This window comes from Flavobacterium plurextorum, assembly GCF_002217395.1.
In the GTDB taxonomy this organism is placed as follows: Bacteria; Bacteroidota; Bacteroidia; order Flavobacteriales; family Flavobacteriaceae; genus Flavobacterium; species Flavobacterium plurextorum.
This window is the reverse complement of the sequence record NZ_MUHD01000017.1, coordinates 1-57,671: the sequence shown is the minus strand read 5'-3', so window position 1 is coordinate 57,671 and position 57,671 is coordinate 1. Positions and strand designations below refer to the sequence as shown.

Genomic DNA, 57,671 nt, shown 5'->3' with positions numbered 1-57,671 from the left:
ATCTTGTAATCGAGAATAAAAATTTAATAATCACTAAAACTTTTTCAAAAATGTATGGTTTAGCCGGCGCGCGTATAGGTTATGCTGTTGCAAACTCTTCTACAATTGAAGAACTCAGTGTTTTAAAATCATCTCCTAACTTATCCATCAGCGTGGTAACAACGGCTGCGGCGATTGCATCTTTAAATGATGAAAAATTTATTCAAGAAGTATCTTCTTTAAATGAAGAAGTAAAGAAATATACTGTAGAACAACTTACTCGATTGGGTTTAACCTGCATTCCGTCCTATTCCAATTTTATTTATTTTTCTTTAGAAAATTACAAAAAGGATTACTTTAAGCTATTGGAAAACCACAATATAATGGGAACAAAGATTTATGAGGAAAACGGAAAATGGACAAGAATTACAATAGGAACAATGAAGGAAATGCAGCAATTTATTGAAGCCATAAAATAAAAATTCTCGGAAAAGTCTTTTTACAGAAAATCTGTTCAAATAAATTATAATCGTTACTTTTGAACTCAGAATTTTTCCGAAGTTTCGGAACTCAAAAAAGCCTTTTATTTATGGAAATCCAATCCAATTTTTCTTTAAAAAACTACAATACTTTTGGCATCGAAGCCAAAGCAAAAAAATTTGCTGCCGTTCATTCACTTGCTGAATTAAAAACCATTTTGGAAGAAAACAAAAACGAGGAAAAATTCATTTTAGGCGGAGGAAGCAATATGCTTTTGACTAAAGACATTGAGGCGTTGGTTATTCATATTGATTTAAAAGGAAAAAAAATCATTAAAGAAGACGATGATTTTGTTTGGGTTGAAAGTCAGGCTGGCGAGACTTGGCATGATTTTGTACTTTGGACAATCGACAACAATTTTGGCGGTTTAGAAAACATGTCTTTAATTCCTGGAAATGTTGGTACAACTCCGGTACAGAATATTGGTGCTTACGGAACTGAAATCAAAGATACTTTTGTTTCTTGCGAAGCAATGAATATTGCAACTCAGGAAATGAAAACTTTTACTAATGCTGAGTGTAATTTTGGATACCGCGAAAGCATTTTCAAAAATGAAGTAAAAGATCAATTCATCATTACTTCGGTTGTTTACAAATTGACCAAACGCAATCATAAAATCAATACCTCTTATGGCGATATTTTAGCTGAATTGGCTAAGAAAAACATTACTGAACCAACTTTGAAAGAGGTAAGTAATGCCGTAATTGCAATTAGACAAAGTAAATTGCCTGATCCAAAAGAACTAGGAAACAGCGGAAGTTTTTTTAAGAACCCAATTTTATTAAAATCTGATTTCGAGAAAATTCACGAAAAGTTCCCTGATATGAAGTTTTATGAAGTTTCTGAAACCGAAGTAAAAGTTCCTGCAGGATGGCTGATTGAACAAGCGGGATTAAAAGGAAAACGTTTTGGAGAAGCTGGAGTTCATAAAAACCAAGCTTTAGTTTTAGTAAATTACGGCAATGCAACAGGACAGGAAATCTTGGCCGTTTCTAAAGAAGTTCAGAAAACGGTTTTTGAGACTTTTGGAATTCATATTGAAGCAGAAGTAAATGTGATTTAAAAGTGTAAATTTCGTTAAGCGATATGAATTTACTTTTGTCAGACTGAGCGAAGTCGAAGTCCTCATTAACATAAAAATATTTCGACTTCGCTCAATGTGACAAACCCAAAAAACACAATATGTACACACCTCACTTATACAAAAACGAGAATCCTGAAGAGATCAGAGCTTTTTTAAAAGAAAATAGTTTTGGAATTCTGATTAATCAAACTAACGGGAAATTGTGTGCAACTCATATTCCGATAGAACTTGAAATAAATTGTGACGGAAAAGAAATTTTGCAAGGACATATTTCAAAACTAAATCCTCAAGCAGAAGGTTTTAAAGAAAATGATCAAATTCTAGCGGTGTTTACAGGACCACACAGTTATATATCTTCATCTTGGTACGATCATGAAAATGTACCAACTTGGAATTACATAGCCGTACATGTTTATGGAAGAATTAAAATTGTTGACTACGAAACTTCGGTAGAACAACTAAAGAAACTAGTAGATAAATACGAAGCAAATTCAGAAAATCCTATTAGAGTTGAAGACTTATCTGTTAAAACAATGCGTGAAGCTCGAGGAATTTTTGGTTTTGAAATAGAAATTGACGAAATTCAGGCAACTAAAAAGTTATCACAAAATCGAGACGATCACAATTATAAAAACATAATAACGGAATTAGAAAAGACTGAAAACCCTCAGTCTATTGCTGTTGCGAAGGAAATGTTGAAATGCCGAAAGTAAATGTGTATTAATCATTGAAAATTACTAATTCATAACTACCTTTGTTCTCGCAAAATTTCAGATATTAATAGACATTAAAACCATATGCTTATAACTTTATTTTACTTCTTTATTGCTATTGTTTTTATTCAAGTTTTCTACTACTTAGGAATTTTTGGAAAGTTTGCATTCGCTAAACCTCAAAACATTACACCTAAAAAGATTCCGGTTTCAGTTATTGTCTGCGCAAAAAATGAAGAAGAAAACGTAAAGAAATTTATCCCATTATTAGCTGAACAAAATTATCCTGATTTCGAAATTGTTTTAATTGATGACGCTTCCAGTGATGAAACTTTAGAGGTTTTTGAAGAATTTGAAAATCTATATCCTAATATTCGTTTGGTTAAAGTAAAAAACAACGAAGCTTTTTGGGGAAATAAAAAATACGCTTTAACATTAGGAATTAAAGCAGCAAAAAAAGATTATTTATTGTTTACGGATGCTGATTGTTACCCAACTTCAAAAGAATGGATTACAGCAATGACTTCGCAATTTACAATGAATAAAACTATTGTTTTAGGATATGGAGGTTACGAAAAAATAGAGCGTTCATTACTAAATAAAATTATTCGTTTTGAGACTATTTTAACTGCAGTTCAATACTTTTCATGGGCTAAAGCAGGATTTCCATACATGGGAGTTGGAAGAAATTTAGCTTACAAAAAAGAAGAATTTTTTAATGTCAATGGTTTTATTGAGCACATACAAGTTCGTTCCGGCGATGATGATTTATTTATTAATCAGGCTGCAAATAAAACGAACACAACCATTTCTTATACTCCAGAAAGTTTTACTTACTCTAAACCAAAGGAAACTTACAAAGAATGGTTTACTCAAAAAAGAAGACACGTTTCTACGGCTGAATATTATAAATTTTTCGACAAATTTCAGTTGGGAATTTTCTTCTGCTCGCAATTGTTTTTCTTTTTGTCGGTCATAATTCTGCTTGCTTTTCAATTTCAATGGATTGCAGTTTTAGCCATTCTTGCAACTCGTTACACCATAGTTTGGACTGTTATTGGGTTTTCTGCAGGAAAATTAAAAGAAAATGATATTAAAATTTGGTTTCCCGTTGTAGAAATAGCGCTTATATTCACGCAAATTAATATCTTTATATCTAATATCTTTTCAAAACCTGTATATTGGAAATAAATTCTAAAATAGAAAAAGCAAAAAAAGGCGATCAAGCCGCCTTTACTTTTTTATTAGATTATTATTGGAATGAAGTTTACAGCTTCATGCTTAAACGAACAGAAAACGAAACGACTGCCGAAGATATTACCATTGAAACCTTTTCGAAAGCGTTTGACAAAATTGCTTCTTACAATTCTGAATTTCAGTTTAACACTTGGCTGATTGCTATTGCCAAAAATGTCTATATTGATTTATTGCGTAAAAAGAAAACTAGTCTTTTTATAGAAATTACCGATGCCGAAGATCAGCAGGCTTATAATATTGCTGACACTACTCTCTCTGCTGAAGATGCTTTGATTAACGAGCAAAACCTGTCTCGACTGCTTCTGTGCATTAAAGAATTAAAACCTCATTATCAAGAAGTAATTCAACTGCGTTATTTTCAAGAAATGACGTATCAAGAAATCGCCAGTAAAATAGACGAACCTTTAAGTAATGTTAAAGTAAAGTTACTTCGTGCTAAAAAATTGTTAGCAGAAATCATTAATCGTAACAGATAATTTATTATCTTTAAGAAAAGAATGACACATTATCTTCTTTTTTCTTAAAAAAATTACTTTAACACACTAAAACATCAACTTCTGCGTTGTTTGTCAAAACCCTAATTCTTATTGCGTATGATTTAAAGTTACTTAACCTTAAAACCCAAAAATCATGTCTAAATCTAGCATCTATGAAAACAAGTGGATTGATCTTGTTTTCGAAAACAAAAACAAAGAGTACGGCGCGTATCAATTACGCCAAGAGAATTCTAAAACTACTATTACAGCTCTATTCATGGGATTGTTGTTACTAGCAGCCTTAGGAAGCGTATCGATGCTGATTAATAAATTTAGGACACATGATCCTGTCGAGGCAACACCAATTACAGAACCATTGGTAGTTGTGCAAGTCAACACAGAGCCGATTAAGGTACAGCCTGAACCTCCTGCACCAATCGCACCACCTCAACAAACGGCTGCAACACCAGTAACTGAAGCTTTGCAATTGACAAATCCAGTTGTTACTTCGGCTGCTCAAGCAACACCAGAAATCGCTACAAATGCAAACAATGCTCCAATAGTAGAAAATACTACAGGAACAGGCACCAGCGTCAATGTTTTGCCAGGGACAGGAAACACAGGAAACCCAGGAACTTCTGAGCCAATTGATAACGGAAACGGCATTGTGAACACAAGTGTTTTAGACAAAATGCCAGAATTCCCAGGTGGAATGGCTAAATTCTATGCTTATGTTGGAAACAACTTTAACAGACCAGAATTGGATGCTGAAAAAACATTACGAGTGTATGTTTCATTTGTAATTGAAAAAGACGGCTCAATTACAGACATCCTAGTAAAAAATGATCCAGGTTACGGAATGGGGAAAGAAGCGATTAGAGTTTTAAAATCATTAAAAACAAAATGGACTCCGGGAATACTAAACGGTAAAGCAGTAAGAACTGCTTACAATCTCCCGATAACAATAAAAACAGAAGCAGAATAAAAATAGAAAAGCAGAATTTAGGTTCTGCTTTTTTTATGCTTTTTCTTCAAAACTGAAACATTTACCGAACTAAACATATTCTATTTTTTCTACTTTTACAACTCCTAATCATAAACACAATAATCACCGTAAAAAACAAAAAAATGGGAATATTTTCAGCCCTTATGGGTAATGCAGGTACTGTCACTCAGGAAGATTTGCTTAAAAAGTATGGTCAGTTATTAACTGATAATGAAGAAATTGAAATGGGTTTTAAATTAATCCGTGATACTTTTATCTTTACCAACAAAAGATTAATCTTAGTTGATGTACAAGGATTAACTGGAAGCAAAACCGAATATAAATCTATTGCTTACAAAAGCATCACTCGTTTCAGCGTAGAAACTGCTGGAACTTTTGACCTTGATGCCGAATTAAAAATATGGGTTTCAAGCGAACTGAATCCAAGTATCGTTAAACAGTTTAACAAATCTGTAAATGTTTATGACGTTCAAAAAGTTTTAGCGCATCACGTTTTAGGCTAACAATAGTATACAAAAAAAGAGAACGGCAGATCATACGATCTGCCGTTCTCTTTTTAAACTAGAAATTATTATTTCTTTTTAGTTGCGGCTTTTTTGGTTGTAGCTGCCTTTTTAGTCGTTGCCGCTTTTGGAACCGTATTATCTATTTTTTGCTGTACGTATGGTTTATACAAACCATCTTTTTCAGCTCTTTTTTTCGCATCATCTGCTCTTTTCTTAGAATCTGGATGCGAACTCATCATTTGATCAATAAAAGAAGCTTGAGCTCCTTCGCTCATTTTAGCCAAAATTCTAAATGCTGATTCTTCTGCATTTACATCATAACCATTTTTCTTCAAGAAATTATATGAAAACAAATCCGCTTCGCTTTCTTGTTTACGGCTGTGTTTACTGTCAATCATGGCACTTCCAATTTTCCCTAACTGACTATCAGTAAGTGAAGATATTTTTGCTGATTGAGAAGAAACTCCATCAATCACCGCTTCTTTTTGGTAAGCTGCACGCATTGCATCTCTGGAATCATTATTGGCAACGTGACCAATTTCATGACCTATTACAGCCAGCAATTCGTTATCATCCATAATATCCATTAAACCCGAATATACGCGCACACTTCCATCTGCAGTAGCGAAAGCATTCACATCTTTAACTTTGTATACTTTATAATTTAAAGTATATCCATCACCAGCAGTATATTTTCCAAACACTCTGTTCAATCTTAGTGTATAACCATCAGTTGGTCCAGCCACTTCATTTTCAGCATCCATTTTTGCAACTGCTTCTTTAGATAAAGCCGCTGCATCTGCATTCGTTAATGTAAACGCAGTTACTCCTTTTTGAACCGCTCCAATTGCTTTATCACCTAAATTAATTTGTGCGTTTGTTTTTGTAAATCCAAAAGCAGCAAACAAAACCCCTAATACAATAAATTTCTTTTTCATATTTCTAAACATAATTATTATTTAACAACAAATGTATTACAATAAAATCCTATTTCATTTCACGGAAAGCTTCTTTTTTTCAAACAAATTAAAGATATAAATTTTTGATGAGCTGCATAACGATCTACAGCTATTATTCATAGCACTTAACAGCATAAAATACAAAAACGGCAGGTTCTTTAGAGAATTCGCCGTTTTTACATTTTACAGAGAGATTCAGCAACTGATTCTTTAACTAAAACTGCTGTATCAGTATCACTAAAAGTACATCCACGAACAACTTTACCTAATATCCGACAGTATTTATACATTCATTACAGTAAAACTAAAAGCCGTCAGTAAAATCCCTAATACAATAAATCTCTTTTTCATGTTTTTTCAAACTTTAAATTAACAGCAAAATTACTGAAGGAAAAATTTCGCATCGCCTTGAAACGCTAAACTCGTAGCAGAATAAGACTAAATTTAAATTTTCAAAATCAAGCTAAAACATTAAATATGAATAAAAAACAAAGTAAACAACTTAAAACTTGAATTAATTATCTTACTTTTATTCTCTTACAAAAACAACCAAAACCATATAATTAAAATTATGAATAGATACATTCTTTTTTTTCTTTTTATTGCTTTACAGGCCAATTCACAAACCATAAAAGCAACTTATACAGAAAAAATACTTAAAACAATTGGAAAAGAAAGCAGAGCCATTTCTAATGAAATTAAACCTAAAACATTTACTTATTCTTATGCTGATAAAAAATCTATTACTGAACTAATCCCATCACAAAAATTATCTATTGATACTTCACGTGTAGAAATTGGAGGTCGTAAGCTTGAAACCTATTATCAAATTGATCTCCCTACAATTGACATAACCTTTAAAAACCAAAATAACAAATCAATACGAAAAGAATATACTATCAGCAATAAAGATTTTAGCGCAGAAGAGAAACTTACCGACTACGAATGGACATTTGCAGACGAGACTGCTGTTATCAATGGATATACTTGCAAAAAAGCAACCTCAACAAAATCATTAGCTCCTATTACCGCTTGGTATGCTGAAGAAATACCAGTCAATGACGGACCAGGTTTATACTGGGGATTGCCGGGTTTAATACTAAAAGTGGAACTTGGAGAATATACAGTTGTTACAGTTGATAAAATTGTAATCAGTAACGAAAATATTGAAATCAAAGAACCAGAAATAAAAACCAGACCAGTTTCAATTCGTCAAATGTACAAGGACATCAAAACTTATCTAGATTCAATAAGGCCTCTTCAATATAAATAATATTTTGTCTTGTTAAAACGCTAAACTCATAGCAGAATAAGACTAAATTTAAATTTTCAAAATCAAGCTAAAACATTAAATATGAATAGAAAAACAAAGCAAACAACTTAAAACTTGAATTAATTATCTTACTTTTATTCTATTACAAAAACAACCAAAACCATATAATTAAAATCATGAATAGAAACATTCTTTTTTTTCTTTTTATTGCTTTACAGGCCAATTCACAAACCATAAAAGCAACTTATACAGAAAAAATACTTAAAACAATTGGAAAAGAAAGCAGAGCCATTTCTAATGAAATTAAACCTAAAACATTTACTTATTCTTATGCTGATAAAAAATCTATTACTGAACTAATCCCATCACAAAAATCATCTATTGATACTTCACATGTAGAAATTGGAGGTCGTAAGCTTGAAACCTATAATCAAATTGATCTCCCTACAATTGACATAACCTTTAAAAACCAAAATAACAAATCAATACGAAAAGAATATACTATCAGCAATAAAGATTTTAGCGCAGAAGAGAAACTTACCGACTACGAATGGACATTTGCAGACGAAACTGCTGTTATCAATGGATACACTTGCAAAAAAGCGACTACAACAAAATCATTAGCTCCTATTACCGCTTGGTATGCGGAAGAAATACCAGTCAATGACGGACCAGGTTTATACTGGGGATTGCCGGGTTTAATACTAAAAGTAGAACTTGGAGAATACACAGTTGTTACAGTTGATAAAATTGTAATCAGTAACGAAAATATTGAAATCAAAGAACCAGAAATGAAAACCAGACCAGTTTCAATTCGTCAAATGTACAAGGACATCAAAACTTATCTAGATTCAATAAGTCCTCTTGCAAAATATAAATAATATTTTGTCTTGATAAAACGCAATACTATAATCTTATTGTCAACTTCCGTATCTTTGTACTTTGAATTATGATATATGGAAACAGTCATTGAAAACATACCACCTGCAAAACCTAAATGGTTGAAGGTAAAATTACCAATTGGACAAAAATATACTGAACTTCGTGGTTTAGTCGATAAATACAGCTTAAATACAATTTGCACCTCTGGAAGCTGCCCAAATATGGGAGAATGCTGGGGAGAAGGTACTGCTACTTTTATGATATTAGGAAACGTCTGTACTAGATCTTGTGGTTTTTGCGGTGTTAAAACCGGCAGACCAGAAACAGTAGACTGGGATGAACCTGAAAAAGTAGCTCGTTCTATAAAAATCATGAATATCAAACATGCTGTTATTACAAGTGTTGATAGAGATGATTTAAAAGACGGCGGTTCAATAATTTGGATTGAAACGGTAAAAGCGATTCGCAGAATGAATCCGAATACTACACTTGAGACTTTAATTCCGGATTTTCAAGGAATGGAAAGAAATCTTGATAGAATTGTGGAAGCAAATCCAGAAGTAGTTTCGCATAATGTTGAAACTGTTCGACGTTTAACTAGAGAAGTTCGTATTCAAGCAAAATATGATCGTAGTTTAGAAGTTTTGCGTTACTTGAAAGAAAAAGGAATAAACAGAACTAAATCTGGAATCATGTTAGGTCTTGGAGAAACGGAAGAAGAAGTTTTTCAAACTATGACCGACCTTCGAAATGCAAATGTTGATGTTGTTACTATTGGACAGTATTTACAACCCAGCAAAAAGCATTTACCTGTAAAAGAATTCATTACACCTGAACAATTTGCTCGATATGAAAAATTTGGTCAAGAATTAGGTTTCAGACATGTAGAAAGCGGCCCGTTAGTTCGTTCTTCTTACAAAGCTCAAAAACACATATTATAAAAGGTTATTTGTTTAACTGTTTAATCGTTTAATCGCAGTGATAAAACGATTAAACAGCTGAACGATTAAACAAATAAACAAAATATTGAAAACAAGAATTGCTATTAATGGTTTTGGAAGAATTGGAAGAAACTTATTCCGACTGCTTCTAAACCACCCTGAAATTGAAGTTATTGCAATTAACGACATTGCCGATAACAAAACCATGTCGCATTTAATAAAATACGACAGTATACATGGTGTTTTACCATTTAAAGTATCTCATGATGAAAATGGGATAATTGTTGATGATAGACACTTTTTGTTTTTTCATGAAAAAAGCATTTCTAACTTAGATTGGAAAAGTCATTCTATCGATTTTGTTATAGAATCAACGGGAAAATATAAAACACACGAAGAATTAAATGCACATATAGAAGCTGGGGCAAAAAAAGTAATACTCTCTGCTCCTTCTGAAGTAGACACGATAAAAACTGTTGTTTTAGGAGTAAATGAAACTATTTTGGATGGAACCGAAGACATTGTTTCAAATGCAAGCTGTACAACAAATAATGCGGCTCCGATGATAAAAATCATCGAGGAATTATGCGGAATTGAGCAGGCTTACATTACAACAATACATTCATACACAACTGACCAAAGTCTTCACGACCAGCCACATAAGGATTTACGCCGTGCGAGAGGCGCAAGTCAGTCAATTGTTCCAACAACTACAGGTGCAGCTAAGGCATTAACAAAAATTTTTCCTAAATTGCATGAAAAAATAGGAGGCTGCGGCATTCGTGTTCCAGTTCCTGATGGTTCATTGACCGACATAACGTTTAATGTAAAACGCGCTGTCAGTATTGAAGAAATTAATAAAGCATTTGAAGAAGCCTCAAAAACAAATTTAAAAGGAATACTAGATTATACTGAAGATCCTATCGTTTCTGTTGACATAATTGGCAACACGCATTCATGTCTTTTTGATGCACAACTTACTTCTGTTATTGATAAAATGGTAAAAGTTGTGGGTTGGTATGATAATGAAATTGGATATTCATCGAGATTAATAGATTTGATTTTACTGATAAGAAAAAAATAGAATTCATTGTAAAAGCATTGCAATACATGAAATACCACATTCTTATTCTGGTTTGTTTTTTTAATTCATTTTTGTATTCTCAAACTAAAAAGAATACGGATAGTGTTTCCTATTACAATAAACTCGCCAACAAAAATCTCAGTAATAAAAAATACAATACAGCTGTTTTTTACACTCAAAAATCAATTGATTTTTGCGAAACGCATCATCATACTCAAAATCTTGCCAACCAAACCTTTAAGCTTGGGAAAATATTTTATAATCAACAAAAATATGATGAAGCTTTAAAGAACTTTCACAAAAGTGTTTCTTCATTTGACAGTGTAAAACCTAATTGCACAAAAATTTTGGCACTGCATTATATTGGTGCCGCAAACACGGCAATGGGCAACTACAAAACTGCCGATATATATTACGCAAAAGCTCAAGACCTTTTAAAAGAACTAGGAGTTATTGACAGCGCCGAAGTTCTCACCTATCAAAAAGCAATGGCATTTAAGTCAAATCAGAACTTACGCTTAGCTGCCAAAACTTTACAAAAAATCACCAAAAAACCTGATAATCCTGCTATTATAAAAACTAAAAGCAGTTCTTACTATCAGCTAGGATTAATTGAAACTGCACTTAAACGAAATGATTCTGCTATAATTTATTTTGACAAAGCTTTAGATTACAATGCGCAGACAAATGATCTTTCGCAAAAATCTAAAATTGTTTTAGCAATAAGCCAGTATTACAAAAAAAACAGAAATTTTGATCTTGCTTATTCTTATTTAGATGAGCATTATCAATTAGAAAACTATATTTTAAAATTAAAAAATGCCAAAATTGATTTTAATGAATACCAAAAATTCAAAAAAAATCAATCTTTAAATAATAGTATAAAACGCGAAAGCGAAGAAAAAATTCAATTAAAAACATATCGATACTCTAAACTAGTCAGTATTTTGGCAATTGCTTTAATTTCGATTTTATCGCTTTTGAGTTTAGCTTTATACAAAAACAATATCATTCGAAATCAAAACAACCTGCTTTTACGAGAGAAAAATAAAGAATTAATTCTAGCTAAAAACAAAGCTGAAAAAGCTTCTAAAGCCAGATCAGAGTTTTTATCAACGGTAAGTCATGAACTTCGTACACCGCTGAATGCGATTAATGGAATCACCCATTTATTACTCGAAGATGATCCGAAAGAAACACAATTAAAATACTTAGAATCCTTAAAATTCTCAGGAAATTACCTTACTACTTTTATCAACGAAATTCTTGAAATCAATAAAATCGATTCTACTAAAGTCGAAGTTGAAAGTATCAGCTTTAATTTGAAAGAACTTCTTTTTAATATTCAAAGCTCTCTAAAAGAATTGGCTACTGCCAATAAAAATTATTTCAATCTTGAAATAGACAAGTCAATTCCCGACAATTTAATTGGTGATCCTACTAAATTGTCTCAAATTATATTGAATTTAATCAACAATGCGCTGAAATTCACTCAAAACGGACATGTAAATGTAATTGCAAAATTGTACGCTGAAGAAGAAGATACGGCAACGGTTTATTTTGAAATTGTTGATACTGGAATTGGAATTCCTGAAGATAAATTACAAAGCGTTTTTGAAAGTTTTTCGCAAGGATCAATAGAAGTAAATCGAAAATATGGAGGAACTGGACTTGGGCTTACTATTGTAAAAAAACTAATTGAACTTTTGGGAGGCGAAATAAAATTGAAAAGTGAAGTTGGCAAGGGATCTACTTTTACTTTTAAATTAGATTTTAAAATCAATAAAGAACCTTTGGAGGTTGTACAAGAAGAAAAAACATACGATGATTCTCAATTAAAGAACAAATCAATTTTACTGATTGAAGACAATAAAATCAATCAGATGATTACTCGAAAAATGCTGGAGAACAAAGCTATAACTTGCGAAATTATCGATAACGGAGAAGAAGCTGTTGAGCTTTTAAAAGTAAAGCGTTTCGATATGATTTTAATGGATGTTCATTTACCAGGCATTAACGGAACAACAGCAACGCAGCAAATTAGAGAGTTTGATAAAACAACTCCTATTATTGCGTTGACTGCGATTTCGCTTGACGAAAACAGAGATATGCTTTTATCTTACGGAATGAATGATGTTATTACAAAACCATTCGTTCCAGATGAGTTTTACAGCACAATCGCCAAGTTTTTTTAAAGTAAAAACTTAATATTCTAAAATCAAGTTTTTTATCAAAGCTCTTACTTGAGGTTCTGCCATTTTTGCTGCTTCAAGAACTTCGTCATGAGAGATCGTATCTATACTTTCCTCATTACCCATATCGGTAATTACTGAGATTCCAAAAGTTTCTACATCCATGTGGCGTGCTACAATAACTTCTGGCACAGTTGACATTCCTACGCAGTCTGCGCCAAGAATTTTAACCATTTTATATTCAGCCAAAGTTTCAAAAGTCGGTCCCTGTAAGCCAAAATAAACTCCATCATGAATTTCGATATTCAATCTTAATGCAATTTCTTTCGTTTTGGCAATCATTTTTCGAGAATAAGGCTCACTCATATTTACAAATCGAGGTCCAAAACGTTCATCGTTTTTACCACGCAAAGGATGTTCCGGCGCAAAATTGATATGATCTTTAATAATAACAATCGAACCTACTTTATAAGCTGCGTTTACGCCTCCCGACGCATTTGAAACTAATAATTTATTAACTCCCAAAAACTTCATTACCCGAACTGGAAAAGTAACTTCTTCCATCGTGTATCCTTCATAAAAATGAAAACGACCTTGCATCGCAACCACTTTTTTATCTCCAATAGTTCCAAAAACTAAAGCACCTTTGTGCCCTTGAACTGTAGACACAGGAAAATTAGGAATTTCATCATAAGGTATTGTAAATGCTATTTCGATATCATTTGTAAAACCTCCTAAACCTGAACCCAAAATCACCCCATATTCTGGCTCGAATTGTGTTTTTGATTTTATATAACTAACTGTTTCTTGAACTTTTTCCCACATAATTTAAAATTGTTTTATCAAAATTATTTTGTTCCCCGAGAAAAGAACTTCTTATAGGCAAATAAAATAATTGCGATACAATACTGGTGTCCCTTAAACGAACATAATCTTTCTCGGTTGTAATAATTTTATGTTTTTTTGCTTTCTCTGCGATTGTTGTAAGATCTTTTTCTGTAAAATGATGATGATCTGGAAATGTAAGACATTCATCATCTTTAGATTTTAAAAAATCAAAAAAGGGTTTTGGCTTTGCGATTCCTGCCAAAAGTAATTTTTGTTCATTTTTAATTTCGTCGACTGTCAATTTCTCTGTTTGAGAATAAACACAATCATCATAATCTATAAAGGTAAAATATAATTCTTGTGATGCTTCCAGTTTTAACTTTCTTCTAATATTTTGCTGTTGAGATTCATCCAATTTAGCAGGACATTTTGTAACAATAACAATATTGGCTCTTTTTGCTCCACTTATAGCCTCACGCAGATTTCCTGTTGGCAGCATAAAATCATCCGCATACAAATCACCATATGAAGTAAGTAAAATATAAAAACCAGCTTTTACTTTACGGTGCTGGTAGGCATCGTCTAGTAAAATCACTTCTGGTTTTTCTCGCTGCGAGAGCAATTGAGTAATTCCATTTGTACGATTTGCATCAACGGCAACCTGAACATTTGGAAATTTTTGATAAAACTGAAACGGTTCATCACCTAATATTGAAGCATTTGAATTTGCATCGGCCAAAACAAATCCTTCTGACTGACGTTTGTAACCACGACTTAAAGTCGCCACTTTATATTTGCTTGACAATAATCGAATCAAATACTCAATTTGAGGTGTTTTACCAGTTCCTCCTACACTTAAATTTCCAACCGCAATAACAGGAATATCAAATGAAGTCGATTTAAGAATTCCTTTATCAAAAAGAAAATTTCTAATTGATGTGATTAATCCATACAAAATTGCAAAAGGAAAAAGTATTTTTCGAAGTATATTCATTTTACGAAAGTATAATTTTTTTCGTTAATTTGTTTCTAGTTTCAGGTTAATGCAGCAGCCGAAATCTGAAATTTAAAACTCGAAATACAAAGAATAATGAAAATCAAAGAAATAGTATTAGTTCTAGAAGAAATGGCACCATTGGCCTATGCAGAAGATTTTGATAATGTTGGTCTTTTAGTTGGAAATACTGAAACCGAAAGCACTGGTGTTTTAGTCTGTCATGATGCATTAGAAACTGTGATTGATAAAGCTATTGCCAAAAACTGCAATCTAATAGTTTGTTTTCATCCTATTTTATTTTCTGGAATCAAAAAAATAACGGGAAAAAATTATGTTGAACGCGCCATTTTAAAAGCAATCAAAAACGACATTGCTATTTATGCCGTTCACACTGCATTAGACAATCATTCTGCAGGCGTTAATAAGATTTTCTGTGATGCTTTGGGATTAACCAATACTAAAGTTCTGATACCGAAACAAAATTTCATTCAAAAATTAGTAACCTATACCACTCCAGATAATTCTGAAAAAGTTCGTAATGCCATGTTTGAAGCCGGCGCAGGAACTATTGGTAATTATGATAATTGCAGTTTTAATACTGAAGGTTTTTTTACTTTTAAAGGAAACGAAGACAGCAATCCTGTAATTGGAGAAAAAGGAAAATTACATACTGGAACGGAAATAAAAATTGAAGTTATTTTTGAAAAACACTTGCAATCTAAAATTCTTAAAGCACTGTTTTCGAATCATATCTACGAAGAAGTCGCTTATGAAATTTACGATCTTCAAAATGCACATCAAAATATTGGTTTGGGAATGATTGGCGAGTTTGAAACTGAAATGAATGAAAAAGATTTTCTTCATTTTGTAAAAGAAAAAATGATAGCTGACGGAATACGTCATTCTGCTTTTTTAGGTAAGAAAGTAAAAAAAGTAGCCGTTCTAGGTGGTTCAGGAAGCTTTGCCATAAAAAATGCAATTATGGCTGGAGCCGATGCTTTTTTAACTGCTGATTTAAAATACCATCAGTTTTACGAAGCTGAAAATCGATTACTTTTAGCAGATATTGGTCATTTTGAGAGTGAACGCTATACAAAAAACTATATTGTTGATTATCTTCGAAAAAAAATCCTTAATTTTGCCATCATTTTATCAGAAGAAAATACAAATCCAGTTAAGTACTTATAGAATATGGCGAATACGAAAGAATTAAGTGTTGAGGACAAGTTAAGAGCAATATACGATTTACAGCTTATTGACTCTAGAATTGACGAAATCAGAAACGTACGAGGTGAGCTTCCTTTAGAAGTGGAAGATTTAGAAGATGAAGTTGCAGGTTTAAGCACGCGTTCAGAGAAACTGAAAAGTGAACTTGAAGTAATTGAGGAGCAAATCAAGTCTAAGAAAAATGGTATTGATGAGCATAAAGAGGTTATCAAAAAATACACAAAACAACAAGAATCAGTTCGTAATAACAGAGAATTTAATTCTTTGACTAAAGAGGTTGAATTTCAAGAATTAGAAATTCAATTGGCTGAAAAGCAAATCAAAGAAATGAAAGCTTCTATCGAGCATAAAAAAGAAGTTATTTCTAACTTAAAAGAAAAGCTTGACGCAAAAAGTTCTCATTTAAAACATAAAAAATCTGAACTTGACGCTATCATGGCAGAAACTCAAAAAGAAGAAATCTTCTTATCTGAGAAATCTGCTGAGTTTTCAGGTCAAATTGAAGAAAGATTGTTAGCAGCTTATACAAGAATCAGAACTAGTGTTCGTAATGGTTTAGCAGTAGTTTCTATCGAAAGAGGAGCTTCAGCAGGATCATTCTTTACTATTCCACCGCAAACTCAAGTTGAGATTGCTTCTAGAAAAAAAATCATTACTGATGAGCACTCTGGAAGAATTTTAGTTGACAGCGCATTAGCTGAAGAAGAAAAAGAAAAAATGGAACAATTGTTCTCAAAATTCTAAATAGAAGTCCCGATTTAATCGGGACTTTTTTTTTATATTTTTTTTGCCACGATTTATACCAAATTTGACTAATTTTTAATTTGTTTCTAGATGGAATAAAAATTCGTGCTAAATTTGTGTAATTCGTGGCGAAACTTTTCTAGATCGATTCCCGAATATTATTTTTACCATTAAATTATTTACTTTGGGAATTAAAAAAGGAATCCGTTTTATTACTTTAAAATCTGTTGGGCAATACATTAACTTTCTAAGTTATGTTCGCCCTCAAAAAGCTGTTGAGCTTTCTTACGCCCTTTTTAGTCAGCCTCGAATAGGAAGATTGCAAAAAGAAGCACTTCCAAAAATTTTGCGACATACAGAAACGGAAACTTTTAATCTTAATGAACATCATTTTCAAACATACATCTGGAAAGGAAACGAAACTAAAATCTTATTAGTTCATGGCTGGGAAAGCAATGCTTCGAGATGGAAAAAAACGCTTCCGCATCTTCAAAAATCAGGAAGTACCATTATAGCAATTGATGCCCCTGCCCACGGTCAAAGCAGCGGTAAAGAATTTAATGTTCCGCTTTATGCCGAATTTATAAACAAAGCGGTAGAAAAATACCAGCCGACAATTATAATTGGTCACTCGATTGGCGGTGCAGCCTGCGTGTATCACCAATACTTATTTCCGAATACGAGTATAAATAAAATGGTTATCCTGGGAGCTCCATCAGACTTGAAAACTTTAATTGATAACTATATTTCAATGTTAAGTCTGAACACTAAAATGTTCTCGCTTTTAGAAACTAAATTCTTAGATCGATTCAATTTTAAACTGGAAGATTTTTCAGGACAAAAATTTGCTTCTGAATTTAATGTCGAAGGTTTTATTGCGCATGACACTTCAGATGATGTCGTTGCTTTTGAAGAAGGTAAAAAAATTCACAGTAACTGGAAAAACAGTCAATTTATCGAAACTAAGGGCTTAGGCCACGGAATGCACGATGATGAATTGTACAACAAAGTAATTGGGTTTCTTTTTTCTGAAGGTACAAAGTAATAGAGAATCAAGGGAACAAAGGTTTTTCTTATTTTGTATTTTATTTCTAATTCATAATATTTAATTCAAAAAAATGATTGCTGTAATTTTTGAAGTTATTCCTAACGAAGGAAAAAAAGAAGAGTATTTAGATATTGCAGCAAAACTGCGTCCGGAATTAGATCACATCGAAGGTTTTATCTCAATCGAACGGTTTCAAAGCATTAGTAATCCTGAAAAGGTTTTATCATTGTCTTTTTGGAAAGACGAAGAAAGTATTCAGCAATGGAGAAATCTTGAAATGCATCGTCACGCACAGGCAAAAGGACGCAATGAAGTTTTTAAGGATTATCATTTAAGAATCGCAACTGTTGTTCGTGATTACGGAATGTTTGATCGAAAAGAAACTCCTGAGGATAGTTCTCAATTTCATAAATAAGGTACAAAGTTCCTGAGGGACAAAGGGACAAAGGTTTTTTTAGTGAATAAAGTAATCACTTTGCGTGCATTTTGAAAGAAAAAAATCCGCTTAAATCCGCGTCTTTTCGAAGCAAATCCGTGTCATCCGTGTTCTATAAAACGTTTGTAAAGATTTGGTTCCTCAAAAAAATAAGATTGTGTAAAATTTACAATCCAACAATCTAAAGTCTGAAATCTAAAATTCTAAGAAGTCTAAACTTTTGCCTATTTTTGCAGTATGGAAGAGAATTTAAAACGTTTGAATAAATTTATTGGCGAAACTGGCTATTGTTCGCGTCGTGAAGCTGATAAACTTATAGAGGAAGGACGTGTTACAATAAATGGTGCTGTACCTGAAATGGGAACTAAAGTTTCACCTGATGATGAAGTACGCATTGACGGAAAACTAATTGTTGAAAAGCACGAAAAACTGGTTTATTTAGCATTCAACAAACCTGTTGGAATTGAATGTACCACTAATCTTGAAGTTCGAAATAATATCGTTGATTACATCAATTATCCCAAACGTATTTTCCCAATCGGAAGGTTGGATAAAGCCAGTGAAGGTTTAATTTTTATGACTAATGATGGTGATATTGTAAACAAGATTTTACGTGCTAGAAATAACCACGAAAAAGAATATACGGTTACGGTAAATAAACCTATCACGGAGCGTTTTATTCAGCGAATGGGAAATGGTGTTCCTATTTTAGACACTGTTACTAAAAAATGTAAAGTAGAACAAATTAGTAAATACACTTTCAAAATCATTCTAACACAAGGATTAAATCGTCAGATTAGAAGAATGGCGGAATATTTGGGTTATGAAGTTACGGCGTTAAAACGTATCAGGATCATCAATATTTCTTTGGACATTCCTGTTGGAAGATACCGCGATTTGACTGATGATGAAATTAAAGAATTAAATCAGTTAATTGAACCTTCGAGTAAAACTGAAGAAGCAAGTTTACCGAAAGTTGAAACTCAAAATAAGCCTTCTAATAGAAGAACAACCTTTATTTCTAAACACGATCCTAGATTTAAGAAAAGAGGAGAAAACTAAATACTAAAATCCCATATGTTCTAACATATGGGATTTTTTATTTCTATTTACTTTTTATCCAAAAAATCATAATACAAAGCTTTAGACAGAAAGTTTGCTTTCTGATAATTCAAAATCGATTCTTCTCTAATAGCTTCAGGATATTTTCCGTTTAAATTATTTCTCTTGAAATACTCACGTCGAGCATCATCGTTAAAATTCAATTCGCTTAAAAAAACGGGCTCAACACCTCTGTTTACTGAAATATTGTAATTGGTTATAAGATTTCCCCAATTCACAAAACTGCAAACTAAAATTGTTCCGTAGAAATACCAAACCATTTGATTGACTAAGTAAGCATTTGTTTTTTGTTTTGCAATTTTTAAAAAAGTATAAACCAAACCTATAATTGCTAAAATTAAAAAAGCATAAACTCCCAAACGTTTATATGTTAATCCAAAAGAGGAAACATACTCTGAGTTTTTGATAATAGTACTAACAATCAAAACTGCATTTAGAATAATCCATACTTTAGCAAGTTTTTTTAAAGATGTTGCTTCTTCATCAAAATTGAATCCGCCTTTAAAATAAAATAAGATTACACCAACGGCCATCAAAATTGAAAAAATCACAGCATTTACACGCTCGTGTGTATCAGCGCTTAAATTTGCTTTATCTGCAGCTTCAAAAAACTGCTCGTAATTATATGTTCCAATAAAAATTAAAAGCAAAATATTAAGCAGTACCAAAGTAATTACACCGCTCTTTCTTTCGAAATCAAGATCTAAAAATGAAAATGTACTTTGACTCTTTACTTCAGAAATATTAGTAAACTCATTGTCCAACTTTGGATTAAACTCATAACAAGCATCTGGAACCCAATAATTCCAAAAACTAAATGAAATATAGAACCCAAGTATTGTAATTAAGATTAGTTGAAAAATATCGATATCTAAAGTATAATCTGTAAACAATGAAGAGAAATGATTACTTCCAAAAGAATAAACGATAAAAAACAATCCCAAAAAGACAACTGGAATAACGACAAAAGCTACTAATTTTTTAGCAAAGTCATTATGAATTTTTCGCTCAGGCAGCCATTGACTAAAGATAAAGATACGCCCAATTGAAGTAAATCCGTTTAAAAAAATCAACGGAAAGATCTGTACTATTTTAAGTTCTCCATCCTGAGTTTTAAACTGTAAAAAAAGAACTGAGAAGGCTAAAGCGAAAAAGGAAGCTGCATCTCCATACCACGCAAAAGCGAAGCATGACAATATTGATGTGATTACCAAAATTAAATGCGATCTATCAACAAACTTCTCTTGAAAGAAGTAACTAGTTAACAATGTTAAAATTACACCAAAAACACCAATATTAACTCCTGGATTTTGATTGTAAAAAAGTAACGTAAAGACCACTGTACAAACTAAAATAATTTGATGCTTTTTCATGATTAAATAATTAAAAGTACTTTGCATTTCAAAGTAATTAGACAAAAAAATATAGTTATTAAGATTTCATTAATTTTTCGAGGTAAGAAAGGTGTTCTTTAAACGCCGCGCGGCCAAGCGGTGTTACTTGATAAGATGTTTTAGGCTTTTTGCCGACAAATTCTTTCTTAACTTCGATATATTGTGACTTTTCTAATGCAGAGGAATGACTTGCTAAATTACCATCGGTGATATTTAAAAGCGTTTTCATCTCGGTAAAATCTACCCAGTCGTTAACCATCAGAACGGACATAATACCCAATCTGACACGGCTTTCAAAATCTTTATTTAGTTTATCAATAATTCCCATTAGGTTATTTGTATTTTTTGAACATCACTAATCCGTATACAATATGCAGGATTCCAAATCCAATGATCCAAAATATCAATCCATATCCAATATAAAAAAGCGAAATACATCCTAAAACAAGTTCAGAAAAACCTAAATACTTTATGTCTGAAAAAGTATATTTTTCTGCATTTACAACTGCAAGTCCATAAAATATCAAAGTCGATGGCGCAACTAAACCATAATTTCCATGATACATTAAAGCCAGACAAAATATACCTCCCACAGCAAGTGGAACAGCAAGATTAAACAGCATATTTTTTGTTGCTGATGTCCAAATTGGCAAATTGTATTTTCGGCTTTTTCTGATTGTAAAAAAGGCTCCAAATACAAAAGCACAGACTAATATTATGATTCCGGTAAAAAACAAATGAGAAACCAAACTACCTGAAAGCAAAATATGTTCATCTGTAAAATACTCAATACCATTAAGCTTAAATAGCTGATACACGTATAATCCTCCTATCAAGGCTGAAAGTCCAGCAAAGACTCCCGAAAGTCCGCTTAACGATATAAATCTTGAAGAACGCTCCATCATGGAACGAATGTGTGCTAAATCTTCTTGGTGTTTCTGACTCATAATAAAAGTACTTTGCATTACAAAGTTATTGTTTATTTTGAACTGGCAAGTAAAAAGTATAAAATATTTTCGAGAATAATATTGATTTCTTAAAAGATATGGTACCTATGCAAGAAAACACGAGGTCTGGTAAGGTGCGTGAGGGATAGGAATAAGCTGCCGAAGCAGCGTGGATAGCCCGACCGTATTTGCAAAAAGGCGCACATATGCGTAAAGATTGGAGTGCCTTTTTGCAAATACGTTCACGCCCAATATAAAATGAAAAAACCTATTCTTGCGAATAGGCTTTTATATTATTTTCAATTCTTAATTTCTAAAACCATCTTTTCTTTTTGAACAAAAAGACGCCAAAAGCTGAAAATAAAAATGAGACAAAAAGAATAATCCAAATACCGTATTTGCTTTCTTCAAGACCATTTGGCACATTCATTCCATAAACACTGGCAATTAAGGTAGGAATCACAAGAATGATAGAAATTGAGGTCATCTGTTTCATAATATCATTCATATTATTAGAAATTACAGATGCATAAGCATCCATCATTCCAGTTAAGATGTTACTATAAATATTGGCTGTATCCTGCGCCTGGCTTAATTCGATTTCTACATCTTCTAACAAATCCGGATCGTAGCTTGCTTTATGTGCTCGCAGATTTTTTATACGATGAAATAAAACATCGTTTGCTTTTAATGAGGTAATGAAAAAAACCAAACATTTCTCGATTTGGAGTAATGCCTGCAATTCTTCATTTTTTATTGACTTCTCTAAATTATCTTCAGCCAGTTTTATTTTCTGATTGATTTGTTTTAGGTATTTTAAATACCAAACACTTGATGACAATAACAATCTTAGAACCCAATCTAAATTGTCTTTGACTTGAATGTTTTTACGTCGTGAATACAACATAAAATCATATATGATCTCTGTTTTGTAAAACGTAATTGTAACACAAACATCGTCTTTAAAAATTACGCCAAGCGGAATGGTTTGAAAAGGAAGTTTAATATCGTTGCTTTTTATGGGAACACGCATGATAATAAGCGTCCAGCCGTCTTCAATTTCTATACGAGGTCTTTCGTCGATATCCTCTATATCATTGTAAAAAGCTTCGGGAATTTGAAGTTCTTCGAGTAAGTATTTTTTTTCTGTTTCTGATGGATCTTCAATATTAATCCAGCAGTTTGGAGTCCATTTTGAGACTTCTAGTAATCCGTTGTCATTTGTGTAAAAGGCTTTCATTTCAAAATACAGGGTGTTATCACAGCATTTTGAAATTTTCAAAAGCTGCTTTTAATTTAATACTAACGAATAATAATCGTCCATTTGGGCATGTGTTTTTTAAGTGGTGCAAAAGTATTCTTTATTTTTAAGAACGAAAACTTTAAACTACTAATTAAATATTAAAATGGATCTTTGCGCAGATTTTAAACACATAGAAACATAGATTTTGTAACTGTAAAAAAGGCGTTTCACTTTATTTAAACAAACATAGCTGGAGTCCGAGTAAACTATGTGAAAGAAATTTGTTTCTCTTTTGCATTTCTTTTTTGAAAATTAAATTCTATGTTTCTATGTGTTTAAAAAATTAATGCAATAAAAAAGCCTGTTCTATATAGAACAGGCTTTTTTTTATATTTTTAGGCAATTTTATTTGTTTTTTGCACTTCGCATTTTGCGCGCTAAAAGTGTATTTTTTAATAACATTGCAATTGTCATTGGTCCTACTCCACCAGGAACTGGGGTAATGAATGCAGCTTTTTTGCTTACTCCGTCAAAATCAACGTCACCTTTAATAACATATCCTTTTGCGTTTGACGCATCTTCTACGCGAGTAATTCCAACGTCGATAATCGTTACTCCTTCTTTTACCATATCCGCTTTTAAAAATTCAGGAACTCCTAAAGCTGTGATAATAATATCAGCATTTTTAGTGAATTCTTCTAAGTTTTTAGTACGGCTGTGTGTTAAGGTAACTGTCGAATCACCTGGATTTCCTTTACGGCTCATCAAAATACTCATTGGACGCCCAACGATGTGGCTTCTTCCAATTACAACTGTATGCTTTCCTGAAGTTTCAACTTTGTAACGTTCAAGCAATTCCATAATCCCGAATGGTGTTGCTGGAATAAAACTTTCCATTTCAAGCGCCATTCTACCAAAGTTTGTTGGATGAAAACCATCTACATCTTTATCAGGATCGATCGCTAATAAGATTTTTTGCTCGTCGATGTGTTTTGGTAACGGTAACTGAACGATGTATCCGTCTAAATTGTCATCTTCGTTTAACTCTTTAATTTTAGCTAACAATTCCTCTTCGGTAATTGTTTCCGCCAGACTCACTAAAGTTGAATCAAATCCGATTTCCTGACATGATTTTACTTTACTTCCTACGTAAGTTAAACTTGCTCCGTTGTTTCCAACCAAAACTGCTGCTAAATGAGGCACTTTTCCTCCTGCGGCTTTTATGGATTGAACTTCGGCTGCAATTTCGTTTTTAATGTCGTTAGATGTTTTTTTACCGTCTAGTAGTTGCATTTTGTTGTTTCAAGTTTAAAGTTTCATGTTTCACATTATTTGTGAAACTTAAATATTTATGTAATTAAAAAAGTTTCAAATTTCAGTTTCATAACTTGAAACCTAAAACTTGAAACTTTTAATTTTATTATCTCGGCATTCCTCCTGGCATTCCTTTCATGCCTCCCATCATTTTCATCAGATTTTTTCCGCCTGGGCCCTGCATCATTTTCATCATCTTGCTCATTTGGTCAAACTGCTTCATTAACTGATTTACCTGCTCGACTTTAGTTCCGGAACCTTTTGCAATTCTGGCTTTTCTTTTTACGTCGATTATGGCTGGTTTGCTTCTTTCGATTGGCGTCATCGAGTGAATGATTGCTTCGATATGTTTGAAAGCATCATCTTCGATCTCTACATCTTTCATGGCTTTTGAAGCTCCTGGTATCATTCCAACCAAGTCTTTCATATTACCCATTTTCTTTACTTGCTGAATCTGCGTTAAGAAATCATCAAAACCGAATTCGTTTTTAGCAATTTTCTTTTGAAGTTTTCTTGCTTCTTCTTCGTCAAATTGTTCTTGAGCTCTTTCAACAAGCGACACAACGTCACCCATACCAAGAATACGCTCAGCCATACGATCTGGATAGAAAACATCAATTGCTTCCATCTTCTCGCCTGTACCTACAAATTTGATTGGTTTGTTTACAACCGATTTAATCGAGATTGCAGCTCCACCACGAGTATCACCATCTAATTTCGTTAAGATAACTCCATCAAAGTTTAAGATATCGTTGAAGGCTTTTGCTGTATTTACAGCATCTTGTCCTGTCATAGAGTCTACAACGAACAATGTTTCTTGTGGTTGAATTGCTTTGTGAACACGTGCAATTTCATCCATCATTTCCTGATCAACTGCTAAACGTCCAGCTGTATCGACAATAACAACGTTGAAACCGTTTGCTTTTGCATGTTTAATTGCATTTTGAGCAATCTCTACAGGATTTTTGTTTTCTGGTTCTGAGTAAACCTCAACACCTATTTGATCTCCAACAACATGTAACTGATTAATCGCCGCAGGACGGTAGATATCACACGCTACAAGAAGTGGTTTTTTATTTTTCTTTGTTTTTAAGAAGTTGGCTAATTTTCCTGAGAAAGTAGTTTTACCAGAACCTTGAAGTCCAGACATTAAAATAACGCTTGGATTTCCAGAAAGATTAACTCCGGCAACATCACCTCCCATTAATTCTGTCAGCTCATCTTTTACCAGCTTCACCAATAATTGTCCTGGTTGAAGCGTTGTTAAAACGTCCTGTCCAATTGCTTTTTCTTTTACTTTGGTTGTAAAATCTTTAGCAATTTTAAAGTTAACATCGGCATCAAGTAAGGCACGACGAACTTCTTTTAAGGTATCGGCAACGTTTACTTCTGTAATTTTACCGTGTCCTTTTAATATATGGAACGCTTTATCTAACTTATCACTTAAATTATCAAACATACTATTTTCTTTATTTGAAGTGCAAAGATAATCTAAATAGCTATTTCAGGCAATTTTTATTTATACGCATTTTTTGCCACAAAGACACATAGGCGCAAAGTTTTTTTGCCACGAATTACACTAATTTCCCTAATTGCAAAAATTATTTTTTCACTCTCGCAGATTGGGCAGATTACTTTTTAGAGTACACACAAAAATCAGCTATATCTGCTAAATCTGCTAGAAACAAAAAAGGCACAAAAAATAAAACCTTTGCGCCTTTGTGACTTTGTATCTATGAACCTATTATTTTAAAACTGGAAGTAAATAAATGGCTGTGAACCAGCAACCGCTGTTGCATAAACAATCCAATAAACGAAACCTAGAATTACTGCTTTTAGTAATAATGGTGTTTTGTCAAAAACGAATTTCATTTTATCTGTTATTACTTCTGGCAAGAAATGCCAAACGTATCCAAACAACATTAATAAAAACACATTTTTATAGCCTAAAATTATTGCCTGCCAATGTTCTGGTTCGAAAGTTAGCTGACCAATATTATTAATTACCTGCAAAGCGGTTTCGAAATCTCTTGCACGGAAAAAGATCCAGCAGAAAACTACAAAATGAAATGTAATCACGATTGAAAAGAATCTCCATAAAAAATTTGAACCTTCTTTTTTAGATGGAAAAAATTCCATAAAAATCTTATGAACGGCTAATGCTAAACCGTGTAATGCTCCCCAAACAATAAATTGTGCTCCTGCTCCATGCCATAATCCTCCTAAAAGCATTGTTGTAAACAAATTCAAATTTGTTACTAAAGTTTGTTGGCGCTTGCTTGAAAGTAAAAAAGACAAGCAAAAAAGTGCAATTGAACCAAATGCAATTATTAACGGAATTACACTAGTATTATAACTTGTTATTCCCCATAACAGCAATCCGAAAAAGAACAAACTCGGAAATAAATATCCTGCAAATGATCCTTCTCTGTTTCCACCGATCGAAATATACAAGAAATCTTTTAACCAGGTTGAAAGCGAAATATGCCATCTTCTCCAGAAATCTGTAATCGATGTTGACTTATATGGTGTTCTAAAGTTGGCTGGTAATTTGAATCCGAGTAATAAAGCGATCCCAATTGCCATATCTGAATATCCAGAGAAATCACAATAAATTTGAATGGCATAACCGTAAGAAGCCATTAAATTTTCGAATGAAGTATAACTCATCGGCGTATCAAAAACACGGTCGACAAAATTTACTGAAATGTAATTTGAAATTACTGTTTTCTTAATTAATCCTCCGATAATCAAAAATAAAGCATTGTTAACGTCTTGCTTTGTTAAGTTTAATTTTTGATAAATCTGAGGAAGGAAATCTTTGGCGCGTACAATTGGCCCGGCAACTAATTGCGGAAAAAAGGAAACGAAAAACAAATATTCGATGTAGTTTTTTGTAGGCTTAATTTCTTCTCGATAAATTTCAATAATATAACTCATCGATTGAAAAGTATAAAACGAAATCCCGACTGGAAGAAATATATCATGGAGCTTAAAATTGCCATTGAACATATCATTATAAGTCGCAATCATAAAGTTAGTGTACTTGAAATATCCAAGCAATCCTAAATTTAAAATTACACTAATAACTAGATATAGTTTTTTTCGACTGTCTTTTGTTTCATTATAGATAATTTGGCTCAAACCATAATCTACAACTGAAGAAAGCAGTAACAGTAAAAAGTAAATTCCACTTGACTTATAATAAAAGAAAAGCGAGAAGAGAATAACGTACGTTAATCTTAAATAAAATGTTTTGCGCAAAAAGCCATACACAAAATAAAAAACCAGAAATAATCCTAAGAATAATCCCGTATTAAATAATAGCTTTTCCTCTGGATTATAAATAAACCAGCTTTTTACTTGTTCTATTGTTATTGCACCAAAATGACCTATGAACCAATCATTAATGCTGTCTATTGTTATCAATTTAATTCTTTGATTTAAAATTTTCGTATGCTTTTAAAAATGCCTCTGTAAACAAATTTCCTTGTTTTTCATATCCTTTTTTGGAATAATGAACCCAATCTGGCCCAATTAATCCGGTAGTTTTTAGATTCCGAATTCCTTCCATTCCGCCAAGTTCTCCATATAAATCCCAAACTGCAAAGCCATCTGTTTTTGCAATTTCAAGAATACTTTTTGCATAATCTCTAATATAAACATTTGGTTTTCTCGCTTTGAGTAAAGAAGGCGGCGGTGTTGTTACTATTATAGAAACATTACTATTGTGTTCTTTTACTTTTTTTATAAAATCGCGTAATTCTTCTATATAAGCAGTACTCTCCATATGATCATAACTTTCATTTGTTCCTAGTGAAAGAACTAACAAGTCTGGATGCAATGATTTTAACTGCTCAAAAAACAAAGGATATTTATTATAATCCGAGAACTTTGCGCCATTCACACCAATTCCGCTATAAATAATTCCTGGAGCATCTTTTTCTAAAACAATTCCATTAAGCTCATATTTATCTGCATTTTTGTTAGGAAGCAAATAAATTTTATCCAGTGGTTTGTCTGAATGATAGGTATGAGAAAACGAATCTGATTCTAAATCTAAAGTGACAAATTCTGAACTTACAATATTCTTTGGTCTGGTTTCGTTTGTTGAAATTTTTAATGTTCGTCCTGCACGAATATTGTTTGATTTTAAATGATTTTCTCTTTTTATTTCGGCAATTGACACATTGTATTTATCTGCAATTGTTGAAATTGCTTCTCCCTTTTTTATTTTATGTGTTATAACTTTTCGCTCTGTTGTCTGAATCGTTTTTGTTTGCGTTGATGTTGCCAAATTAAACATATCCTCGTTTTGAGGTGTTATTATATAAATGGAATTAAATTTATAGGCTGCATCTTTAATATTCAATTCAACAACAAAACCGTCATTATTCCTCCAAAGTGCAATTCCGCTTAAACCAACAGGACAGTTTTTAAAAGGATGAATATTGCGATAGCTTTCCCACGCTCTATTTGAATAAAAACGTTCGTTGTAAGAGCCGTTTGTTTTTGCCAGTTGATAAGGAAAAACTAAGCCTCGGCCTGCATTTCCAAATTTTTGTTGGAGATTTTTCCTAATTTCATTGGTCATTAAATCACTCTGAATATGAGAATCTCCAATGTGAGCAATATTAATTTTATGATTATTATTACTTTCATTATCCTTTACTTTCTTAAAAAACGACTCTAATACAACTGCATTATAAATTTGATTACCTGAAATAGGCTCAACTACTGCTGTATCAATCTTATGAATCATGTTTTTTGTTATTGAAAGTGAATCTGTCTTGGGAGTTTTATCGTTTGTTGAGAAAAAGAGACAACAAAAGAAAATAATTAGTCTATTCATTTACGCTGTCTATTTTTACAGATACGGAATCTGTTTTGGGCTTTTTACTTGTTCTAGTTGTAACGCCTGATTCGCGTTTTTCACGTAAAACCTTATATTGCTCGTAACCTTTGTTTAATTGATTGTACAACAAATTACCAATTGCTTTTGCACCTCTTTGATTAAAGTGTGTATAATCTTTATTGGCTTTTGCCGGAGCTTCATCAACCCATTTTACCATTGAACCATCACCTCCCATTAAGGTATATAAATTGACAAATCCAGATTCTGTTTCCAGTGCATATCTTTTTTGAGCTTTCATTAAAGGAACTACTGCCGAATCTGTTTTCATTTCTAAATCATATTTAGTCGATTTATCTGCGGTTGAAACAATTAAAATAGAAACTCCCGGAAATGATTCTTTTATTTTGTTTACGGTTTTTGTCATTCCTTTTTCGTACCAGAAATAATTTTTGGTTCCGTAATTCAATACGTTAGTTCCGTAATGAAGAATAATCAAATCGTATTTTAGGCTGTTATTAAAAGCCTTCATCACATTGGCATCGAACATCGAAATTGGAAGTCCCGAGTTTCCTCTTTGAGAGAAATTATCAACATGAACACCGCTGCCATTATCAAAATTAAATCCATAAATTGGAATTGAATCGGCATGAATAAAATTTGCTTTAAATCCTTTTATACTTCCCGAAGTCACTTTTAAACTGTTTACTAGATTACTTGGAGCCAGCGTTCTTCGAAGTGTATCTTTTCCGATTATAAAGTTCACATTTCCTTTTTTAGAAGATCTTCCGTAAAATAAGGTTGGATTATCTAACGTTTTTGTATGTTTTGGAAGTCCGGCTTCGTATTGAACCCAAGTTGTGTTTGATTTGTCATTTGCAAAAAACACATGTCCGTTTACACCAAAAGGACTTGCTGGTCTTTTTACATTTAAATAGGATTGGGTTTTCCAGTTTTTAGAATAAGTCGATTTTACTGATCCGCGTGAAGCTGCAGATTCTGATGTTATAGGAACAAAACCAACTCCATTTCCGCCAAATCGATCTTGATAATTTGTTCGAACATCTTGCACAATTAAATCTCCGTCTGTCATCGAATCTCCATAATAAGCAATTCGTACTTTACTTTGCGGATTTTGTTCCAGCTGATATAATTTTTCATAAAAAGAAATCAGGTATTGATATCCTTTATAGTTATCAAAAGTTTCTGACGGAAATTCGATTCCTTCAGATGCATCATAAACTATTTTTTCCTGCCCAAGTTTACGTTCGCTTTCTTCAATACTGTCGCTTTTTGAAGACAAAGAATCTTTTGCAACAGACTCTAGAAGCAGACTGTCGATTAGTACATTTTTTGAATCTACTTTACTGTCAGAAAAAATCTTATCTGGCAAGATTTGCTTAAATCCAATGAAAGCTACAAACGCTAATGCTACGATTGCAAAAGACTGAAAGAAATATGATTTTGTATTCACTTACTAATTATAATTTGAAGAATAGAATGACAAGAATTAATTATCAAAATTCCTGTTAATTCTGTTTAAAAAAATTGATGCGCAAAGATAGAATTAAATCATTCATTTTTGGTTCATTTTAACAATAAAGAAAACAAAAAAAAGAGGCTAGAAAAATCTAACCTCTTTATCAAAAAAAAAATAAAAAAACAAAGCTAATGATTAACTGAATTTTAGTTTGGTATTATTTAAAAATTACTTTAAGATAGCGTATTCCAAAACAATATTACCTCTTTCTCCCGCATCATTTGTCATTGCAAGGAATTTAACTTTATAATAGTTTCCTGCAGCATCTTTAACTACATAAAAACGATCTGTTCTAATGCTTGGTAATGAACCATTTTGACCTCCGCCATTTCTCCAGTTAGCCCCAATCATTCTTTGATCAGTAACAGAAGATTTAAAACTATCTTCTACCACTTTTGCTTTTGTAAAATCAGCGTAAGATCCTCCCGCGGAAACTAAAACTTGGTAAACTTGCGTTCCTCCTTTTAAATTTGTAGTAATAAAATCTGAATATGCGTAAGTAACTTCACCACCAGGTCCCATGTTTAAATAATTTGTAAACACAGTAAAATTTAAGTCCCATTTCGCTTTTGCAGGTTCAACTGAAACCGTATTTCCTGAAGTTAAACTAAAAAATGTGAAATTAAAATCAGCATCTTTAGAAACTGTTTTTTCTGTAAACGTTTTTGAAGCTAAATCAGCATACTGAATTTTATACCCATTACCGCTTCTTAAGATTCTAACTTTCTTCCATCCTCTAGGATCTCCATCAACTGCAACATTACCAGGATTTGCTTTTGCAGTTCCTACTGCATATCCAAGATTTACCAAATAAACTTTGTTATCTGCATCTGTAGCAGAAATTTCTGCAATTGCTGTTCCGATACCTGCTCCGGCACCTGCCAAAACCCCAGTAGGATTATCAACATATCCGTTGGAAGCTTGAGTTTCTCCTCCTCCTGCTAAAACTTTTATATCGATTTCTTGTGCTACTGTAATATCAGATGTCTCTAATTTTTTAACAGCCATTCTAATTGATCCATTAAGGATTACTCTAAAATCTGTACCTGTAGAAAATCCAAAATCCCAAGCTCCTCTATTTACAGATTTAGATTCTGCAGTACTTAAATCAAGATAAACTTGATTTGGCTGATTTGCTCCGCCTACTGATTCTTTCAACGTTTCTCCTACCGTTGGAACTTCAACTGGATTACTATCATCATCACTTGAACATGCAGCCAGCGACAATAGGGCGATTGATAAAAATAAAAGTTTTTTCATTGTATTCTGTATTTATATTAAAGATTAAGGTTATATGCTAATTTTAAAAAATAGGAACGGCCGTATGCAAGCATTACTTCTCCTGGTGAAGCATGCACCGCATTTTGATTTGTTCCAGATTGAATCACATTGGTTACATCTAGAATATTTCTTGCTCCTATAGTGACTTCAAATTGATCTTTAAAGAAGTTTTGTCGAATTGAAGCATCAAGCCAATTGCTTGGGTCAATTGTAGATAAAAGATAAGATGATGACCCTTCTACAAATTGCTGTGTTCTACCGTTATATTTATAATAACCAGAAATTATAGTTTTCCATTTCGGAATTGTATATGAAGCACTTGCATTTAGATTGAAGGAATAAAGAAACTTATCGTCTGATGTAAATTCTTGATTTTTTATCTCTTGAGAAATTCCAACAATCGCTGCACCAAAATTAAAAGATAGATTGCCTTTTTTAAATTGGTTCATTGTCGAGAAATTCCACATTCTGTATTTACTGATATTAACGTATTCGTATTCTGGATTACCTGTATCAGGATTGAATCTTACCAAAGCCATATCAATTCTATCATCAACATCTAAATAGCTTCCTGCAAAGGTGTTTGAAAGTTGAATTCCTGATGAAAAAACAGTTGTTTTTTTAAGACTAGCTTCATAAGACATACTTGTTTCTGGAATAAGATTTTCGTTTCCAGTAAAAAAATGCCCGTCAAAGATTTGTTTTGAATATAACTCTTCGAAAGTCGGCGTTCTAAATGAGCTTCCGTAAGAGCCTCGAAGTTCAATCCCTTTATCAAACAAATATCTCAAACCAAGAGATGAAGCATATTGATTATCAAATTGAGATTGCGCAGAAAATCGTATTCCTGGTCTAATAGAAAATCGCTGCGTTGCCATGATTTCTGAAGAAGCAAAAAAATCATAGTTTTCAAGTGTTTTTCGAACGGGCGACATAATATTATTTGCTTCTTGAACAAGGGAATAACCACGATTATTGACAAACTCATATCCAATTTGCAGATCAACTTTTTTGTCTGAAAAAAAGTTATTCAACGTTCCTGTAGAATAAAGTACTTCCATCGACTGATCTTTGACCGTAACATTATTTGCTTCTGTTTTAGTAGATAAGTAATATCTAAAATCTTCTACATCACGCGCTTGTTTTTGATGAGAAAGAGAAACATTGTAATTCAATTGTGAAAACAGTTTACCTGTCGCATTTAAGTTATGAAAATAACGATTTGTTAAATATCGTTTATCATCAGCATAACGATACGAACCTAAAGTAGAATTGTATCCAGATTGTACTGTACTATTATAATAATCTACATTTTCATCCAAATACTCGAATTTGTAGAAAAATCGAAAATTATCTTTATGGTATGCGATTACTGCCGAACCGTTTAACTGGTCTTTTGGAAGCCATCGATATCCTCTTGTACCATCATTTTCACTATAATCAATTCCATTTTTATCGCTCAAATATCCTTGAAAATCATTTCGATTGGCGCCTATTGAAAAATACCAATTTTTATTAAATGCATGAGATACTTTTAAAGCCTGTACGTGGCGTCCTTCCTTAAAAAGAGAATATTCATCACTAACCGTTTCTTCTTGAACTGATGCTGTAATTCCCCATTTATATTTCGAAGATTTTTTGGTTATAATATTTAAAACACCACTTACAGCATTAGCCCCATAGGTAACTCCCATTGAACCTTCAACAATTTCAATATGATCAACATCATTTAAATTGATTTGTGATAAATCAATATTATTTCCTAAACCTGCCTCATTAACCAACGGAACATTATCTATCAAAATTTTAAAATACTGTGCGTCTAGTCCAAATAAAGAAACTGTAGATCGACCGCTTGTTCCACTTGGTCTTACTGTAATATTTAAATATTGATTTAAAACATCAGCCAAATTATTTGCTGCTAAATTTTGTATATCCTGATTTGAAATCACACGTACATTAAATACCGATTTCTTAATTGATTGTGGTTCAAACTGCCCGGTAACAACCACTTCAGAAAGTTTTTCTCGTGAAGCAATAGTATCTTTTTGCTGTGCAAAAGAAATTTGACAAAAAGGCAATGCTGCAAAAAGGATAAATTTTAGTTTCATTATTTTTATTCAATCTTAATAATCGGTGCAAATATATAACTATTTTTAATTGTTCTAAATAAAATTTATATATTTGCAAAAATTTAAAAAACAAAACAATAAGTTATGATTTCAAAAAGCCTCTACTTTTCAGCCATTATGGCTTTGACATGCAGCCTTGGTTTCAGTCAGGACGCAAAAAAACAGCAAGACATTAAATCGATCAAATCGATGTGCGGTTGTTATGAAGTGAAATTTAATTTTGCAGAAACTTTTCAATATGCTAAAGATTCAGCAACATACAAACCATCACAAACTAAGCATGAATCCGCTTTAGAATGGGTAGAATTGTTAGAAGACACTCCTAACAAAATTGTGATGCAGCACTTATTAATTGTAAGTGATGATATGATTATTAAACACTGGAGACAAGATTGGCTTTACGAAAACACAGACTTATATTCATTTGACAAAGGAACTTCTTGGAAGTACAAAAAACTGGATAAAAAAGCCGTAAAAGGACAATGGACTCAAAAAGTATATCAAGTAGATGATAGTCCAAGATATGAAGGATCTTCAACTTGGGTACATGTTGACGGAAAAGATTATTGGGCAAACGTTGCTGATGCGCCATTACCAAGAAGAGAGCAAACTCACCGTAATGATTACAATGTTTTAAAAAGAAGAAACATTCATGAAATCACTGCAACTGGCTGGAATCATGAGCAAGATAATGACAAATTAATTAGAGATGACAGCGGAAAAGATGTTTTGTTAGCTCAGGAAAAAGGATTTGATGTTTATACAAAAGTACCAGATATTAAATGTATCGCTGGTCAAAAATGGTGGGTTGCAAACAATGCACTTTGGAAAAATGTTCGTGATAAATGGCAAACTTTATTCGACAGACATCAAGATTTAAACTTAGAAGCTAAAGTTGATAGAAAAGCACTTTACTCACTTTTGTTTGACTTAAAACCAAACGCAACAAAAGCTGAGAGTGATGCAATCATCAACAAGTTCGTAAAATAAAAAATGTTTGTGTTAGTTGTAAAAAAGCCGGTAGTTATAAAAACTATCGGCTTTTTACTTTAAACAAAATACGATTTGAAATTTAACTCTTAATTTCCTTTTTATCAAAAGCAACCTATCTTAAATAGTTAAAATCAAGTAATACTTATTTACTTTGAAGGATTAAAACTGTTTAATTTTTATCCCAAAATAATTTTGTAGATAATTTATCTCCTCCAATTGCTGCGGCCGCAGCATTATAATTTGTAGCATTTAAAGTTTGTTCTCTAATTGGATAAGCCATTCTTGAAGGAATTTGCCCATCTGAAGCCGCATCAGCATTTGGCGGCGGCGTCAAAGCAGGAAAATTCAATCTTCTTGTAAATGTCCAACCTTCAAAACCTCTGTTATACATGGCATACCATGCCTGCTCTCCTATTTTTTGCTGCCAAGTAGCTGCAGCAGTACTATACGCTACTGTTGGCTGAGCTAAATAACTATCAGCAGCATCTGTTGGTATTCCCCAATCTTGCATTGAAGCTTTAATTGCATTATTGTAATGGGACTCAGCACTACCGCTAACCGCAATACCTCTTTCTACCGCTTCTGCTAATAGAAATTCAACTTCTGCATAGTCTAAATAAGTTCCTTTGAAATCTGGTGCTTGGATTAGATCATTTATGTGTGTAAATTTTCCAAAACTATTTTTAACTCCAATGACTCCTCCTTTATAAGGTAACGGATTTCCATTTTCATCTTGTAAATTTTGAGCAAAATAAACTTTTGTTCTAGGATCGTTCTTAGCTACTAATGCATCAACAAATGGCTTTGCAGGTACAAAATCATGTCTTCCTCCAAAAACTAAATCTACAAAAAGAGGATTAGTATTAGGTACATTTTTCTCATACCCTATTTTTGCATTATCACCATTAGATGTAAATACATTTTCTGAAGCTGATACAATAGCAGCATCTGCGATAGCGTCTTCTAAACCTGAAGCTTTAAGATTTATACCTAATTTTAATTTAATGCTATTTGCAAATTTTATCCAAGAAGTTAAATTATCTCTGTAAATAACATCTGCGCTTCCAAATGCCGCATATCCTGTCTCAATGTTTGCAATGTCATTATCAAGACGTACAATCAAATCTTTATAGATATCAACAGCTTTGTCATATTTTGGAAGATAGTTACCTGATCCTTTTAACGCATCTGAGTAAGGGATATCTCCAAAAGTATCCACCAAAATTTGATAAGAGTAAACAGTTAAAATATCAATTAAAGCAAGTTTATTCTTTTTTATTGCTGTCTTAGCCGCAAAATTAGGATCAGAGGCCAAGATAACTTCATTTTCTACTGCCAATTTTGCCATGACTAAATCACTTAGAGATCCATCATTTGTCGTTGTCCCTGAAAAATAAGCATTCCAATGATTCCCTGATATATTTCTGGTTGTCCATTGATAAACCGATTCATCAATATAAGTAGTCTCAGTCCACTGCTGATTCACTAATCTGAAGATGTTTTTATTTACACTGGTATTTACAACTTGTTCCGCAATACCTTTTTGAGCACTTGTAAAAAGTGAAGCAGCTGGAACTTCAGAAGGATTTTTTTTATCTGTATTTAGATCTGTCAAATCACTGCAAGAACTTGTAAGTGCTAAAACACTTAAAAAATAAATTATTTTTTTCATGATATTGTATTAAAATTTAAATGTTAAGTTAAATCCAATGTCTCTTGTTGTAGGCAATGATCCAACAGAATAACCTCTCGAATTATTCCCAGAAGACAATCCACTTTCAGGATCTGCATAAGGCAGGTTTTTGCTTATAATCCATAAATTGGATCCTAACAAACTAAATGTAGCGGAGTTAACAAATGTTCCTTGGAACATACTTTTAGGGAAATTGTATGAGATAGAGACTTCTCTCAATTTTACATATGAAGCATCGTAAACAAATGCTTTAGCCGGTTCTGCTAAATAACCATAGTTATTAGAATAAACTCCAGGATTTTGTGACATTACTGTATTTGGAGTTCCATCAGGAGCAACTCCAGCATTTAAAATACCTGTTTCACGAATATTACCCACGGCAGTTTCTTTATATAAACCAGTAGCTAGTCCGTAGTACATATCTAGAGAAAAAATATCACCTCCTTTTTGAGTATCTATTAAGAAGCCTAAAGAAACATTCTTATACGTAAATTTATTTCGAATACCGCCTATCCAATCAGGTGTAATATTTCCTATTGTATTATCAGATGTATTTGTGACCATATACTTACCAGTCTTTTGATCTATTGTAGGCTGGCCATTTGTATAAACATAATCAGTACCCTTTATACTTCCATAAGCCTCATTAAGAGTTGCATTAGTCGTAACTCCTCCCTGAAAAGCAGCTAGTTGTAAGTTTTCTATACCGCCTGGTAAGGAAACAACTTTACTTCTATTATTAGACCAGTTCACAATAACATCCCAACTAAAATCCTTTGTTTTTATGGGAGTTCCTATAATTTGAATCTCCAAACCTTTATTCTCTATATTACCACCATTTACCCAAGCATTAGTAAATCCTGATCCAGAAGATACTGCTGCAGATACAATTTGATCTACAGAATTTGTTTTATAATAAGTAACATCTAATCCTAAACGTCTATTAAACATACTTGTTTCTAAACCAACTTCGAAAGATTTTGTCCTTTCAGGTTTTAGATTAGGATTTCTATTAAGATTAGGTAAAGTATACATTGGTTCATTATTAAAATTAGAACTTCTTGTATAGGTATTTGCCAACTGCAATGCATCTGCATCATTACCTACTTCTGCATAATTCATTCTAAACTTCCCTAAATTCATCCATTCTGCTTTCATTAAATTGGAGAATAAAACAGATCCTGAAACTGCTGGATATATATAAGAATTATTTCCTTTTGGAAGTGTCGAAGACTCATCACGTCTAACAGAGGCATCTATAAAATAAGTGTCTTTAAAGCCCAAAGATGCTTGCGCATAAATGCCGTTTACTTGTTTTGTATATTTTGCTTCGGTAGGAAAGGGTAATGCATACCTTGAATTTGATAATGCATATATCCCAGGTGTTACTAAACCTCCAATTGTAGATGAAAGTACACTCTCTTTATCGTCTCTTCTTACATTCGCCCCTAATATTCCGGTCAAGCTAAAATTCTCTGCAAATTTCTTATTGAAGTTTAACATAAAATCATAATTGATTTCCTGAAAATTATTGTCATATCTTTGATAACCTGAAGTTTCATTGACAGGAGATAAACCAAAACCTGAAGCAATAGAACCAACAGCTCTTCTTTCTTCTTGAAGTTCTTTATAAGTATCTAGAGATACACGACCTAAAGCACTTAACCAATCTGTAATTTTATAATCTAGAGATGCATAACTAAACAAACGTGTTCTGTTATCTGAAGAATAATTTTGATAACGAGTAAAATAAGGATTATCCCAATAAGCAGGTACTAATCCTTCTGCCGAAGTGGGATCAGACCAATTCCAAGTAACATTTTGTCCTCCAGAAGCTTTATAAACATTTTCTAACTCTTTTAGGTCAGTATTGGTTTGCCACCATTGTCTAAAATTTCCTAAAATATTATCATTGTAACCTGTAGAGTTTCTACCAACAGTACTTTGCAGCGTCACAGCAGCATATGCATTTGCAGTTAATTTGTCGGTAATTTTTTGACTAAATCTAGCGCTTAACTGATTCTTTTTTAATTCACTGTTTGGTAAAATCCCTGATTGAAGTGTATTTACATAAGACAATGAAAGACTTGATCTTTCAGTCGCTTTTTCAAGAGATAAACTATTTACATTTGTTTGAGCCGTTTTAAAAAAAGTAATCGGTCCATTTTTAGCAGCACTCCAAGGAGTCGCTTGTCCATAATTTTTTGAGTACGGAGTAAAAGCGTCCCATTGATAAACAGGTTGTCCAGTAAAAGCATCTCCGTAAGAGGCATCGTTAGAAGTATCTACAGTAGGAATTAAACTTTCTGGATCAAGAAATGAACTTCCAATTCCATATCCTGCTCCATATTTAGTTTGGTATTTAGGAAACGTCGATTTATCAACTGTCCCTACTGTAAAGCTGCTTGAAAAAGTAAATCCAACTTTTTGGTCTGCTATCTTTCCTTTTTTTGTTGTTACCATAACAACTCCATTAGCTGCCCTAGATCCATATAAAGCAGTAGCAGCAGCTCCTTTAAGAATATTAATACTTTCGATATCTTCCTGATTAATATCAGAAACGCTATTTCCATAATCATATCCCCCACGTCCCGTTGTCTGAGTTGTCGAATTAGAGTTTGAATTATCTACAGGTACACCATCAATAACCCAAAGTGCCTGATTATTTCCTGTTAGAGATTTGTTACCACGAATCACCACGTTTGTTGATCCTCCAAAATTTGTATTTCTTGAAACTTCAACACCAGCCGCTTTTCCTGCTAAAAGATTAGCCACATTTGCATTGCCTGCTCCACCATCTAAATCTTTCCCTGAAATTTGCTGTGTTGCATATCCTAAAGATTTTTTTTCTCTTTTAACTCCCATTGCAGTGGTTACCACTACACCTTCAAGTTCTGTAGCATTGTCGACTAATTTTATATTAATCAAAGAGGAATTCACAACTACTTCTTGTGTTTTCATTCCGACATAACTAAAGATTAAAACCTGATTTGTGTTGGCTTTAATTGCATACTTTCCGTCAAAATCTGTTTGAGTTCCTGACTTGGTTCCTTTCACTAATACACTAACTCCCGGCAAAGGTACTCCTGCATTATCAGAAACTGTTCCTGTGATTTTTTTCTCTTGTGCAAAGATTAATTGCATACTAAGAACAAAAATGAAGACCATTAATCCTTTTAATTTTTGTTTCATTGTTTTTTTGTTTAGAATTATTTGGCCGAACTTATTAAATTAAAATAATTTTAACAAGTTTTTTACATCATTTAACATTCATCAAAATAATAATTTTACTACAATAAAAAATATTTAAACCAAAAACACCAGTAATAACCTACAAATAATTACAAAATAGCTAGGAAAAAGGAAGAAATGTAGTCAACTAAGGAAATAACATATTTTTTAAAAGTGTACTCGACAAAATAGAAACCAATACGTCGAATAAAAAAAACCGTCTAAAAAATTAGACGGCCTTAACTCCTTACCATTTTATGCTAAAAGGATTACTAATTCAATATAGACTAAAATGAATATAAGGAAGATATTTTCATCTTACATTTGACAACAAAAAGGTGGATTTTTTATAGAAATGGCTGTTTTGCTTCGAGCACAAAACATTATAATTTGTAAGAAAGGGGATCTTACACTGCCAAACAAGATTTGTTTTTTTAATTCTGAAGCAAATATAACAAAATAAAAGTCATTTCCTACAAAATAATGCTACAAAACAAAACATATCTTACTTTAGTATTTTATTTTCTCTTTTCAGTAATAACAAAAAAAGCCAATAGTTGAAAACTATTGGCTTTTTATAATTTAAAGAATGCTGTTGTTAAATACTAACTTGGATCAACACACTCAGAATAAGTAACGATATGTTTAGTTAAATCTGTCCATTTTGGCTCAGGATTTTCAGAAATTACTTTTTCACAACTTCCCCATAATGGTTGAAATTCTTTTTTGTAATCTTTTTTCTTTAATAAAAATGCTGGAGAATCTTTTTTAGCAACATAATATGATTTTGCATCTCCACCAACGAATTTAACTCCGCCTACTCCTAAAGATGTAGTTTCTTTAGCATAAGGATCACAATATACTTTAACATCTTTACTAAATCCAGGATTTAAAAGCTGCATTAATAATTTTGAATTTTTCTTTTTAACTTTTACATCAGCAGTTTCAAAATAAGCATATCCTTGGTTTAAGAAATCTTGATTTAATTTCTCATCATTCCACTTTTTGAAATCTTCAAGAAAATTTAATTTTTTTCCTAAATTATCAAGTCCACTTGGCGGCAAATACATAAACTTAATGTCTTCTGGTTTTAGTTTGTGTTTTTTTCCAGCTCCATCTTGCAATTTGATGAACTCAATTAATCCTTTATCTCTGTCAATATCTCTAATAGTTCCATTAATTTCAGTTCCGTCAGCTAAAGTTATGTACGCTGTTTTACTGTGTGAAAATCCATAAGATGGGGAAATTAAATTTTGTGCTTTCACTGCAGTAAATGCAACGAAAAGCATCATAAAAAGTAAAGATTTTTTAATCATTATTTTGGTTTTAGAATTGTGCCTACTCTTACGATTTTCGGCTTCCTCGCTTTATTTTCAGAACACAAAGGAAACATTAGCTCCCTAAAAAATATTCGTGTTTTTAACTACTATTGACAATCATTTTCTTACTGTAAACATAATTATAAAAACGAAATATACAAGGCATAATTCTTTTTTTTTACACGAAAATTCACTCATACAATCCGTAACATTTCACTAACACTAACTTTAAATTTTCTACACTTTTCAAAAAAAAAGCAGTCAAATTAATTCAAAAAAAAAGCTGATAATTGTTTCCAATTATCAGCTTTTCTGTGGATTTTCTTCAATTACATTCTTTCAGGAACTTCAATACCTAATAATGTAAATGCAGATTTTATAACTTCAGCAACTTTTTGTGAAAGCTGTACTCTGAATATTTTTTTTATTAAATCTACTTCGCCTAATATATGAACTGATTGATAAAACGAATTGTATTCTTTTACTAAATCATAGGTATAATTAGCAATTAATGCCGGGCTGTGATTTTGTGCAGCATTTTGAATTATCTCAGGAAAAAGCTCAATTTGTTTTACGAGTTCTTTTTCTTTTTCGTGTAACTCTTGAATCTCTGATTTAGCCGAAAAATCAAAATCGGCTTTACGAATAATTGATTGGATTCTTGCATAAGTATATTGAATAAACGGACCTGTATTTCCTGCAAAATCAACAGATTCTTCTGGATTAAACAAAATACGTTTTTTAGGATCTACTTTTAAAATATAATATTTTAATGCCCCAAGACCAATCGTTTTATACAATTTAGCTTTCTCTTCGGCAGAATAACTTTCTAACTTTCCTAAATCTTCAGAGATTTGTTTTGCGGTATCAGCCATATCCTGCATCAAATCATCTGCATCAACAACAGTTCCTTCACGGCTTTTCATTTTTCCAGAAGGCAAATCAACCATTCCGTATGATAAATGATATAAGCTTGAAGCCCAATCAAATCCTAATTTTTTAAGGATTAAAAACAAAACTTTAAAATGATAATCTTGCTCATTTCCAACGGTATACACCATTCCGCCAACATCTGGCATATCTTTAACACGCTGAATTGCCGTTCCAATATCTTGTGTCATATAAACAGCTGTTCCATCAGAACGTAATACAATTTTACGATCTAAACCTTCATCTGTCAAATCAATCCAAACAGAACCGTCAGGATCTTTTTCAAAAACACCTTTATCAAGACCTACTTGAACAACATCTTTCCCTAATAAATAGGTATTGCTTTCGTAATAGTATTTATCAAAATTAACTCCAAGATTAGAATACGTTACAGCAAAACCGTCATAAACCCATTGGTTCATTTTTTTCCAAAGTGCAATAACTTTCTCGTCTCCAGCTTCCCATTTTTTAAGCATTTCTTGCGCTTCAATAATAATTGGCGCTTGTTTTTTTGCTTCTTCTTCGGTTTTACCAGTCTCTATTAATTGATTTATTTCTGCTTTATAAGCTTTATCAAATTCAACGTAATATTTACCAACTAATTTATCTCCTTTTAAATTTGAACTTTCAGGAGTTTCTCCGTTTCCAAATTTCTCCCAAGCCAGCATCGATTTACAGATATGAATTCCACGATCATTAATGATCTGTGTTTTGTAAACTTTTTTACCTGATGCTTTGATAATTTCAGCAACTGAATATCCTAACAAATTGTTACGTACGTGACCTAAGTGTAAAGGCTTATTTGTATTTGGCGAAGAATATTCGACCATAATTGCTTTATCTTCAGAATTTGGAGTTACATATCCAAATTTAGAATTGTCTTTTATTTCATTAAAGAAATTCAAATAATAACTGTCTGATATTACAATATTCAAGAAACCAGAAACTACATTGAAACGAGCAACTTCTGAAACATTTTCAACGAGATAATTTCCAATTTTATTACCTAATTCCGCAGGATTGCTTTTAATAACTTTTACTAAAGGAAAAATCACCATTGTAATATCGCCTTCAAACTCTTTTCTAGTAGTTTGAAATTCGATTTTATCAACTGTAACGTCAAATAATGCTTGTATTGCTTTTTGTATAGAAGGTGTAAGAATTTGTGATAATGACATGTAAACTTATTTTTAAAGTGAGCAAAGATACTGCTTATTCATCAATAACAGAAAATGAATAACATATAAAATACTATATAACTATTAGAATTTCTTAAAACCATCTTGCTTTCAAGTGTTAAAATTATCAAAAAACAAAAACCTTAATCCCTTACAAAACAGAAGCATTCGTGAAATTACATTTTTTTTTAACTTTTTATGTGTAACATATCGCTGACTAAAGAGTCTTAATAGGGACTCTAATTTTATTATGAAGAACAAAAAAAACAAAAAAACGAAAAACAACCGCATCATCAATCAATCAAAATAATCATTATCGCATTATGAAACTAAAATTCTTTCTGTTGGTATTACTAGGTGTAATCTCGACAGTACAAGCTCAAAACTCAGGAACGGTCTCTGGAAAAATTACTGAAAAATCTAATAGTGCGCCTATTTCTTATGCTACCGTATCTATTAAAGATAACGGAAAAGTTGTTTCGGGCGTAAACACAGATGACAACGGAGATTTTACTTTTAAAAACTTAGCTTTAAAAAGTTATACAATTGAAATTCAATATATCGGTTTTAGAAAATATATTGGCTCAATCATTTTAAGTGAAAACAAGAAATCTGCAACTGTAAATGTTTCTCTTGAAGAAGAAGCAACGCAATTAAAAGGTGTAAACATAGTTGCTGAGCGCTCTACAATCGAACAAAAAATTGACAGAAAAGTAGTTAATGTTGGTAAAGATTTAACGACTGCCGGCGCTTCTGCTTCAGATATTATGAACAATATTCCTTCTGTAAATGTAGATCAAGATGGAAAACTTTCGCTTCGCGGAAATGATAATGTTCGTGTATTAATTGACGGAAGACCTTCGAATATTGATCCAGCACAATTGTTAAAACAAATTCCATCGACTTCAATCAAAAAAATTGAGTTAATTACGAACCCAAGTGCAAAATACAATCCGGAAGGAATGTCTGGAATCATCAATATAATTTTGCACAAAAATGCAAATGTTGGTTTTAATGGAAGCTACAGCGGAGGTATTACTTTTGGAGAAACGGCTAAATACAACCAATCTCTAGATTTAAATTATAAAACTGGAAAAGTAAATTTCTTTGGAAATGTAGGACAGAATTTTGGTACATATCATAACAAAGGATTTATTAATAGATTTGACGAAGATATCAGCCAAAAAATTAACGTTTTAAACGACAACGATTCTTATTTGTACAAGATTGGAATGGATTATTTAATTGATGATCATAATACATTGTCTATATATACTAATCAGAATAAATCGGACGGAAAAGGTTTTGTAGATACTGACATTGATTATAATAATGTAACTGGTTCTGATATCTCAAATATTTTTCAGAAATCAAGATACTGGGGACCAGATCAAGTTGGAACTTATAACTTAGCTTATAAACACATCTTTAAAAAAGAAGGTCATACTTTAGATTTTGAAGCAAATTACAGTGATAATAAAAAAACACAAAACGCTTCTTTTGATACTAAAACAACAAAAATTGACAATACTAGTGCTGATTTACTGTACAATGATTTCTTAAAAGGGACACGAAAATTAAGTACCGTAAACATCGATTATGTGAACCCGTTAAACGAGAAAACTACTCTTGAAGCTGGTGCAGAAGCGAGAATTACAAAAACTGGAAACGATTATATCACAGGAAATCCTTTGATGCCAATTGCTGATCGTGTTTCAAATTACACTTACGATACTGATATATACTCAGCGTATGTAACGTTTGGGCAAAAATTCAAAAAATTCAGTTATCAATTAGGTGCACGTTTTGAGAGTTATAAAGTAGCTGCTAATTTAAATCACGGTAAAGATAAATTTGATGATGACTATATTACATTATATCCATCTGCTTATTTAACTTATAATTTGAATGAGAAAAATACTTTGCAATTTAGTTACAGCCGTCGTGTGGACCGTCCAAGTTTAGAGCAGACAAAACCTATTCGTGAGTTTGCAACTCCTTTAGTAACTTCTTTAGGAAATCCTGAATTAAGACCTCAATTTACTAATTCTGTGGAAGTAAATTATACTAAAACACTTGAGAAAGGAAGTTTTACTGCTGGTGTTTTCGTAAGAAGTATTAATGATCAAATCAGTAGAGTTTTATATCCAGATCTAGCAGATCCAAGCAATGAAAAGCAAATTATGTCTTATACAAACTTTGATCACAACACTTCATATGGATTTGAGGTTTCCCTTAACTATAAAATCACAAAATGGTGGGACATTCAGCCGTCTATTGATTTTTCAAGCATTAATCAGGAAGGAATTGTGTACAAATATGTTGCAGGCGACAAAAGTATTCCAGAGCAAAAAACGGTTACTGTTGCAGCATTCAATGGTCGTATGAATTCAAACTTTAAAGTAAACAAACGTTTAAGCTTCTTATTATTTGGATTCTATAGAGGTGCGGTTGATGGTCTTCAAAATAACAGCCATGAAATGTATAAAATGGACATTGGTTCACGTTATACTTTACTGAACAACAAAATGAATATCAGCGTACGTTTTAATGACGTTTTCAATACCATGAAATATGCTTTTGACACTATGTCTCCTTATCCTCAAGCAGGACAGTTTACTTGGGAAAGTCAAACGGTTTATTTAGGTTTAACGTACAACTTTGGAGGTGCAAAAATCAAAAACTTACAACGTAAACAAAGAGAAGATAACACTAATAAAGGCGGCGGCGGAATGTTCTAATCTCGCTTTTATTAGATCTATTTTAATATTTTTTAAATAATTTCTTGTAGAAAAAAAGCCTGAAGTTTGCCAACTTCAGGCTTTTTTATTTATTTACAAAAAGTTTTTCAGTTCTTTTACTTCTTCAGGATTTGCTGTTTCTGTATTATCAGTAATTGCGGATGAATGGTAGAAAGTCGGCTCTAGTTTATCTTGAAGCAGTTTAATATTTGAAGATCGCAATCCACCGCCCGGCATAATTTCAATTCGATCTTTTGCCAGCTTTTGTATCAGTACCAAATCAAAAATACCTTCTTCAACATTTTTTCCTCGTCCAGAAGTTAGAATTGTATTGAAACCACACTCAATAACATCTTCTAGTGATTGCTCAAAATCATTAACCACATCAAAAGCACGGTGAAAAGTACAAGAAAGTGAACCTGCTAAATTAACCAGCTCTTGATTTTGTTTTTTATTTACGCTGCCATCAGTATTCAAAATTCCAAAAACAAAACCATCAACTCCAAGTTTTTTAAACTGTTTGATATCTTGTTTCATTTCAACAAACTCCTCATCAGTATAAACAAAATCTCCTCCGCGTGGTCGTATAATTACATGCATTTTTATAGTCAGTTTTTCACGAACTCTTACTGCCGATATTGTATTTGGAGTAGTTCCGCCAAGCTGCATATTATCGCATAATTCGATTCGGTCAGCACCATTTTCTTGCGCAATTATTGCCGATTCATAGTTGAAACAGGCTATTTCTAGTTGATTTTTTTTCATTTTATTTAGAGATATTTCTTAATGTTTATCATAACGAAATAATCTGATGCAGTTTCTTTTTCTTCGAAATGACACAAACAAAATTATAAAAAAACCTGCTCCAAAATGAAGCAGGTTTTCAAAATATAATGCAAGATGAATTAATTTACCATTTAATGATTGCGCTTGCCCAAGTAAATCCACTTCCAAAAGCAGCTAAAACTACTGTATCTCCGGATTTAATTTTACCTTGTTCCCAAGCTTCTGTCAAAGCAATTGGAATAGATGCTGCAGTTGTATTTCCGTACTTTTGAATATTATTATGTACTTGATCGTCAGACAATTTGAATTTGTTTTGAATGAATTGTGAAATTCTCAAGTTTGCCTGATGCGGAATCAACATATCGATATCTGAAACCTGCAACCCATTTGCTTCTAAACCTTCATTTATTACTTCAGCGAAACGAACTACTGCATTCTTGAATACAAACTGTCCGTTCATATACGGATAATAACTTTCGTCATTTGGATCGTTATCAGCAATAATATCTGTTACCCAACGAGCTCCCATTCCAGGTGCCTGCAAAGCCAATTCTTCGGCATGCTGACCTTCTGAGTGTAAATGTGTTGATAAAATTCCTTTCGTCAAATCTTCTTCACGACTTAAAACAGCTGCTCCTGCTCCATCTCCAAAAATAACTGAAACTCCGCGTCCGCGAGTTGTCATATCTAATCCTGTCGAATGTACTTCAGAACCTATTACCAAAATATTTTTATACATTCCTGTTTTAATATATTGATCTGCAACAGAAATAGCATAAACGAATCCAGAACATTGATTTCTAACATCTAAAGCTCCTACTGTTCTTAATCCTAAATCACGCTGTACTAAAACTCCAGGCCCTGGAAAATAGTAATCTGGACTTAATGTAGCAAAAACTACAAAATCTATATCTTCTTTGGCTACACCAGAACGCTCGATTGCAATTTTAGCAGCTTTAACTCCCATTGAAGTTGTAGTATCTTCTCCACGAATGATATGTCTTCTTTCCTGAATTCCGGTACGCTCCTGAATCCATTCATCATTGGTATCTATAATCTTAGACAAATCATCATTTGTCACGACATTTGAAGGAACATAATATCCTAAGCCCGCTATTTTTGAATGATACATATTCTTTTTATTGTTTGTTAAAAATTTAGAATGCAAATTTAAGTATACTTTAAAAAATTAGCATACAAATTAGTCTTTTTTTCGTAATTATCAGTTTAATATCTTTTAATTATAAGACTATTTAAAAACATTTAATTCCTAATTAAACAGCTTTTTAAACAAATAACTGAAAAGAATGAAAAATAACCTATAAAATGTAACAAGACTACTGTATCTTAGACAAACATTTTAAGTGTTCTTAATTCAAATCCAAAAAATCCAAATCATGAAATTAAAGGTTACTCTATTCTTACTTTTACACCTTGGTTTATTTTCTTTTGCACAAGAAAATTTAACGTATCAAAAACCCCCTAAATCTATCCTAGATCTAGCTGATTATCAAAGAGCCCCAAGTGTATCGATGGATACAAAAAAAGAAAACATGCTCTTATTGTCTCGAAGCACATACAAAACTCTTGACGATTTAAACCAAGAAGAACTTCGTTTAGCTGGTTTAAGAATCAATCCTATTACTAACATTTCAAGTACTGTTACTTATGTGACTAATCTTAAAGTTAGAAAAATAAGTGGAAAAGATGAAATTCAGGTTTCTGGACTTCCAACCGACCCTAAAATAAGTAATATCCTTTGGTCACCAAATGACAAAAAAGTATTGTTCTCTCACACTACAAACTCTGGTGTTGAACTTTGGGTACTAGATATTGCAACAGCTCAAGCTTCAAAACTTACTGAAGCAAATGTAAATGCAAATCTTGGAAATCCTTTCAGCTGGTTTTTAGACAATGAAACTATTTTGGTGAAAATGCTGCCAAAAAACAGACAGCCTCTTTTAGACTCTAAAAAAGATTTACCAACTGGCCCAATTATTTCTAACACTTCTGGAGAAAAATCTCAAAATAGAACTTACCCTGATATGTTGAAAAACAAAAACGATGAGGCTAATTTTGAAAACATAATTACATCTGAATTATACAAAGTTAAACTAAATGGAGATACTACTCTATTTAAAGAAGCTGCTATGTTTGCAGGTGAAAGAATTTCTCCAGATGGTAATTATATAATGCTGACTACTATTCAAAAACCTTTTTCATATGTAGTTCCATTAAATAGATTTCCTTCTAAAACAGTTGTTTATGACTTAAGAGGAAAAGAAATTAAAACTGTAAACGAAGTTCCTTTAAATGAAATCATGCCAAAAGGTTTTATGGCAGTTCGTAAGGGAAAAAGAGAAATGAACTGGAGAAATGACAAACCTGCAACTTTATCTTATGTAACAGCTTTAGACGAAGGTAATCCGGCAAACAAAGTAGATTTTAGAGATGAAGTTTTTCTATGGGAAGCTCCATTTACAAATGATGCTGCAACATTAGTAAAGCTTCCTCAACGCTATAGTTATATTACTTGGGGGAACGATAATATTGCTTTTATTACTGACGAATGGTACGACACTCGTAACACTAAAACATACCTAATCAATCCGTCAAATCCAGGACAGCAACCAAAAGTAATTACAGATAGAAACCAACAAGATGTTTATTCAGATCCGGGAGTTTTTGAAACTAAAAAGAATGAATATAATAGAAATGTTTTAGCGATCGAAAAAGACAATGCTTTCCGAATTGGTGACGGATATACAAAAGAAGGACAATTCCCTTTTATTGATGAATTCAATTTAAAAACTTTAAAATCAAAACGCATTTATACTTCTCCATACAAGGATAAGAAAGAAGATTTAATAGAAATTGAAGACTTCAAAACTGGAAAAGTTTTAGTACAGATTCAATCTAAGAGTGAATATCCAAATTACTACTTTAGAAATATCAAAAAGCAAAACAGTATAACACCTATTACTGCTTTTAAAAATCCATTTGAAAGTATTAAAGATGTTAGTAAAGAGGTAATCAAATACAAACGTAAGGATGGATTAGAACTTTCTGGAACTTTATATCTGCCTGTTGGCTATGATAAAGCTAAAAAAGAGAAAATGCCTTTATTAATCTGGGCTTATCCTGCTGAATATAAAGACAGAAACAGTGCAAGTCAATCAACTCAAAACTCTAACGAATTTACGTTTCCATATTATGGATCATTTGTATATTGGGTAACAAGAGGATATGTAGTTCTTGATGATGCTGCTTTTCCAATTATCGGAGAAGGAACTACAGAACCAAACGATAATTTTATATCACAATTAGTAGACAATGCTGCAGCTGCAATTGATGCAGTTGATGCGTTAGGTTATATTGATCGTAAAAAAGTGGCTGTTGGAGGACATTCTTACGGTGCATTTATGACTGCTAATTTATTAACTCATTCTAACTTATTTGCATGTGGAATTGCAAGAAGTGGTGCTTACAACAGAACACTTACTCCATTTGGATTCCAATCTGAACAAAGAAATTACTGGGAAGCTCCTGAAGTTTACAACACAATGTCACCATTTATGAACGCTGATAAAATGAAAACACCATTACTATTAGTTCACGGTGAAGCAGATAACAATCCTGGAACTTTTACTTTGCAGACGGAACGTTATTTTCAAGCATTAAAAGGTTTAGGTGCTCCAGCTAGAATGGTAATTTTACCAAAAGAATCTCACAGTTATGTTGCTAAAGAAAACATTTTACACTTGCTTTGGGAACAAGATCAGTTTTTAGAAAAGTATTTGAAAAAATAAATCACTATAAACGATTATAAAAATAAACCCGATAGATTTAAAATCTATCGGGTTTTATATTTTACAAGTAATTTAAGCCTAGGAATATTTCTTGATCTAACGGAAGATCTATTTCACTTTCAAAAAACACCAGCTGTCTTTTATAAACCGTTTCAATTAAAAAATGACTTCCTCGAAAATAAGTTCTTCTAATCTTTACAGGAAGTTTCGATTCTGAAACCATTTTAAATTGATGTGGATAAACTAATGTTTTATGTGTTTCATCTTCATAAGGAAGCAATAAATGTGTTGCAATTTCATTTACTTCACCAAACAATGAAGCTACATATTTAGTTTCTGGATCCTCGTATATTTTTGTTGGATTATCTTTGACAATTATTTCTCCATGACGCATAACAATTGCTTCATCTGCAAATGACAAAGCATCTGTACTGTCGTGTGTGGCAATTATACAAGTAATTCCTTTTTGCTTTAAATAACGAAATAAGTTACGACGCAAAGCGTTTTTACGGAAAGCATCAATTTGACTAAAAGGTTCGTCTAACAAAATAACTTCGGGTTCTAAAGCCAAAACTCTTACCAAAGCTACTCGCTGCTGCTGACCGCCGCTCAAAAATTTTGCTTTTACATTAGAGAACGATTCCATTTCTACCATCTCTAATAACTCCTGAACACGAAGTTTTTTCATATTAGCAAAACCATTCGATAGAAACTTCCCGACATTCTCAGCAACTGTTTCATATGGAGATAAATCAAAATCCTGCGCTAAATATTTCATAAATGGCATACCAGGAATCAAATTATACTTTGGTCCTAAAATTGGTTTCTCACCATAGAACATTTTTCCTTCGTCTAGATTATATAAACCATATATTAGTTTTAGCAGCGTGCTTTTTCCACAGCCGCTTTCACCAATAATAGCAATATTCTCGCCTTTGTTTATAGTAAAAGAAACGTCTTTAATAACAGGTTTATCGGTATACGTAAAAGAGATATTCTGAATGTCGAGCATGAGTTATATTTGAAAGTCCAAATTTACAATGTTTAATTTCTAATGTCAAAAAAAAAAGCTGCCTCATTTATGAAACAGCTTTTTTTAGATTTTATTTTATCTGAAATTATTTTCCAGCTTCTGCTTTAGCATCATTAACCATTTTGTCGTTTGCAGTAATAGAGAATTCTACACGACGGTTCTGAGCTCTTCCTTCTGGAGTATCATTTGTTGCAATTGGATCAACAATACCTAAACCTGAAGTTTTAAAACGACTTGATTTCAATCCTTTAGAAACTAAATAAGCTTGCACAGAAGCAGCTCTTTGTCCTGAAAGTGTCAAATTATATTCTGGTTTACCAGTATTGTCTGTATAACCAAAAATTTGAATATCAGTATCTCCATAAGCATTAAACACAGGAACTAATTTATCTAAGTTCGCTTTTGCCTGAGCAGTAAGAGTTGATTTATTAGTATCAAAACGAACAGCATTTTCATTTAAAGTTAAGTGAATTCCTTCACCAACTCTTTCAACATCTGCGCCTGGTAAAGCCTGATCAATTTCACGAGCCTGTTTATCCATTTTGTTTCCAATAAGAGCACCAGTTCCACCACCTACAGCAGCACCAATAGCAGCACCTAAAGCCGCATTTCCGCCATGTCCTAAATTATTACCTAAAATACCACCAATAAGTCCACCAGCAACTACTCCAATTCCAGCACCTTTTTGTGTATTATTTGCATTTTGCACTGAGTCGCAGCTTGTAAATAAACTAACTAATACAAGTAAGCTACTTAATCCTAAAACTGTTATCTTTTTCATTTTTTTCCTTTTTTATATATTAATTAGCTCTCTGAAATTGATAAGTAACATCTGTTACTTGTCCACCAACATTAATGTTGTCAATTAACTGAAATGAATTATCAGTAAGTCCTGCAACTTTAAGTAAGTATCCTGATTTAACATTTTTTGATTTTGTTCCTGGATCAACAATTTTAAGTACAAAAAGTCCTTGATTGTTAATACTCCAAACAATCGGTGAAGTAAAACCTGTACAACTTGGAGCTGTTAAAGCCATAGTACCTTTATTATTATTTGAAATAAAACTCCAAGTACTACCTATAAAACACTTAGAATCTGCAAGATCAAAAGAAGTTACTTTGATATAATCAGAGCCTGGATAAGACACATTAGTAAGTACCCAATTTCCTTTAAGTGCAACTTGAGTCGGTCGATCAAGTTTAGTCGAAAGCGTTGGTGCTTCATTAGAAGAAGCTGTTGTAGACGAAGCTGATTTACACGCAAAAAACATCGCGGCAACCATGCAAATGAAAATAATTTTCTTCATTTTGTTACATTATTTAAGTTAATACTTACTCGTTTAACAATTATTATACCACAAATATACGATTCGTAAGGACAAAATTTGTTTTAGAATCTATTTATTTTCTTTCAAAATTAACACTTACGACAATTTGTCACCTTAAAAACAATTGGTATTTTATTTGACGGAATGAAAATCATCAAGTTAAACTCAAAAAATTAAAAAATATGACAACAGGTAAAATTAATGTTTCGGTAGAAAACATCTTTCCCTTAATCAAAAAGTTTTTATACAGCGATCACGAAATTTTTCTTCGTGAGCTGGTTTCAAATGGAACCGATGCTACTTTAAAATTAAAGCATCTTATCAGTATTGGAGAAGCCAAAGTAGAATATGGAAATCCGGTTATTGAAATCAAAGTTGATAAAGAAGGAAAAAAAATCCACATTATCGACCAAGGTTTAGGTATGACTGCTGATGAAGTAGAAAAATACATTAATCAAGTTGCTTTTTCGGGAGCAGAAGAGTTCTTAGACAAATACAAGGATTCTGCAAAAGATTCAGGTATTATCGGACATTTTGGTCTTGGTTTTTATTCCGCTTTTATGGTTGCGGAAAAAGTAGAAATCATTACAAAATCATACAAAGATGAACCTGCAGCGCACTGGACTTGCGACGGAAGTCCTGAATTTACTTTAGAGCCAGCTGACAAAACTTCACGTGGTACAGAAATCATCCTTCACGTTGCCGAAGATTCTTTAGAATTTTTAGAAGATTCTAAAATCAGTAGTTTATTGAACAAGTATAACAAGTTTATGCCTATTCCAATTAAATTTGGAACAAGAACTGAAACTCTTCCAAAACCTGAAGATGCTCCAGAGGATTATGTAAATGAAACTGTCGAAATTGACAACATCATTAACAACCCAAATCCAGCTTGGACAAAACAACCATCTGAATTATCTGATGAAGATTATAAAAACTTCTACAGAGAATTGTATCCAATGCAATTTGAAGAGCCGTTATTCAACATTCACTTAAATGTGGATTATCCATTTAACCTAACTGGAATTTTATATTTCCCTAAATTAGGTTCGGACATGCAAATTCAAAAAGATAAAATTCAATTGTACCAAAACCAAGTTTACGTTACTGATAACGTAGAAGGAATTGTACCTGAATTTTTAACGATGCTTAAAGGTGTAATTGATTCACCAGACATTCCGTTAAATGTTTCTCGTTCAGGCTTACAAGCTGATGGTGCCGTTAAGAAAATTTCAAATTATATCACTCGTAAAGTAGCTGATAAATTGAAGGCTTTATTTAATGAAAACCGCGCTGATTTTGAAGCGAAATGGAACGATATTAAAATTGTTTTAGAGTACGGAATGCTTTCTGAAGATAAATTCTACGAAAAAGCTGGTGCATTTGTTTTGTATCCAACAGTAGATAATACTTATTTCACTTTAGAAGAATTAAAAGAGAAATTAAAAGAAAACCAAACTAACAAAGATGGTAAACTTGTAGTTCTATACGCAGGAAATAAAGAAGAGCAACACTCTTACATCGAAACTGTAAAAGAAAAAGGTTACGAAGTATTACTTTTAGATTCTCCTATTATTTCGCATTTAATTCAAAAAATTGAAAACGACAATACAGATTTAACTTTTGTTCGTGTAGACTCTGATCATATTGATAATTTAATCAAAAAAGATGAAAACACGATTTCAAAATTATCTGATGAAGAAAAAGAAACTTTAAAAACATCATTAGAAGCTTATATTCCTAAAGCATACAGCGTACAACTTGAAGCTATGGACAGCCAAGCAGCTCCATTTATAATTACGCAGCCAGAATTTATGCGTAGAATGAAAGAAATGAGTCAAAGCGGCGGCGGCGGAATGTTCGGAATGAACAACATGCCAGAAATGTACAACTTAGTTGTAAACACTAATTCTGACTTAGCTACAAGCATCTTAAATACTGAAGACAAAACACATCAAGAGCACTTGGTGAAACAAGCCTTAGATTTAGCCAAATTATCACAAAATCTATTAAAAGGTGAAGCATTAACTGCTTTTGTAAAAAGAAGTTTTGAGATGATTAAATAATCATTCCAAAAAAAAAATCACTTTTAAAATCCTACAGCACAACGCTGTAGGATTTTTTTTTTGAGATTCATTTTTTTATTACATTTGGATACCCTATTAATCTAACCTTAAACAAAACTACTATGAAAAAATCTATTTTTCTATTTGCAGCAATCTGCCTTTCTTCATTTTTTTACATTTCATGTTCAAGCAATGATGATATTGTAAACCAAACAGACACCAGCTCTATTGGTGCTTCAGTTTTGATTGATGCCACAAACGATATGGATATAAAAACAGGATTAGCTGTGACAACAAATAACAGCTCAACAGCCAAAACTACTGAAAATGTATCTGGAATTTGCGGTACTATTACCTTAGAAAATTCAAATCAAAATTCTTATCCAAAAATTTTCATTATTGATTACGGAACTTCAGGTTGTGCAAACAATCAAATACTTAGAAAAGGAAAACTAAAAATTATACTTTCTGGTCCGATAATTACAACAGGAAGTAAAATGACAATCGAACGAATTGACTATTCAATAAACAATCTTAAACTAGAAGGAACAATTGAATACACCAATACTACAACTGTTCCAACTGTACCACAATTTAGTCGAAAAGTAATTAACGGCAAACTAACAGATATAACAGGAAGAGTTTATTTAAATTCAGGACTCGTTACAGTTAAACAAACCGCTGGTGTTGACACACCTTTTGTTTTAGAAGACAATGTTTATGAAATGCCAGAAGGAACACATACTATCACGACTGATAAAGGAGGAACTTTAACATTGACTGTACAAGAAACTCTAATAAAAAAATATTCTTGTGAGTTTATCTCTAAAGGAAAATTAAAAATCACTGGCGGCTCTTTAAATGGTGTAGTTGATTATGGAAATCTAGAATGTGATACGAAATACACTTACATACATGAAAATGGGACTGCCTACATTTTAACAATGTAAACGATTCATAATTAAAAATATATGCAAATCTCAATTTAGAAATAAATTGGGATTTTATTTTTATTAAAATTTAATTCCCATTCATTACATTCAAACTATTTTCTTTATTTTGCACCAAAATCTAAAAACTAATGAAAAAATCAATTATTGCCTTTGTTACTCTTGCACTACTTGCATCATGCAGCAAAAAAGAATCTGCTGACAACTTACATATAACCGGAAATATAAAAGGTTTAAAAAGCGGAACCCTTTATATTCAACGATTTGCTGACACATCGCTTGTTGCAATAGACAGCATTAAAATTGATGGAAATTCAGCGTTTGAAAGAGATATAAAATTAGAATCACCAGAAGTATTGTATTTATTTCTAGATCGTGGTACATCAAATTCTTTAGACAATAATATTTTATTTTTTGCAGAACCTGGAAATATCAATATCGAAACTAATTTGGATAATTTTATCGCAAGTGCAAAAATCACTGGATCAAAAAATCAGGAGTTATACGAACAATATCAAAAAATAAACTCTCGTTTCATAGATGAAAACCTTACTATGGTACAGTCGAAATTCAAAGCCATAAAAAGACAAGATCAAAAAGCAATAGATAGTATAGATGCGAAGCAACAATCAAATATTAAAAGAAAATATTTGTACGCGACAAACTTCGCTATTAACAATAAGGATTATGAAGTAGCGCCATATATCGCGCTAGCCGAAATTTACGATATTAATGTTAAATTTCTTGATACGATTCAAAAAACGATGACTCCTAAAGTAGCAAAATCACTTTATGGAAAAAAACTTACCAAATATGTAGCCGAAATCAAAAAGGCTGAACAAAAATAATCTTTGATATTATAAGGTCCTGAAGTATTCAGGGCCTTTTTTTATACTTCAAATTCAAACATTAAGAATCATAAGTTTCAAGAGCTACAACTAAGAACTCAACTGAATCGGCATAAAAAATACAACCAAATAGTACTTGATTTCTTAAATACTACCATCATAGATTTTATTAGCTTTTATAGCTTTTATAGCAAGTAAAGAAGAGCTATTTCATTGATACATAAAAGAGATAAATTAATAAGCTTCAGAATTTCTTTTCGATCCAATAAAAGCAGCTTCTTCCCTAAAATAAAAGCCACAGAATAACTTTTTTCATCCGAAGACAATCTTACTCATAAAAAACAAAAAACAGCTTTAAAACTGCTAAAAGCAAAAAATACAATTCAACTAATACAATTTAGGGCGTTTCCCTTCGGGCCGGGCTGTCCGCTGTATCTTTTGCAAAGAGCTTTCAGAGGAAAAATAGATCTTTATGTTCCCGCAAAAGGATGCCGCTTCCATCCCTAACGCAGACAAATTACAAGATCTTTTTCTGTCTTCCGTCCGATTCTATCAATAAAAAAGATAAACTCAAATTCGTATTTTCGACAGCCGAGATACAATATGTATTTCACAGCCCTGATTTCTAAAACCATTATAAACCAAAAAAATCCTCATCAAGTAATTGATGAGGATTCTTAAAAGAAAGACGATGACCCCCGATGGCTGTCGGGGCTCCTGCAATATACCATACCTTTGGGTATTTGCGTAAAACAAAAAATCCTCATCA

General features: G+C 32.3%; 46 protein-coding genes (1 of these 46 running past the window's edge). 23 read left to right on the top strand and 23 right to left on the bottom strand.

Annotated features, from left to right (window positions below):
* From B0A81_RS10385 to B0A81_RS10355, 7 genes are all read left to right on the top strand, one after another.
* A protein-coding gene (locus tag B0A81_RS10385) for a pyridoxal phosphate-dependent aminotransferase (protein WP_089057974.1) crosses the window boundary here: on the top strand, positions 1 to 458 show its 3' end. The gene continues 646 nt to the left of window position 1, outside the view; 458 of the gene's 1,104 nt are visible here — the last part of the coding sequence; the start codon falls outside the window, past its left edge; its stop codon occupies positions 456 to 458.
* A gap of 110 nt (positions 459 to 568) precedes the next feature.
* Positions 569 to 1,582, top strand: a complete 1,014-nt coding sequence (gene murB / locus B0A81_RS10380) for a UDP-N-acetylmuramate dehydrogenase (RefSeq protein WP_089057973.1) — start codon at positions 569 to 571, stop codon at positions 1,580 to 1,582.
* A 119-nt stretch (positions 1,583 to 1,701) separates the two neighbouring features.
* Positions 1,702 to 2,316, top strand: coding sequence for an FMN-binding negative transcriptional regulator (locus B0A81_RS10375; protein WP_089057972.1), 615 nt, complete (start codon positions 1,702 to 1,704; stop codon positions 2,314 to 2,316).
* Positions 2,317 to 2,400: 84 nt separating this feature from the next.
* Positions 2,401 to 3,507 (top strand): glycosyltransferase, encoded by a 1,107-nt coding sequence (locus tag B0A81_RS10370; protein WP_089057971.1) that lies wholly within the window; start codon positions 2,401 to 2,403, stop codon positions 3,505 to 3,507.
* Positions 3,498 to 4,049 carry an RNA polymerase sigma factor gene (locus tag B0A81_RS10365; RefSeq protein ID WP_089057970.1) on the top strand — a complete coding sequence of 184 codons (552 nt, stop codon included), beginning with the start codon at positions 3,498 to 3,500 and terminating at the stop codon, positions 4,047 to 4,049. Before B0A81_RS10370 ends, B0A81_RS10365 begins: the two co-directional genes overlap by 10 nt.
* A 154-nt stretch (positions 4,050 to 4,203) precedes the next feature.
* Entirely contained in the window at positions 4,204 to 5,034 is an 831-nt protein-coding gene (locus B0A81_RS10360; protein ID WP_089057969.1) for an energy transducer TonB, read from the top strand.
* A 143-nt stretch (positions 5,035 to 5,177) separates the two neighbouring features.
* On the top strand, positions 5,178 to 5,558 hold the full coding sequence (locus B0A81_RS10355) for a PH domain-containing protein (protein ID WP_089057968.1): 381 nt from the start codon (positions 5,178 to 5,180) through the stop codon (positions 5,556 to 5,558).
* Positions 5,559 to 5,626: 68 nt separating this feature from the next.
* Here B0A81_RS10355 and B0A81_RS10350 read toward each other — a convergent pair whose 3' ends face one another.
* On the bottom strand, positions 5,627 to 6,499 hold the full coding sequence (locus B0A81_RS10350) for a M48 family metalloprotease (protein ID WP_089057967.1): 873 nt from the start codon (positions 6,497 to 6,499) through the stop codon (positions 5,627 to 5,629).
* Positions 6,500 to 7,091: 592 nt separating this feature from the next.
* Between B0A81_RS10350 and B0A81_RS10345 the strand changes: the two genes are divergently transcribed.
* The 5 genes from B0A81_RS10345 (at position 7,092) to B0A81_RS10325 (ending at position 12,895) form a co-directional block, all read left to right on the top strand.
* On the top strand, positions 7,092 to 7,793 hold the full coding sequence (locus tag B0A81_RS10345; protein ID WP_089057966.1) for a GLPGLI family protein: 702 nt from the start codon (positions 7,092 to 7,094) through the stop codon (positions 7,791 to 7,793).
* Between the two features lie 176 nt (positions 7,794 to 7,969).
* Positions 7,970 to 8,674 (top strand): GLPGLI family protein, encoded by a 705-nt coding sequence (locus B0A81_RS10340; protein WP_089057965.1) that lies wholly within the window; start codon positions 7,970 to 7,972, stop codon positions 8,672 to 8,674.
* Positions 8,675 to 8,749: 75 nt separating this feature from the next.
* Positions 8,750 to 9,616: a lipoyl synthase gene (lipA, locus tag B0A81_RS10335; protein ID WP_089057964.1), complete on the top strand. Its 867-nt coding sequence runs from the start codon at positions 8,750 to 8,752 to the stop codon at positions 9,614 to 9,616.
* A gap of 85 nt (positions 9,617 to 9,701) precedes the next feature.
* Complete coding sequence (gap, locus tag B0A81_RS10330; protein ID WP_089057963.1) at positions 9,702 to 10,700, top strand: type I glyceraldehyde-3-phosphate dehydrogenase; 999 nt, start codon at positions 9,702 to 9,704, stop codon at positions 10,698 to 10,700.
* Positions 10,701 to 10,726: 26 nt separating this feature from the next.
* Positions 10,727 to 12,895, top strand: a complete 2,169-nt coding sequence (locus tag B0A81_RS10325) for a tetratricopeptide repeat-containing hybrid sensor histidine kinase/response regulator (RefSeq protein ID WP_089057962.1) — start codon at positions 10,727 to 10,729, stop codon at positions 12,893 to 12,895.
* 9 nt (positions 12,896 to 12,904) lie between these two features.
* Here the strand turns inward: B0A81_RS10325 and B0A81_RS10320 are convergent, their stop codons facing one another.
* Both B0A81_RS10320 and lpxK read right to left on the bottom strand, forming a co-directional pair.
* Complete coding sequence (locus B0A81_RS10320; RefSeq protein WP_089057961.1) at positions 12,905 to 13,717, bottom strand: purine-nucleoside phosphorylase; 813 nt, start codon at positions 13,715 to 13,717, stop codon at positions 12,905 to 12,907.
* Entirely contained in the window at positions 13,689 to 14,714 is a 1,026-nt protein-coding gene (lpxK, locus tag B0A81_RS10315) for a tetraacyldisaccharide 4'-kinase (protein WP_089057960.1), read from the bottom strand. The genes B0A81_RS10320 and lpxK overlap by 29 nt, the downstream gene beginning before the upstream one ends.
* Before the next feature lie 96 nt (positions 14,715 to 14,810).
* Here lpxK and B0A81_RS10310 point away from each other — a divergent pair, with 96 nt between their 5' ends.
* The 5 genes from B0A81_RS10310 to rluF all read left to right on the top strand — a co-directional run bounded on the left by B0A81_RS10310 (position 14,811) and on the right by rluF (position 19,234).
* Positions 14,811 to 15,905: a Nif3-like dinuclear metal center hexameric protein gene (locus tag B0A81_RS10310; protein WP_089057959.1), complete on the top strand. Its 1,095-nt coding sequence runs from the start codon at positions 14,811 to 14,813 to the stop codon at positions 15,903 to 15,905.
* A gap of 3 nt (positions 15,906 to 15,908) precedes the next feature.
* Positions 15,909 to 16,688, top strand: coding sequence for a zinc ribbon domain-containing protein (locus B0A81_RS10305; RefSeq protein WP_089057958.1), 780 nt, complete (start codon positions 15,909 to 15,911; stop codon positions 16,686 to 16,688).
* Between the two features lie 184 nt (positions 16,689 to 16,872).
* The gene (locus tag B0A81_RS10300; protein ID WP_089057957.1) at positions 16,873 to 17,733 is read left to right on the top strand and encodes an alpha/beta fold hydrolase; all 861 of its coding nucleotides are present in this window, start codon (positions 16,873 to 16,875) and stop codon (positions 17,731 to 17,733) included.
* A 73-nt stretch (positions 17,734 to 17,806) separates the two neighbouring features.
* Positions 17,807 to 18,151 carry an antibiotic biosynthesis monooxygenase family protein gene (locus tag B0A81_RS10295; protein WP_089055862.1) on the top strand — a complete coding sequence of 115 codons (345 nt, stop codon included), beginning with the start codon at positions 17,807 to 17,809 and terminating at the stop codon, positions 18,149 to 18,151.
* A 258-nt stretch (positions 18,152 to 18,409) separates the two neighbouring features.
* Positions 18,410 to 19,234, top strand: coding sequence for a 23S rRNA pseudouridine(2604) synthase RluF (gene rluF / locus B0A81_RS10290; protein WP_089057956.1), 825 nt, complete (start codon positions 18,410 to 18,412; stop codon positions 19,232 to 19,234).
* A 47-nt stretch (positions 19,235 to 19,281) separates the two neighbouring features.
* Here rluF and B0A81_RS10285 read toward each other — a convergent pair whose 3' ends face one another.
* From B0A81_RS10285 to B0A81_RS10235, 11 genes are all read right to left on the bottom strand, one after another.
* Entirely contained in the window at positions 19,282 to 20,667 is a 1,386-nt protein-coding gene (locus tag B0A81_RS10285; protein ID WP_089057955.1) for a DUF4153 domain-containing protein, read from the bottom strand.
* 58 nt (positions 20,668 to 20,725) lie between these two features.
* Positions 20,726 to 21,016, bottom strand: coding sequence for a winged helix-turn-helix domain-containing protein (locus B0A81_RS10280; RefSeq protein WP_089055859.1), 291 nt, complete (start codon positions 21,014 to 21,016; stop codon positions 20,726 to 20,728).
* A gap of 4 nt (positions 21,017 to 21,020) precedes the next feature.
* Entirely contained in the window at positions 21,021 to 21,635 is a 615-nt protein-coding gene (locus B0A81_RS10275; RefSeq protein WP_089057954.1) for a hypothetical protein, read from the bottom strand.
* A gap of 313 nt (positions 21,636 to 21,948) precedes the next feature.
* Positions 21,949 to 22,875 carry a magnesium transporter CorA family protein gene (locus B0A81_RS10270; RefSeq protein WP_089057953.1) on the bottom strand — a complete coding sequence of 309 codons (927 nt, stop codon included), beginning with the start codon at positions 22,873 to 22,875 and terminating at the stop codon, positions 21,949 to 21,951.
* Positions 22,876 to 23,283: 408 nt separating this feature from the next.
* A complete protein-coding gene (locus B0A81_RS10265) occupies positions 23,284 to 24,171 on the bottom strand; it encodes a bifunctional 5,10-methylenetetrahydrofolate dehydrogenase/5,10-methenyltetrahydrofolate cyclohydrolase (RefSeq protein WP_089057952.1) in 888 nt (295 codons plus the stop codon).
* 127 nt (positions 24,172 to 24,298) lie between these two features.
* Complete coding sequence (ffh, locus tag B0A81_RS10260; RefSeq protein WP_071635121.1) at positions 24,299 to 25,651, bottom strand: signal recognition particle protein; 1,353 nt, start codon at positions 25,649 to 25,651, stop codon at positions 24,299 to 24,301.
* 290 nt (positions 25,652 to 25,941) lie between these two features.
* The gene (locus tag B0A81_RS10255) at positions 25,942 to 27,621 is read right to left on the bottom strand and encodes an MBOAT family O-acyltransferase (RefSeq protein WP_089057951.1); all 1,680 of its coding nucleotides are present in this window, start codon (positions 27,619 to 27,621) and stop codon (positions 25,942 to 25,944) included.
* Between the two features lies 1 nt (position 27,622).
* Positions 27,623 to 28,954, bottom strand: a complete 1,332-nt coding sequence (locus tag B0A81_RS10250) for a GDSL-type esterase/lipase family protein (RefSeq protein WP_244281363.1) — start codon at positions 28,952 to 28,954, stop codon at positions 27,623 to 27,625.
* Between the two features lie 82 nt (positions 28,955 to 29,036).
* Positions 29,037 to 30,518: an SGNH/GDSL hydrolase family protein gene (locus B0A81_RS10245; RefSeq protein ID WP_089057949.1), complete on the bottom strand. Its 1,482-nt coding sequence runs from the start codon at positions 30,516 to 30,518 to the stop codon at positions 29,037 to 29,039.
* 234 nt (positions 30,519 to 30,752) lie between these two features.
* A complete protein-coding gene (locus B0A81_RS10240; RefSeq protein WP_089057948.1) occupies positions 30,753 to 31,844 on the bottom strand; it encodes an HmuY family protein in 1,092 nt (363 codons plus the stop codon).
* 17 nt (positions 31,845 to 31,861) lie between these two features.
* Entirely contained in the window at positions 31,862 to 33,976 is a 2,115-nt protein-coding gene (locus B0A81_RS10235; RefSeq protein WP_089057947.1) for a TonB-dependent receptor plug domain-containing protein, read from the bottom strand.
* Positions 33,977 to 34,081: 105 nt separating this feature from the next.
* On the opposite strand from B0A81_RS10235, the gene B0A81_RS10230 reads away from it, so the two are divergent.
* Positions 34,082 to 34,987, top strand: coding sequence for a DUF6607 family protein (locus B0A81_RS10230; RefSeq protein ID WP_089057946.1), 906 nt, complete (start codon positions 34,082 to 34,084; stop codon positions 34,985 to 34,987).
* Between the two features lie 172 nt (positions 34,988 to 35,159).
* On the opposite strand, the gene B0A81_RS10225 is transcribed toward B0A81_RS10230, so the two are convergent.
* The 4 genes from B0A81_RS10225 to argS form a co-directional block, all read right to left on the bottom strand.
* On the bottom strand, positions 35,160 to 36,662 hold the full coding sequence (locus B0A81_RS10225; protein WP_089057945.1) for a SusD/RagB family nutrient-binding outer membrane lipoprotein: 1,503 nt from the start codon (positions 36,660 to 36,662) through the stop codon (positions 35,160 to 35,162).
* 9 nt (positions 36,663 to 36,671) lie between these two features.
* Positions 36,672 to 39,875 (bottom strand): SusC/RagA family TonB-linked outer membrane protein, encoded by a 3,204-nt coding sequence (locus B0A81_RS10220; protein WP_089057944.1) that lies wholly within the window; start codon positions 39,873 to 39,875, stop codon positions 36,672 to 36,674.
* Between the two features lie 644 nt (positions 39,876 to 40,519).
* On the bottom strand, positions 40,520 to 41,230 hold the full coding sequence (locus tag B0A81_RS10215) for a hypothetical protein (RefSeq protein WP_089057943.1): 711 nt from the start codon (positions 41,228 to 41,230) through the stop codon (positions 40,520 to 40,522).
* Positions 41,231 to 41,562: 332 nt separating this feature from the next.
* A complete protein-coding gene (gene argS / locus B0A81_RS10210) occupies positions 41,563 to 43,341 on the bottom strand; it encodes an arginine--tRNA ligase (protein ID WP_089057942.1) in 1,779 nt (592 codons plus the stop codon).
* 323 nt (positions 43,342 to 43,664) lie between these two features.
* Between argS and B0A81_RS10205 the strand changes: the two genes are divergently transcribed.
* Entirely contained in the window at positions 43,665 to 46,082 is a 2,418-nt protein-coding gene (locus B0A81_RS10205) for a TonB-dependent receptor domain-containing protein (protein ID WP_089057941.1), read from the top strand.
* Between the two features lie 93 nt (positions 46,083 to 46,175).
* Here the strand turns inward: B0A81_RS10205 and B0A81_RS10200 are convergent, their stop codons facing one another.
* Positions 46,176 to 46,847 carry a copper homeostasis protein CutC gene (locus tag B0A81_RS10200; RefSeq protein ID WP_089057940.1) on the bottom strand — a complete coding sequence of 224 codons (672 nt, stop codon included), beginning with the start codon at positions 46,845 to 46,847 and terminating at the stop codon, positions 46,176 to 46,178.
* Positions 46,848 to 46,992: 145 nt separating this feature from the next.
* Positions 46,993 to 48,000: a 3-oxoacyl-ACP synthase III family protein gene (locus tag B0A81_RS10195; RefSeq protein ID WP_056200855.1), complete on the bottom strand. Its 1,008-nt coding sequence runs from the start codon at positions 47,998 to 48,000 to the stop codon at positions 46,993 to 46,995.
* Positions 48,001 to 48,265: 265 nt separating this feature from the next.
* On the opposite strand from B0A81_RS10195, the gene B0A81_RS10190 reads away from it, so the two are divergent.
* Complete coding sequence (locus B0A81_RS10190; RefSeq protein WP_089057939.1) at positions 48,266 to 50,677, top strand: S9 family peptidase; 2,412 nt, start codon at positions 48,266 to 48,268, stop codon at positions 50,675 to 50,677.
* 61 nt (positions 50,678 to 50,738) lie between these two features.
* On the opposite strand, the gene B0A81_RS10185 is transcribed toward B0A81_RS10190, so the two are convergent.
* The 3 genes from B0A81_RS10185 to B0A81_RS10175 form a co-directional block, all read right to left on the bottom strand.
* Positions 50,739 to 51,689, bottom strand: a complete 951-nt coding sequence (locus tag B0A81_RS10185) for an ABC transporter ATP-binding protein (protein WP_089057938.1) — start codon at positions 51,687 to 51,689, stop codon at positions 50,739 to 50,741.
* Between the two features lie 106 nt (positions 51,690 to 51,795).
* Positions 51,796 to 52,491 carry an OmpA family protein gene (locus B0A81_RS10180; RefSeq protein ID WP_089055933.1) on the bottom strand — a complete coding sequence of 232 codons (696 nt, stop codon included), beginning with the start codon at positions 52,489 to 52,491 and terminating at the stop codon, positions 51,796 to 51,798.
* A gap of 19 nt (positions 52,492 to 52,510) precedes the next feature.
* Positions 52,511 to 53,017, bottom strand: a complete 507-nt coding sequence (locus B0A81_RS10175; protein ID WP_165768057.1) for a lipocalin family protein — start codon at positions 53,015 to 53,017, stop codon at positions 52,511 to 52,513.
* A 203-nt stretch (positions 53,018 to 53,220) separates the two neighbouring features.
* Between B0A81_RS10175 and htpG the strand changes: the two genes are divergently transcribed.
* The 3 genes from htpG (at position 53,221) to B0A81_RS10160 (ending at position 56,902) form a co-directional block, all read left to right on the top strand.
* Positions 53,221 to 55,104, top strand: a complete 1,884-nt coding sequence (gene htpG / locus B0A81_RS10170) for a molecular chaperone HtpG (RefSeq protein WP_089057936.1) — start codon at positions 53,221 to 53,223, stop codon at positions 55,102 to 55,104.
* A gap of 122 nt (positions 55,105 to 55,226) precedes the next feature.
* Positions 55,227 to 56,054 carry a hypothetical protein gene (locus B0A81_RS10165; RefSeq protein ID WP_089057935.1) on the top strand — a complete coding sequence of 276 codons (828 nt, stop codon included), beginning with the start codon at positions 55,227 to 55,229 and terminating at the stop codon, positions 56,052 to 56,054.
* A gap of 131 nt (positions 56,055 to 56,185) precedes the next feature.
* On the top strand, positions 56,186 to 56,902 hold the full coding sequence (locus B0A81_RS10160) for a DUF4369 domain-containing protein (RefSeq protein WP_089057934.1): 717 nt from the start codon (positions 56,186 to 56,188) through the stop codon (positions 56,900 to 56,902).
* Positions 56,903 to 57,671: the final 769 nt, after the last annotated feature.

Excerpts from the sequence above, each read along its gene's own strand:
- murB (WP_089057973.1), top strand. The coding sequence starts at position 569 with ATGGAAATCCAATCCAATTTTTCTTTAAAAAACTACAATACTTTTGGC.
- B0A81_RS10375 (WP_089057972.1), top strand. The coding sequence starts at position 1,702 with ATGTACACACCTCACTTATACAAAAACGAGAATCCTGAAGAGATCAGA.
- B0A81_RS10370 (WP_089057971.1), top strand. The coding sequence starts at position 2,401 with ATGCTTATAACTTTATTTTACTTCTTTATTGCTATTGTTTTTATTCAA.
- B0A81_RS10360 (WP_089057969.1), top strand. The coding sequence starts at position 4,204 with ATGTCTAAATCTAGCATCTATGAAAACAAGTGGATTGATCTTGTTTTC.
- B0A81_RS10355 (WP_089057968.1), top strand. The coding sequence starts at position 5,178 with ATGGGAATATTTTCAGCCCTTATGGGTAATGCAGGTACTGTCACTCAG.
- B0A81_RS10350 (WP_089057967.1), bottom strand. The coding sequence starts at position 6,499 with ATGAAAAAGAAATTTATTGTATTAGGGGTTTTGTTTGCTGCTTTTGGA.
- B0A81_RS10345 (WP_089057966.1), top strand. The coding sequence starts at position 7,092 with ATGAATAGATACATTCTTTTTTTTCTTTTTATTGCTTTACAGGCCAAT.
- B0A81_RS10340 (WP_089057965.1), top strand. The coding sequence starts at position 7,970 with ATGAATAGAAACATTCTTTTTTTTCTTTTTATTGCTTTACAGGCCAAT.
- lipA (WP_089057964.1), top strand. The coding sequence starts at position 8,750 with ATGGAAACAGTCATTGAAAACATACCACCTGCAAAACCTAAATGGTTG.
- B0A81_RS10325 (WP_089057962.1), top strand. The coding sequence starts at position 10,727 with ATGAAATACCACATTCTTATTCTGGTTTGTTTTTTTAATTCATTTTTG.
- B0A81_RS10320 (WP_089057961.1), bottom strand. The coding sequence starts at position 13,717 with ATGTGGGAAAAAGTTCAAGAAACAGTTAGTTATATAAAATCAAAAACA.
- lpxK (WP_089057960.1), bottom strand. The coding sequence starts at position 14,714 with ATGAATATACTTCGAAAAATACTTTTTCCTTTTGCAATTTTGTATGGA.
- B0A81_RS10310 (WP_089057959.1), top strand. The coding sequence starts at position 14,811 with ATGAAAATCAAAGAAATAGTATTAGTTCTAGAAGAAATGGCACCATTG.
- B0A81_RS10305 (WP_089057958.1), top strand. The coding sequence starts at position 15,909 with ATGGCGAATACGAAAGAATTAAGTGTTGAGGACAAGTTAAGAGCAATA.
- B0A81_RS10295 (WP_089055862.1), top strand. The coding sequence starts at position 17,807 with ATGATTGCTGTAATTTTTGAAGTTATTCCTAACGAAGGAAAAAAAGAA.
- rluF (WP_089057956.1), top strand. The coding sequence starts at position 18,410 with ATGGAAGAGAATTTAAAACGTTTGAATAAATTTATTGGCGAAACTGGC.
- B0A81_RS10285 (WP_089057955.1), bottom strand. The coding sequence starts at position 20,667 with ATGAAAAAGCATCAAATTATTTTAGTTTGTACAGTGGTCTTTACGTTA.
- B0A81_RS10280 (WP_089055859.1), bottom strand. The coding sequence starts at position 21,016 with ATGGGAATTATTGATAAACTAAATAAAGATTTTGAAAGCCGTGTCAGA.
- B0A81_RS10275 (WP_089057954.1), bottom strand. The coding sequence starts at position 21,635 with ATGAGTCAGAAACACCAAGAAGATTTAGCACACATTCGTTCCATGATG.
- B0A81_RS10270 (WP_089057953.1), bottom strand. The coding sequence starts at position 22,875 with ATGAAAGCCTTTTACACAAATGACAACGGATTACTAGAAGTCTCAAAA.
- B0A81_RS10265 (WP_089057952.1), bottom strand. The coding sequence starts at position 24,171 with ATGCAACTACTAGACGGTAAAAAAACATCTAACGACATTAAAAACGAA.
- ffh (WP_071635121.1), bottom strand. The coding sequence starts at position 25,651 with ATGTTTGATAATTTAAGTGATAAGTTAGATAAAGCGTTCCATATATTA.
- B0A81_RS10250 (WP_244281363.1), bottom strand. The coding sequence starts at position 28,954 with ATGATTCATAAGATTGATACAGCAGTAGTTGAGCCTATTTCAGGTAAT.
- B0A81_RS10240 (WP_089057948.1), bottom strand. The coding sequence starts at position 31,844 with ATGAAAAAACTTTTATTTTTATCAATCGCCCTATTGTCGCTGGCTGCA.
- B0A81_RS10235 (WP_089057947.1), bottom strand. The coding sequence starts at position 33,976 with ATGAAACTAAAATTTATCCTTTTTGCAGCATTGCCTTTTTGTCAAATT.
- B0A81_RS10230 (WP_089057946.1), top strand. The coding sequence starts at position 34,082 with ATGATTTCAAAAAGCCTCTACTTTTCAGCCATTATGGCTTTGACATGC.
- B0A81_RS10225 (WP_089057945.1), bottom strand. The coding sequence starts at position 36,662 with ATGAAAAAAATAATTTATTTTTTAAGTGTTTTAGCACTTACAAGTTCT.
- B0A81_RS10220 (WP_089057944.1), bottom strand. The coding sequence starts at position 39,875 with ATGAAACAAAAATTAAAAGGATTAATGGTCTTCATTTTTGTTCTTAGT.
- B0A81_RS10215 (WP_089057943.1), bottom strand. The coding sequence starts at position 41,230 with ATGATTAAAAAATCTTTACTTTTTATGATGCTTTTCGTTGCATTTACT.
- argS (WP_089057942.1), bottom strand. The coding sequence starts at position 43,341 with ATGTCATTATCACAAATTCTTACACCTTCTATACAAAAAGCAATACAA.
- B0A81_RS10205 (WP_089057941.1), top strand. The coding sequence starts at position 43,665 with ATGAAACTAAAATTCTTTCTGTTGGTATTACTAGGTGTAATCTCGACA.
- B0A81_RS10200 (WP_089057940.1), bottom strand. The coding sequence starts at position 46,847 with ATGAAAAAAAATCAACTAGAAATAGCCTGTTTCAACTATGAATCGGCA.
- B0A81_RS10195 (WP_056200855.1), bottom strand. The coding sequence starts at position 48,000 with ATGTATCATTCAAAAATAGCGGGCTTAGGATATTATGTTCCTTCAAAT.
- B0A81_RS10190 (WP_089057939.1), top strand. The coding sequence starts at position 48,266 with ATGAAATTAAAGGTTACTCTATTCTTACTTTTACACCTTGGTTTATTT.
- B0A81_RS10185 (WP_089057938.1), bottom strand. The coding sequence starts at position 51,689 with ATGCTCGACATTCAGAATATCTCTTTTACGTATACCGATAAACCTGTT.
- B0A81_RS10180 (WP_089055933.1), bottom strand. The coding sequence starts at position 52,491 with ATGAAAAAGATAACAGTTTTAGGATTAAGTAGCTTACTTGTATTAGTT.
- B0A81_RS10175 (WP_165768057.1), bottom strand. The coding sequence starts at position 53,017 with ATGAAGAAAATTATTTTCATTTGCATGGTTGCCGCGATGTTTTTTGCG.
- htpG (WP_089057936.1), top strand. The coding sequence starts at position 53,221 with ATGACAACAGGTAAAATTAATGTTTCGGTAGAAAACATCTTTCCCTTA.
- B0A81_RS10165 (WP_089057935.1), top strand. The coding sequence starts at position 55,227 with ATGAAAAAATCTATTTTTCTATTTGCAGCAATCTGCCTTTCTTCATTT.
- B0A81_RS10160 (WP_089057934.1), top strand. The coding sequence starts at position 56,186 with ATGAAAAAATCAATTATTGCCTTTGTTACTCTTGCACTACTTGCATCA.